The 57671-nt window shown below is 42.9% G+C and carries 50 protein-coding genes (2 of these 50 running past the window's edge); 27 read left to right on the forward strand and 23 right to left on the reverse strand.

What is annotated here, in order from left to right; genetic code table 11:
- The 3 genes from DBR43_RS10610 to DBR43_RS10620 form a co-directional block, all read left to right on the forward strand.
- Positions 1-562 carry the final stretch of an AAA family ATPase gene (locus DBR43_RS10610; protein ID WP_124580703.1) on the forward strand. It extends 875 nt beyond the left edge of the window, so the window shows 562 of its 1437 coding nt (coding positions 876-1437); its start codon lies off the left edge, out of view; it ends in the stop codon at positions 560-562.
- A gap of 80 nt (positions 563-642) precedes the next feature.
- Positions 643-1926, forward strand: a complete 1284-nt coding sequence (locus DBR43_RS10615; protein WP_124580705.1) for a hypothetical protein — start codon at positions 643-645, stop codon at positions 1924-1926.
- A gap of 31 nt (positions 1927-1957) precedes the next feature.
- On the forward strand, positions 1958-2428 hold the full coding sequence (locus tag DBR43_RS10620) for a hypothetical protein (RefSeq protein WP_124580707.1): 471 nt from the start codon (positions 1958-1960) through the stop codon (positions 2426-2428).
- A 212-nt stretch (positions 2429-2640) separates the two neighbouring features.
- On the opposite strand, the gene DBR43_RS10625 is transcribed toward DBR43_RS10620, so the two are convergent.
- Complete coding sequence (locus DBR43_RS10625; RefSeq protein WP_124580709.1) at positions 2641-3000, reverse strand: winged helix-turn-helix transcriptional regulator; 360 nt, start codon at positions 2998-3000, stop codon at positions 2641-2643.
- A gap of 119 nt (positions 3001-3119) precedes the next feature.
- Between DBR43_RS10625 and DBR43_RS10630 the strand changes: the two genes are divergently transcribed.
- The gene (locus tag DBR43_RS10630) at positions 3120-4289 is read left to right on the forward strand and encodes an MFS transporter (RefSeq protein ID WP_124580711.1); all 1170 of its coding nucleotides are present in this window, start codon (positions 3120-3122) and stop codon (positions 4287-4289) included.
- An 87-nt stretch (positions 4290-4376) separates the two neighbouring features.
- On the opposite strand, the gene DBR43_RS10635 is transcribed toward DBR43_RS10630, so the two are convergent.
- The gene (locus DBR43_RS10635) at positions 4377-5267 is read right to left on the reverse strand and encodes a hypothetical protein (RefSeq protein WP_124580712.1); all 891 of its coding nucleotides are present in this window, start codon (positions 5265-5267) and stop codon (positions 4377-4379) included.
- Between the two features lie 167 nt (positions 5268-5434).
- Between DBR43_RS10635 and DBR43_RS10640 the strand changes: the two genes are divergently transcribed.
- Positions 5435-6247 carry a hypothetical protein gene (locus tag DBR43_RS10640; RefSeq protein ID WP_124580714.1) on the forward strand — a complete coding sequence of 271 codons (813 nt, stop codon included), beginning with the start codon at positions 5435-5437 and terminating at the stop codon, positions 6245-6247.
- Between the two features lie 232 nt (positions 6248-6479).
- Positions 6480-7907 (forward strand): DUF6266 family protein, encoded by a 1428-nt coding sequence (locus DBR43_RS10645; protein ID WP_124580716.1) that lies wholly within the window; start codon positions 6480-6482, stop codon positions 7905-7907.
- A 65-nt stretch (positions 7908-7972) separates the two neighbouring features.
- Here the strand turns inward: DBR43_RS10645 and DBR43_RS10650 are convergent, their stop codons facing one another.
- Positions 7973-9316: a deoxyguanosinetriphosphate triphosphohydrolase gene (locus DBR43_RS10650; RefSeq protein WP_124580718.1), complete on the reverse strand. Its 1344-nt coding sequence runs from the start codon at positions 9314-9316 to the stop codon at positions 7973-7975.
- Between the two features lie 21 nt (positions 9317-9337).
- Positions 9338-10639, reverse strand: coding sequence for a DUF5074 domain-containing protein (locus tag DBR43_RS10655; protein WP_124580719.1), 1302 nt, complete (start codon positions 10637-10639; stop codon positions 9338-9340).
- Positions 10640-10742: 103 nt separating this feature from the next.
- Between DBR43_RS10655 and DBR43_RS10660 the strand changes: the two genes are divergently transcribed.
- From DBR43_RS10660 to DBR43_RS10680, 5 genes are all read left to right on the forward strand, one after another.
- Positions 10743-11261, forward strand: coding sequence for an OmpA family protein (locus DBR43_RS10660; protein ID WP_124580721.1), 519 nt, complete (start codon positions 10743-10745; stop codon positions 11259-11261).
- A gap of 324 nt (positions 11262-11585) precedes the next feature.
- Positions 11586-12188 carry a TetR/AcrR family transcriptional regulator gene (locus DBR43_RS10665; protein ID WP_124580723.1) on the forward strand — a complete coding sequence of 201 codons (603 nt, stop codon included), beginning with the start codon at positions 11586-11588 and terminating at the stop codon, positions 12186-12188.
- Between the two features lie 87 nt (positions 12189-12275).
- Positions 12276-15029 (forward strand): TonB-dependent receptor, encoded by a 2754-nt coding sequence (locus tag DBR43_RS10670; RefSeq protein WP_124580725.1) that lies wholly within the window; start codon positions 12276-12278, stop codon positions 15027-15029.
- 21 nt (positions 15030-15050) lie between these two features.
- Positions 15051-16334: a parallel beta-helix domain-containing protein gene (locus DBR43_RS10675; RefSeq protein WP_124580727.1), complete on the forward strand. Its 1284-nt coding sequence runs from the start codon at positions 15051-15053 to the stop codon at positions 16332-16334.
- Positions 16335-16336: 2 nt separating this feature from the next.
- The gene (locus DBR43_RS10680) at positions 16337-17407 is read left to right on the forward strand and encodes an SO2930 family diheme c-type cytochrome (protein WP_158622480.1); all 1071 of its coding nucleotides are present in this window, start codon (positions 16337-16339) and stop codon (positions 17405-17407) included.
- An 81-nt stretch (positions 17408-17488) separates the two neighbouring features.
- Here the strand turns inward: DBR43_RS10680 and DBR43_RS10685 are convergent, their stop codons facing one another.
- From DBR43_RS10685 to DBR43_RS10710, 6 genes are all read right to left on the reverse strand, one after another.
- Positions 17489-18604 (reverse strand): serine hydrolase domain-containing protein, encoded by a 1116-nt coding sequence (locus tag DBR43_RS10685; protein WP_124580730.1) that lies wholly within the window; start codon positions 18602-18604, stop codon positions 17489-17491.
- Positions 18605-18915: 311 nt separating this feature from the next.
- Positions 18916-20373 carry an aminoacyl-histidine dipeptidase gene (locus DBR43_RS10690; RefSeq protein ID WP_199757025.1) on the reverse strand — a complete coding sequence of 486 codons (1458 nt, stop codon included), beginning with the start codon at positions 20371-20373 and terminating at the stop codon, positions 18916-18918.
- A gap of 143 nt (positions 20374-20516) precedes the next feature.
- Complete coding sequence (locus tag DBR43_RS10695; protein WP_124580734.1) at positions 20517-22400, reverse strand: RagB/SusD family nutrient uptake outer membrane protein; 1884 nt, start codon at positions 22398-22400, stop codon at positions 20517-20519.
- 36 nt (positions 22401-22436) lie between these two features.
- On the reverse strand, positions 22437-25883 hold the full coding sequence (locus DBR43_RS10700) for a SusC/RagA family TonB-linked outer membrane protein (RefSeq protein WP_124580736.1): 3447 nt from the start codon (positions 25881-25883) through the stop codon (positions 22437-22439).
- Between the two features lie 171 nt (positions 25884-26054).
- Entirely contained in the window at positions 26055-27125 is a 1071-nt protein-coding gene (locus tag DBR43_RS10705) for a FecR family protein (RefSeq protein ID WP_124580738.1), read from the reverse strand.
- 96 nt (positions 27126-27221) lie between these two features.
- The gene (locus DBR43_RS10710; RefSeq protein WP_124580740.1) at positions 27222-27788 is read right to left on the reverse strand and encodes an RNA polymerase sigma factor; all 567 of its coding nucleotides are present in this window, start codon (positions 27786-27788) and stop codon (positions 27222-27224) included.
- A 151-nt stretch (positions 27789-27939) separates the two neighbouring features.
- Here DBR43_RS10710 and DBR43_RS10715 point away from each other — a divergent pair, with 151 nt between their 5' ends.
- Positions 27940-28575: a hypothetical protein gene (locus DBR43_RS10715; protein WP_124580742.1), complete on the forward strand. Its 636-nt coding sequence runs from the start codon at positions 27940-27942 to the stop codon at positions 28573-28575.
- Between the two features lie 89 nt (positions 28576-28664).
- Here the strand turns inward: DBR43_RS10715 and DBR43_RS10720 are convergent, their stop codons facing one another.
- From DBR43_RS10720 to DBR43_RS10730, 3 genes are read right to left on the reverse strand one after another with little or no spacing between them, the layout of a single operon-like run.
- The gene (locus DBR43_RS10720; RefSeq protein WP_124580744.1) at positions 28665-29300 is read right to left on the reverse strand and encodes a hypothetical protein; all 636 of its coding nucleotides are present in this window, start codon (positions 29298-29300) and stop codon (positions 28665-28667) included.
- Positions 29301-29326: 26 nt separating this feature from the next.
- Entirely contained in the window at positions 29327-31426 is a 2100-nt protein-coding gene (locus DBR43_RS10725) for a TonB-dependent receptor (RefSeq protein ID WP_124580746.1), read from the reverse strand.
- Positions 31427-31486: 60 nt separating this feature from the next.
- Positions 31487-31834: a hypothetical protein gene (locus DBR43_RS10730; protein WP_124580748.1), complete on the reverse strand. Its 348-nt coding sequence runs from the start codon at positions 31832-31834 to the stop codon at positions 31487-31489.
- A 171-nt stretch (positions 31835-32005) separates the two neighbouring features.
- Between DBR43_RS10730 and DBR43_RS10735 the strand changes: the two genes are divergently transcribed.
- From DBR43_RS10735 to DBR43_RS10745, 3 genes are all read left to right on the forward strand, one after another.
- Positions 32006-32644, forward strand: coding sequence for an ATP-binding cassette domain-containing protein (locus tag DBR43_RS10735; RefSeq protein ID WP_124580750.1), 639 nt, complete (start codon positions 32006-32008; stop codon positions 32642-32644).
- On the forward strand, positions 32641-33753 hold the full coding sequence (locus DBR43_RS10740; protein WP_124580752.1) for a hypothetical protein: 1113 nt from the start codon (positions 32641-32643) through the stop codon (positions 33751-33753). Before DBR43_RS10735 ends, DBR43_RS10740 begins: the two co-directional genes overlap by 4 nt.
- Positions 33754-34178: 425 nt before the next feature.
- On the forward strand, positions 34179-34799 hold the full coding sequence (locus DBR43_RS10745; RefSeq protein ID WP_124580754.1) for a hypothetical protein: 621 nt from the start codon (positions 34179-34181) through the stop codon (positions 34797-34799).
- Here DBR43_RS10745 and DBR43_RS10750 read toward each other — a convergent pair.
- From DBR43_RS10750 to DBR43_RS10760, 3 genes are all read right to left on the reverse strand, one after another.
- Positions 34747-35220 (reverse strand): rhodanese-like domain-containing protein, encoded by a 474-nt coding sequence (locus DBR43_RS10750; RefSeq protein WP_124580756.1) that lies wholly within the window; start codon positions 35218-35220, stop codon positions 34747-34749. The genes DBR43_RS10745 and DBR43_RS10750 overlap by 53 nt on opposite strands.
- Before the next feature lie 72 nt (positions 35221-35292).
- Positions 35293-36606: a gluconate:H+ symporter gene (locus DBR43_RS10755; RefSeq protein WP_124580758.1), complete on the reverse strand. Its 1314-nt coding sequence runs from the start codon at positions 36604-36606 to the stop codon at positions 35293-35295.
- 6 nt (positions 36607-36612) lie between these two features.
- Positions 36613-38937 (reverse strand): family 20 glycosylhydrolase, encoded by a 2325-nt coding sequence (locus DBR43_RS10760; RefSeq protein WP_233602938.1) that lies wholly within the window; start codon positions 38935-38937, stop codon positions 36613-36615.
- Between the two features lie 143 nt (positions 38938-39080).
- Here DBR43_RS10760 and DBR43_RS10765 point away from each other — a divergent pair, with 143 nt between their 5' ends.
- Together DBR43_RS10765 and DBR43_RS10770 are read left to right on the forward strand one after the other, a co-directional pair.
- Complete coding sequence (locus DBR43_RS10765) at positions 39081-41678, forward strand: family 20 glycosylhydrolase (RefSeq protein WP_124580762.1); 2598 nt, start codon at positions 39081-39083, stop codon at positions 41676-41678.
- 59 nt (positions 41679-41737) lie between these two features.
- Entirely contained in the window at positions 41738-42514 is a 777-nt protein-coding gene (locus DBR43_RS10770) for a DeoR/GlpR family DNA-binding transcription regulator (protein WP_124580764.1), read from the forward strand.
- Here the strand turns inward: DBR43_RS10770 and DBR43_RS10775 are convergent.
- From DBR43_RS10775 to DBR43_RS10785, 3 genes are all read right to left on the reverse strand, one after another.
- Positions 42511-43623, reverse strand: a complete 1113-nt coding sequence (locus tag DBR43_RS10775) for a D-TA family PLP-dependent enzyme (RefSeq protein WP_124580766.1) — start codon at positions 43621-43623, stop codon at positions 42511-42513. The two genes, DBR43_RS10770 and DBR43_RS10775, sit on opposite strands and share 4 nt — an antisense overlap.
- A gap of 38 nt (positions 43624-43661) precedes the next feature.
- Positions 43662-44684 (reverse strand): sugar kinase, encoded by a 1023-nt coding sequence (locus DBR43_RS10780; protein ID WP_124580768.1) that lies wholly within the window; start codon positions 44682-44684, stop codon positions 43662-43664.
- Positions 44685-44899: 215 nt separating this feature from the next.
- Positions 44900-45721: a universal stress protein gene (locus DBR43_RS10785; RefSeq protein WP_124580770.1), complete on the reverse strand. Its 822-nt coding sequence runs from the start codon at positions 45719-45721 to the stop codon at positions 44900-44902.
- A 166-nt stretch (positions 45722-45887) separates the two neighbouring features.
- On the opposite strand from DBR43_RS10785, the gene DBR43_RS10790 reads away from it, so the two are divergent.
- The 4 genes from DBR43_RS10790 to DBR43_RS10805 are packed head-to-tail and all read left to right on the forward strand — an operon-like array spanning position 45888 to position 48739.
- Entirely contained in the window at positions 45888-46577 is a 690-nt protein-coding gene (locus tag DBR43_RS10790; RefSeq protein WP_124580772.1) for an HAD family hydrolase, read from the forward strand.
- Positions 46577-47203, forward strand: coding sequence for a chloramphenicol acetyltransferase (locus tag DBR43_RS10795; protein WP_124580774.1), 627 nt, complete (start codon positions 46577-46579; stop codon positions 47201-47203). The genes DBR43_RS10790 and DBR43_RS10795 overlap by 1 nt, the downstream gene beginning before the upstream one ends.
- Positions 47204-47206: 3 nt before the next feature.
- A complete protein-coding gene (locus DBR43_RS10800) occupies positions 47207-47776 on the forward strand; it encodes a Crp/Fnr family transcriptional regulator (protein WP_124580775.1) in 570 nt (189 codons plus the stop codon).
- 57 nt (positions 47777-47833) lie between these two features.
- Positions 47834-48739 (forward strand): DMT family transporter, encoded by a 906-nt coding sequence (locus DBR43_RS10805; protein WP_124580776.1) that lies wholly within the window; start codon positions 47834-47836, stop codon positions 48737-48739.
- 1 nt (position 48740) lies between these two features.
- Here the strand turns inward: DBR43_RS10805 and DBR43_RS10810 are convergent, their stop codons facing one another.
- Complete coding sequence (locus tag DBR43_RS10810; protein WP_124580777.1) at positions 48741-49505, reverse strand: DUF1269 domain-containing protein; 765 nt, start codon at positions 49503-49505, stop codon at positions 48741-48743.
- Positions 49506-49679: 174 nt separating this feature from the next.
- Between DBR43_RS10810 and DBR43_RS32920 the strand changes: the two genes are divergently transcribed.
- From DBR43_RS32920 to DBR43_RS10820, 3 genes are all read left to right on the forward strand, one after another.
- Complete coding sequence (locus DBR43_RS32920; RefSeq protein WP_158622481.1) at positions 49680-49820, forward strand: hypothetical protein; 141 nt, start codon at positions 49680-49682, stop codon at positions 49818-49820.
- 250 nt (positions 49821-50070) lie between these two features.
- Positions 50071-50268, forward strand: a complete 198-nt coding sequence (locus tag DBR43_RS10815) for a DUF5808 domain-containing protein (RefSeq protein ID WP_074612297.1) — start codon at positions 50071-50073, stop codon at positions 50266-50268.
- Positions 50269-50275: 7 nt separating this feature from the next.
- On the forward strand, positions 50276-50746 hold the full coding sequence (locus DBR43_RS10820; protein WP_124580778.1) for a GNAT family N-acetyltransferase: 471 nt from the start codon (positions 50276-50278) through the stop codon (positions 50744-50746).
- Here DBR43_RS10820 and DBR43_RS33315 read toward each other — a convergent pair whose 3' ends face one another.
- Genes DBR43_RS33315 through DBR43_RS10830 form a run of 3 tightly spaced genes read right to left on the reverse strand, consistent with a single transcriptional unit; the run spans position 50747 to position 52849 of the window.
- Entirely contained in the window at positions 50747-51088 is a 342-nt protein-coding gene (locus DBR43_RS33315) for a cupin domain-containing protein (RefSeq protein ID WP_233602939.1), read from the reverse strand.
- Positions 51013-51327, reverse strand: a complete 315-nt coding sequence (locus tag DBR43_RS33320) for a helix-turn-helix domain-containing protein (RefSeq protein ID WP_233602940.1) — start codon at positions 51325-51327, stop codon at positions 51013-51015. The genes DBR43_RS33315 and DBR43_RS33320 overlap by 76 nt, the downstream gene beginning before the upstream one ends.
- A 58-nt stretch (positions 51328-51385) precedes the next feature.
- Positions 51386-52849, reverse strand: a complete 1464-nt coding sequence (locus DBR43_RS10830; protein ID WP_124580780.1) for an APC family permease — start codon at positions 52847-52849, stop codon at positions 51386-51388.
- A 416-nt stretch (positions 52850-53265) separates the two neighbouring features.
- Between DBR43_RS10830 and DBR43_RS10835 the strand changes: the two genes are divergently transcribed.
- The 3 genes from DBR43_RS10835 to DBR43_RS10845 form a co-directional block, all read left to right on the forward strand.
- The gene (locus DBR43_RS10835) at positions 53266-55560 is read left to right on the forward strand and encodes a sodium-translocating pyrophosphatase (RefSeq protein ID WP_124580782.1); all 2295 of its coding nucleotides are present in this window, start codon (positions 53266-53268) and stop codon (positions 55558-55560) included.
- Between the two features lie 129 nt (positions 55561-55689).
- Positions 55690-57393, forward strand: coding sequence for an amino acid permease (locus DBR43_RS10840; protein WP_124580784.1), 1704 nt, complete (start codon positions 55690-55692; stop codon positions 57391-57393).
- A gap of 155 nt (positions 57394-57548) precedes the next feature.
- On the forward strand, positions 57549-57671 hold the 5' portion of the coding sequence (locus DBR43_RS10845; RefSeq protein ID WP_074612401.1) for a MarC family protein. It continues 444 nt past the right edge of the window; 123 of the gene's 567 nt are visible here — the first part of the coding sequence; the start codon lies at positions 57549-57551; the stop codon falls past the right edge of the window.

The following is a 57671-nucleotide window of genomic DNA, read 5'->3' on the forward strand; positions in this document are numbered from 1 at the left end:
GACCGAATCCGGTTTCATCACCCCTTATCTGCCATTAGGTAAAACTACTAAAGATGTCTTGTATAAACTCACCGATGAATATTCGCTGTTTTATTTAAAATTTATCGGTAACAGTAAAGCTACCGGTACAGGAACCTGGTTAAAGCTTTACTCAGGAAATTCATGGAAAAGCTGGAGCGGTAATGCCTTTGAAAGCATCTGCATGAAACATATAGTGCAGATCAAAAGGGCAATCGGCATTGAAAATGTCTATTCTGAAGTATCTGTATGGCGACACCAGCCAAAAAATGCAACAGAGCAAGGTGCTCAAATCGATCTGTTAATCGACCGGAATGATTCCTGCATCAATATCTGCGAGATGAAGTTTTCAATCCATCCCTTTGAAATAACCAAGGCCTACTCAAAGGAACTGGAAGCTAAGCTGAGTATATTTCAGCAACAAACAAAGACAAAAAAAGCACTTTTCCTGACATTAATTACAACTTACGGATTGAAAAACAGTTCAAATTATCCCGGATTAATACAAAAAGAAATCACCATGGATGCATTGTTTGATATTTAATAAATATTTATACAACCAACGCCTTTACTTGTTTTACTAAAAAGTTTAATTAATTTCACCAAATATCAACTTTGCTCCATATGGACAGAAAGAAGAAGAAACAGGCGGCGATTAAATCTGCGGCAAATGTAGAACAGGTTCGTAAGGCTTTAAAAGAGCGGTTCATGGACCGCATCAAGAAAATCATCACTTTGATTGGGGGCCCGGAGTTGCTGGCCAAATTTCCTCCTATCTTTATAAATCACTTATACGAAGTCCGCTATCCGGTACTGAAAGCAAAAGCTGCACCGGGATCTGAGATGTCCAAAACACGGATTGTTCAGTTCAACAAACTGATGTATCAACTCATGGAAGGCATAGACCTCGAACTGGACAATGGAAACACCATTCCTTTAACCTGGTACCTTTCTGAAGGATTAACACTGATAGACTGTGTGGGTGAGATTGACGTAACTGTTGACCCTGATTTATCAGAGCTTAAAACACATTTCCTGCCCTACTTACACGACAGCAAAACACATAGGGAAATTCAGGATGGACTGGTTAACCTGGTTACCCATACCTGCAGGCTTTTAGCAGATTACAACGATCAGATTTACAGCGCTGATCTTTCCATGACGCCATATTTTGCCCGGTTTAATCCGCAGAATGACATCATCATTCATCCTTTCAAACAGGAAAGGCACCAAATCATGCTAAAAGATAGTTTCCGGAGTGCCATACGCCTGGGCTGGGCTTCTGCGGATCAGGAGATGGAATATTTTAATGTAAAGCCATCTTTGCTGGGATTTAAGACCACCGGCCTGGATATCCCCTTACCCTTATACATCACCATTCATGCACTGGACAGGCTTAGGGAAAGGATCAATATCACACCGGGAATCATGCATGAAATCCTGTTGCTTACTTTTTTACAGGACAAAATCCCACACCGCTGGTCGGGCAATGAGAGCCAGGTCGATTTTTGTATAGCAGACCAGAAAGTGGGGTATTTTGCAGTGAAACTGCATGGCGACAAGCTCGTGGTCCGTACTTTTCTCTTCTTAACCAACAACGACACATTCGAAGGAGAAAAACTTAGCCGATTGCTGAATATCAACAAAATTGATAAGGAATACCTGGCCATTGACACGCTTCCGGCATTCAATTCTTACCATATTGACCAAAATGAAAAACTGAGCAAATTATTCAAAGATGCGGGATGTGGTTCTTTACTGGGACTGGGTTATCTGCAGGAATTCACTGCTAACCAGGTCAAGGATAAAGATCCTGAATCCATCCTGCAATATCTTGCTGACGCTCCATATTTTAACAGGCAGTTACAAACAGACCACGATGAGCATGATGGCCTGAGTATTGATTAATAAGCTCACAAATCTTATTTACTTTTACATTATGAAAAAACACACATCTACAATTATAATTCTGCTATTCTTCTCCCTTTCTTCTTATGCGCAAAAATACATCCTTTCAAATGAGGAGGTGATTTTATCGTTCACTACGAAAAATAACAAACGGGTAGTCCTCGCAAAAGATAAAGCCAATGCCTATATGATTTACCGTTTTGGAACCGCTCAGAAGATTGAATTTGAATTCCCTGAAAAAACAAAAGAGAGCTGGTCAAAATTCACCTACTCTTTTTACTTCAGAGGTGGCGGTGCTAAAAATGAAGGAATGGACCTGAATTATATTCATTTCAATAATAAAGGTTATAAGTATACGGTTTACGATAAAACTCCGGAAACAGGCATCACCATTACCAACCTGAAAACCAATAAGGAGACCGAAATAGAGGGAAAACCGAAAACAAGAAAAGGTAATCTGCTCGACTTCAGAAACAACGGACTACTGAAAATCACAGAATAAGTGATCACCTTACCTGATATTGCAAATTTAAAACCAAGAGATCAAGTCAGCTCAGATGGTTTTAGCGAGCTATCAAAACCAATAGCCCAGCAAAATAGGACAAAAAACAGGTCTTTGGCGGGCCGTCAAAACGATAGCCCGTCAAAACAAGGGCAAAAACTATATTCCAAATACGGAATAGACAGGTAATCTGATCAGATTCTCCAACTAAATTAGCTTTGTTTTGGAGGAAAGTCGATTCCTGCCTCCTGAATCAGCTCATAACCATATTTCATAATGGTTTCAATTACAGGAATCGCTTTTAATCCTTTTTCTGTTATGCTATACTCTACTTTCGGAGGTACAACAGGATAAACTTTCCGTTCGATCAATCCTTTTTCTTCCAGATCTCTTAATTGCGTCGTCAGCATCTTATCTGTGATATGAGGAATGTCTTTTTTCAACTCCCCATACCTGAGAATATTCTTGTGCAAACGCCAGAGAATGGGCATTTTCCATGTCCCCCCGATATGATTTAAAGCAAATTCAATGGGGGTATAATATAGTTTTTTATCATGAAAGAATTCTGGCATATGATGTTTTTTGGCTTTATACTTTCCTAAAAGTAAGTATCATACATAAAGGTGCGTACGATAAATCGGGTTCGCTTATTGGGCAAATTTGCACAAAAAACAACAGCTACAAAAATTTTATGAAACGAACACTTTATGTACTTGCCCTTGGCATTTTCGGCATTGCCACTACCGAATTTGGCATAATCGGAATTTTACCACAACTCTCCTCCGCTTTCCATGTCAGCATTGATAAAGCAGGCTGGCTCTTGAGTGCATTTGCATTGATTATTGCCTTATTTGGCCCATTCATGATGATGCTGGTATCCAGTTTTGACCGGAAGAAAACACTGGCCCTGGTGCTGGCTGCCTTTGCAGTATCCAATCTGATCTCTGCATTTTCCCCCAACTTTAATGTTTTATTAATTGCCAGGATTTTACCTGCATTTCTCCACCCTGTATTTTGGTCCATAGGTCTGGCAACAGCTGCTAAGTCAGTACCAGCTGAGCAATCCCCCAAAGCCGTAGGTATTGTATTCGCAGGATTTACCATTGCGAGTGTTTTCGGCATCCCGCTATCAGCCTTTATCGCTGATTTTCTGAACTGGCAGGCTTCATTTATATTATCAGCGCTGATAAATGTGATATCTTTTGCAGGATTGTTGTGGCTTTTACCACCTATTCACCGACCAGAGAAAAATAAGGCTACGGATCAGACTAAGATTTTTAGAAAGAGAATACTATGGATAAATCTGATCCTCGCCTGTTTAATGATTTCTGCAATGTACTCCACCTATGGCTATATGGCGGTATATTTAACACAAATCACCCATATGAAAGGCGGAGAAATTAGCCTGATGCTGTTACTTTTTGGCATCGCAGGTGTGGCTGGAAACTGGTTAGCAGGAAAATATTTAAGCAAAAACATAGATACGACAACATTGGTATTTATAGTCCTGCTGGCCATCGTTCACCTGCTATTATTTTTCTTCGGATCTCATTTTATTCCGATGGTTTTGATGGTTTTTTTCTGGGGGTTAGTGCATACCGGCGGCTTTTTGATCAGCAATGTAAATGTCACATCATCCGCTCCTGAAGCTCCCGAATTTGTAAACAGCATTTTTACTTCCTGTGGAAATTTAGCCGTTACAATAGGATCTACAGTTGGCGGTCTGACCATTGCAAAAGCCGGAATTCATCAGGTCCCTTTTACCAGCATCGCCCTGCTAGTACTGTCTTTGGGGATATTGTTAATGAAAAACATAGGAAAAACCGGGACTTTTCAGATGAAAGTTAAAACGCAGATATAAAAGCGGAAAACCAGATGATATGCCTGGGCTTGCAGGAAACTTAAACAAGTTCAGGCAAATCATCTTACAGCAGCACTATTGTCCAATTTAAATGGATTGAATTTCCTCATTACCGGACAAAAGCAAATACTTTAAAAGCCATAACAATTCATTCTGGAAAACCTGGGCATTCTGATTCAGGTAAATCAAATCCGATTCCAGAATCCAAACTGCAAATCCCCCTAAATTATAGCCCTGATCATATATGTCCCTGATAAAAAGATCTATCACCTCATTCACCAGAAACGTGGTTTGAATGCAACCATCCGATCTTTCAGTCAGCACATAAACCTGATTGATATACCGTTCTGAGTATCCCAGTGAAGCTACCTTCAGCTTAATTCTGAGCGGATCATAACGATTTTCGATAAGAATCTCCTTTATGCAAAAAAAGGAAGGAAAAACCAGTTTGGCTTTATGGACATGGGGAAGATCAAAATTCATATTAAATGGAGACTTCGACATTAAATTCGACACACTTTCAAGTGGATTAAGCGCTTCAGTAATAATGGGCGGACCATACAAAACTTCTCCTGAACGCCGAAAATATCTTTTTATTCCATGCTTTAAAAAAATCTCCCTAAACCTGATGTGGGTATAAATTGCAGTTCTGTCGGGCCTGTAATCGACCGGATGCAAGACTACGTTTTGAATTAAAACATCAAATCCGGATACCTCATTTCCTTTTTTATTCTGATCAGAAATGTAATCTTCGATCCCTTTCGCTATTGGTGCAATAACAATTGATGTAGGCTTATCCGCAATGAATGAAACAGTTACATCATCATTATCGGTCGGGATTAAAGTTAGCTCATAATCAATCACAAAGTTGCCGCCAGTTTGCTTGTACAAACAAAAACGTTCATGGTATTGATCCAGTATAGTGATGACTCTGGAAAAAGTTGATTCGGACCTGAGGACCGTGTATACTTTACTCATTAATAAAAAATTTTTCATCAAGATAAAGACAATATCCTTATTCTCCCCGACCAGAACTTATTTAATTTCCAATTTAAAAAAATTCTTCCCAATGAGTTCTCAATGCGGACAATTCGTCTCATTTTTGCAAAAAAATCATCCTACCTTTAGTGAAATACAACAGTTAAATGATGGAAAGAATTACAGAAAACTACGAGCGTTTATACCTCAATTTCATCAAAACATCTAAGTTAATTGTTATTGAAAAACGAATTCGACCTGGTTTTGCAGGGGTATTCAGTTTTTTATTGATGTTGATCCTGTTTGGATCCTGTAAACAAAAAAACGATCAGCATCAGTCGAACTCAGAACGTAAAAAAGTGATGTTTAAACAAGCTAAACCTGTGGAAATTAAACCGCATTCGATATTAAATTCAACTACAGGCTATGTGGAAGGACGTCGGTTTGTTATGACCTGCAATAGCGAATACCATCTTTTTTTGCTGAACCACAAAGGAGACACGCTTTATCAGGACAGTGTATATTCTCCCAATCAAAAGTTTGTTGACTTCAATGGAGACTGTTATAAAGATATTTTAATCGAATACATGACAAATGTACCGGGTATAGCTGATGTATTACTTTATGACAAAGCTCAAAATACGTACAAAAAAGTAAGTGATTTACAGGCTTTCCCTGCAGCAGAACGAATTGGAAATTCCGGTTACTATTACTCTTATCACCGCAGTGGTTGTGCAGATAAGAATTGGGATAGCGACTTATTTTATATAAAAAACTATAAAACAGTAAAAATTGGAAATATTAGCGGGAATGAATGCGGCGACACCGATGTAAAAGACGGAATCTACATCAGTAAAATACGGGGAGAAAAGCAAACTCAGTTTGCTAAATTACCGATAAATACCATCAGGCAATACAAAGACTATAAATGGGGATTTATAAAGCAATACTGGCATAAAAACTACAAAAGGTTTTTATAATTTCTTTGAAATTGTTTCGCAAGAAGCCTGCCAGAGACAAAGACAGGATCACTTGCAGAACTACCAGATACCGACAGGCTTCTTACACGCTATTCACTCGGTACCAACTCGGTCAGAAGCGCTTTATTATCGTGTAAATATCTTATATATTTCCAATAAAAACCAAATAATTCCAATATTAACCGTTTATCTATACTTATATTGTTTTTAAATTAATTTTAAAACAATTGCGATGGCCTCAATTAAAAATGGAATATTGGGTGGTTTTACTGGAAAAATAGGTAATGTTGTTGGCTACAGCAGCTATGGCGTGGACAGGATGAGATCCATATCGGACCGTACCGCGCTTGCTACAGCAGCAGAACTCAGGAACAGAAAACAGTTTAAACTGGTGCAAGACACCCTAAACTGTATTAAAGAATTGGTAAAAATCGGATTCAAGAACTACTGGACCAAGACAGGAGGCATCAGAGGCGCGGTTTCCTATAATAAAACCAGGGCCCTTGAGTTAGATGGAGACGATTGCACAATCGATCCTGAACGCTTCAGGTTTAGCGGCGGTGTACTTCCAGGATTACTTCACGCAGGGTTCGAGCTGGAACGCGAAGACCTGTTAAGGTTCAGCTCGAACCCTGAGCTGGTATACGGCGCTTCTCCAAAAGATCAGGTCATGCTGCTGGCCATTGACCTGGAAGGAAAAAAAGCATCCTGCGAATCTCTGGGCAATTTCATGGGTTCAGGTACAGATGTTTTAAGGTTTTCCAACGATTTAAAGGGTAAAACTCTGGACATCTATATTGCTGTTGTGGCTAAAGACAGGTCAAAACAATCCGACAGCCAGTATTTAGGCAGGGTCAATATTCCTGATCCGGATCATGATAAAATGCACAAAGAAGAGACCCATATCTTTCAGCAAATGGTAGAAACACTGACTTCTGAACAACAACAAGCCCCTACAGATTCCGCACAGGAGTACAAAGCACTGCATACCAACGCAATGAATGAGCAAGCATACAAACTGATTCCGAAAACAACAGATCCCGATGCCGTATCCGATATGTTTCCCAAATCAAATCACACCTACGTTATGAAAAATCACCTGCTAACCATCTGCTTTTTATTCCTGAGCAGTATTGCTTTCGCACAAAATCAACAGCCAAAAAATAGTATTGATGCCGATAAGTTATCAGCATCGCAATTGGCCCATATGGACCGTATTGCTCCTAAAAACGGCTGGGTCCTGGTTAAATATAAAGGTGAAAATTACATCAGGAATTTTTCCAATAAAGACTACGTTTTATCATTGTCTGTAAAATGTTCAAAATCAACTCAGAAACCCGGTTACTTAATTGAATATTCCAGCAATTATGGTGATAAGGAAATGGGCGGAATAGATTTTTTAAGTTCGTCAAAAATGGATTTTGCAAAGGTGAGGTTTCATCTGGACGGTAAGAATTTCGAAAATCCGTTTTCCAGAGCTAAGAACAACAACTTTAGTCTTTTTTATCAGGCATTAAAAACGGCTAAAATACTTAAGATTGAAACCTTCAACAATGAGTTTAATCCAAACACAGGTAAAGAAGAATTAAAATTAAACCGTGCAATTGATTTCAAACTGGAAAATGCAGCACTTTTAGAACTGCCTGTGAATTGTAAATAAAGATAAAAAAGCGATGTCGTCAATTGAAGATGATCAACAACTGACGACATCACTTTTAACAGCACTTAGCTCATAGAAGGGAAAGAAATCCCCTTAATCTTTCTGAAAAGCTCTACTGCATAAATATCTGTCATCCCTGAGATAAAGTCCAGTACGCTTTGAATTTTAGAATAAGCATCTGTTTCTTTGGTCAGGAACTGCTTTGGAATTAGTTCTACCAGTTTTTTGTGGTATTTAGACTCATTCAGCAGGTAAGCAGGAATAAATTCTTCCAGCAAACCGCCCATTACCTGATAACCTGCTACCTCTATCTGTACCACTGAAGAATAGTTATAGATCTTTTTATAAGAAATCCGTTCAATCTCTTTCATTACGGACAGGAAAGGTTCTTCGATTGCATCCATCAGGCTGATGTTGAAATCACCATTCAGGATAGCTTCCTGTTCTTTAAAGAATACCGTAGAACATTGCCAGATCAGGGTACTGATGGACTTTGCCCTCATCAGGGTAATCTTGGCATCATTGTCTTCCATTTCCGCCAGTCTTGCAGGCAATTTCGGATCATTACACAAAGGCAACAACAGCGTTTGCACCTCTTCGTAAGAAAGGATCTTCAGGCGGTGTGCATCTTCCAGGTCAATGATATTGTAGCAGATATCATCCGCAGCTTCCACCAGGTAGACCAGTGGATGACGTTTATAGACCAGTGGCTCCTCCTGAACCTTAATCAGGTCCATTTCTATCGCAATCTTTTCAAAACCACTTTCTTCCGACTGGAAGAAGCCATATTTCTTGGTATAAATGTTCTTTTTATTGTGTCCTGCCAAGGAAGCACAAGGGTATTTGGCAATAGAAGCCAGGGTAGCATAAGTCAGAGCGAAGCCTCCTGTCCCTTTCCCTGCAAACTGATGGGTGAGGATTCTCAGGGCATTTGCATTTCCCTCAAAGTGAATCAGGTCTTCCCATTGTCCCGGACTTACCTGTGATTCGTATTGCTTGCCATCACCATTGGTAAAGTAATGAGAAATCGCCGACTCACCGGAATGCCCGAAAGCAGGGTTTCCAAGGTCATGTGCCAGGCAGGCAGAAGCGATAATATTGCCTACCTCACAAAGTAAAGGACAAGTCTCATCAATATTGGCATCATTTTCCTTGATCTTATTGTAAAAGATCGTCCCCAAAGAACGGCCAACACTGGCTACTTCTAAGCTATGGGTTAAGCGGTTATGAACAAACACGCTTCCCGGCAAAGGAAATACCTGCGTTTTATTCTGCAGCCTCCTAAAGGGTGAAGAAAAAATGATCCTGTCGTAATCTCTTTGAAACTCTGACCTCGCCTCTTTCTGATTCCCTGCAAACCTGTCTTCATTCCCCCAGCGTTTCGCCGATAATAACTTTTCCCAATTCATATAATGGATTAAATTTTAATTCTATTTAGCAAAAAAAATATCAGCAATGCTGTATCCTGCTTTTTTTATGCTCAGTTTTTCTTTTCCTTTTTTATCAAAGATAAACAAAGTGCTTTCTGTCTCTCCTGAGAAAATACCCGGAGTACTTGCAATATACACATCTCCGTTTTGCGGGTTCACCTTCCATGCCGAAGCAAATAAAACCTGAGCGTCCGCAAAGTTGACAAATTCTTCCGCTGTTTTTGTTAAAGTATTGAACCTGCAAATCACCCCTAAGGATGTTTCCTGCCAGTAAATATATTCGTCGGTACCAGAAGCAGTAAGAATACCATTGGCCGGCAATTTATATTTCAAAGGATCAAGTTCTACAGAATCTACCGCTTTAAAGCTTTGGTCCAGCTTCACAAATTTAGGTTTATTGCTGAAACCCTGCACACCTACCCAAACGGTTTTGTTTGCTGTTTTAACAACTCCGGCTACATTCTCCTTATAAGCGTAAAGCACTTTAGCTGTATTATTTTCTATTTTCAATAACTGTTTCCCTGAACCGGCCAGCATGCTGTTCCCGATATAATCCAAAGGCACAAGACTGATGTCTTTCGTTCCGGGAATCAATGTTCCGGAGATCTGTTTGCTGACCAGGTCTACTGGATATAAACCTGATTTTCTGCGGTTGGTTACATTTACAAAACCGGTCTTTCCATCTGCAGTTGCGAAGTGTGTCACATCTGAAATTCCGGATTGCGTAATCACATAATCCAGTTTCAATGTCTGGTCGTCAACCACTGTCAAATGGTTGGGGCCATTCATCGAAGTGATGTAATAACGGTTGTTGTAGTGGTACAGGTTATAAGCCGCAGGCGATAGTTTTAGCCCCTTGTTGGCTAAAGCAAATACATTTGGTGTAAACACTCCTTTTTCATCTATAAAAGACAATTCAGAAGGACCATCGCTGTCTTCGTTACTATTGCTCAGCAATAAAACACCAGCACCATAAGGGCCAAGCACTCTGATTTTATAGGTTAAACTGCTTGTTCCCGCCTCATTGATAACTTTAAACACGAGGGTATAGGTACCCGGAACCTCTTTGTTAAATTTATAGCTCGCCGAAGTGGCTACTTCCTTATCATTTTCCAGCCATTGGTAAGCGTTTACTTTACCGGATACTTTTGGGCTTAGCACCAGTTCCTGGTTCATTTTTGTGTTCAACAGACTATCTCCGGCCTGTGCATGATCTACCGCAGCGACATTTACATTTTCTTTCTTACAGGCTGTAAAGGACAAAGCCATTACGCTTAGCAAGAACAGGATTCTTAACTTCATTTCTTAATTTATATTTTTTAAAATTCGCGCAAAGGTAAGGGATTCGTGACGATCGCCGCATTTCATTTTGACATTGTTATATTTACGCTTAAAATAATTTCCAATGACACACACAACGAAACTCGTTTTAGCACTATTGCTCACCGTTACCCTTTCCTGCAAAACAAAAAAAGCAGTGGTTACCACTCCAACACCTGTAGAAAAAACAACTGATACAGAGCTGGATAAAATCAAGAAAGACTTACCTCAGGACCAGGTAGAAAGAACAGAAGCCGGCATTAAGTTTACCTTTAGTTCAGAGATCTTATTCCCTACCAACTCCTCTATATTAAATCAGGAATCCAAAAAGAGAATTACTGACGTTGCTAAAGTAATCGGAGAGAAAGACAAATCAAGAGCCATTCTTATCGAAGGTCATTCTGATAAAACCGGAGAGGCAAAATACAATCAATGGCTTTCTGAGAAACGTGCGGTTTCCGTTAAAACTTATCTGGTTAGTCTTGGAATCAGTGCAGAAAGAATTACAACTGCAGGTCTTGGCGACAGCAAACCGATCGATGACAACAAAACCAAAGAAGGAAGATTAAAAAACAGAAGAGTGGAGATCACTTTGTTAAAATAACGCTGGTATTGACCAGCTATCCCATTTCAGGGTATCCATGATTTTGGATACCCTTTTTTATTAATATGAAAACCAGATGCATCAAAGCTGTATGTCCGGCTCTTGCCGTCAATGAGAACACCTGTTCAGCTATTGTATAAAAACCGAACAGATCCACCTGATATGTTCAGTTACACAGAAAAAATAGCCCCTGTCCAAACTTCCCTGACTTTTAATCCCTGAATCCTTATGTTTACAAGAATTAACAATGGTTTTTCAATTTTCAAACGTTTTGTTAAAACATTTGGAAAATTGAAAATATGTTTATAGTTTTAAGGAAGGGATATGAGTAAAAAAGAACTGGTAAAGGAAAAGATAGGAAGATCAGCCATGCAGTGTTTTGCAAAATTTGGCCTCGATAAGACGACCCTTGATGATATTGCCCAGGCTGTTGGCCTGAATAAAGCATCGTTGTATTATTACTATAGGAATAAGGAAGATATATTTATTGAGGTGGCACTCAAAGAAGGGGAAGATTTCATCAATTCCCTTCAGGAAACCACCCTGCTTAAAGAGGGAATAGAAAACAGGACTACCTTTTATCTGGAGTCGAGGTTCAATTATTACAAAAACGTGCTCAATATGAACCGGGTATCCGTAGACACCCTGAATAAGATCCTTCCCCGTTTTTTTGAATTGTACAATGCACTGATGAAAAGGGAGAAAATCTTCTTAACACAGCTGCTGGAAAAAGCGGCAAAGGAGGAAAACCTGATGATGACTGATCCGGAAAACACCGCATCCGTTCTCATCAACCTCACAGATGCTTTAAAACACAGTGTAGAACAGCAGGCAATCCTGAAAGGGGAAACTGAAATTGATTACACACAAAGTCTTCAGGACATCAAATTTTTGGTGTCACTGATCTTTACAGGAATAAGAAAATAGCGGTACTCTCGTAGTTTCATGACGGTTAAAGGGGTTTAAGCTATTTTATTATTTAAAATTTTGTTGCCAACCTAAACCAAACCAAATATGAACAAAGTCATGTTACTTAGCCTGATTCTTTATTTCTGTATGCCCGGTTCCCTCAGGGCGCAAAATCTGATCAAAGGAAATATTAAGAACAACGCCACACAGGAAGCTGCATACGCGGTTTCTGTAAAGGTAAAAAACGGAACAGAAGGTACCTATTCTGACGACCGTGGCAGGTTTCAATTGAAAACATCGAAGAAACTTCCGCTTACCCTGATCATTTCTTCCATCGGCTACGAACCTAAAGAAGTAGCGGTTCAAAGTTTTTCCGGCATTCTGGAAATCGGGCTGGAGCCTGCATCCGTACTTGGACAGGAAGTAGTGGTTTCTGCCAGCAGAACGGTACAAAAAAAGCTGGCCTCCCCCGTCACCATCGAACAGATCAGCAGTAAGGAGATCAGCAGTTCCCCTCAGCTAAACTATATGGACATGATCCAGGGTTTAAAAGGTGTGGATGTGACGGTTTCCAGTATCGGTTTCACCAGCATCTCTACCAGGGGATTTAATACAAGTGGAAATACCAATTTCACGCAGATTGTAGATGGGATGGACAACCAGGCACCCGGGCTTAACTTCCCCCTTGGTTCGGCCATCAGTTTAACACAGCTCGATGTAGACAACATAGAAATGCTTTCCGGCGCTTCCTCCGCACTTTATGGCTCCAGAGGTCTGAACGGAACGATGATCATGTCTGGCAAAGATCCTTTTAAATATCAGGGTTTAAGCGTGCTCGTTACCCAGGGTGCCAACCACCTGAACAACAAGAACCACAATGATCCCGTAGCCCCCTCCGCTTATTACGACTGGACCATTCGCTATGCGAAACAGGTCAATGAGAAATTCGCCTTTAAGATCAATTCTCAGTATACACAGGCAAAAGACTGGGTGGCCAATGATGCCAGCAATAAAAACGGAACCGGAACTGCCCTTACTGACCCGAATTACAATGGCGCTAATTATTACGGAGGAGCAACTTCCGTTGACATCTCGCCATTTCTACAGGCAGCACTGGCAGGAGAGCCTGCGCTCGCCCCCATCATTGAACCTTTACTCAGCAGGCCGAATTATGTAGCAAGAACCGGTTATCCTGAATTTGGCTACCTGGACAACAAAGCAAGACTATTTAAAGTCAATGCAGAATTGCGCTATAAGATCAACCCAAAACTGGAAGCGCTCATCTCCGGAACTTATGGAACGGGAAATATCGTCTATACCAATGACACCCGGTATCAGCTGAAAGGCTTTAAAGTAGGTCAGTACAGAATGGAACTTAAAAGTGATAAATGGTTTGTCCGCGGCTATACCACTCAGGAGAATTCCGGACGGACCATCGTTGCCGGACCTACAGCACAGTACATCAATGAATCCTGGAAAACCAGTTATGATGGCAATACCGGGGGATGGTATCCGGAATATACTTATGGCCTGATCAATGCGCTGGCCGGAGGCTCAGGACTCAACGAAGCACATTTAGCTGCCCGCGCATTTGCAGATCAGGGACGGGCAGAACTGGGAAGCCCCCTCTTTAACCGGCTGAAAGACAGCATCACCAATACCCCCATTTCTGATGGAGGCACGCTCTTCCTCGACCGCAGTAAGTTATACAATGCCGAGGCGCAGTATAATTTTACCGATCTGGTAAAATTCATGAGTGTCATTGCAGGGGTAAACTGGCGATTGTACAGTCTGAACAGTAAAAACACCCTTTTTCCGGATAAAAACAAACCCATCAATGTGAAGGAATACAGCGCCTATATCCAGCTGGCCAAAAAAGTTGCGGATGATAAACTCAGCATCAGCACTTCCTTCCGCTACGATAAAAATACGCTGTTCTCCTCTCCGAAAGTCACGTCGAGGGCTTCATTGGTTTTTGAAGCAGTGAAAGAAAACTTCATCAGGTTCTCCTATCAGAATGCTTATAGTTTCCCTTCTAATATCCAGGCTTTACAAAATACGCTGAGCGGCTACAACAGCTTTTCTTCCGGTGGTTCTTCCCTCCTGCTCAACGACAATTATCAGTTTAACAAATTTCCGCCTTATACACTGGAAAGTGTCAGCAAATACCAGCAGACAGGTGATGCAGGCGTACTTCAGAAATTCCAGTACAATGACATCAAACCTCAGTCGGTCAATGCCTTTGAACTCGGTTATGCCGCCCTGATCGGAAAGCGGGTGATCTTCGATGTGCTGGGCTATTTCTCTACCTGGAAAAACTTTATCGGCTATGCAAATGTTGCCAATACACCAGGTACAAATGATGTGACTGCATTTAAAGACCATAGCACCTATATCCAATACAACATTGCCTTTAACGGCGGGCAAATGGTAAATACCTATGGCTATGCCGCCAGTGTCAGCGTAGACCTCGGCCATAATTTCCTGACCAAGGTCAATTACTTTTCAGACCATATCAGGAATAAAAACAATTCCCAGATCAACAACTTCAACACCCCGAGTTACCACATCAATATGGAATTTGGGAACAGTGGTTTCGGGAAAAAACAAGAATGGTCATTCAGCACCAGCCTGCGTTATAAACCGGGTTATTTCTACGTAGTTTCCGGTGGTCTTGCCTCCGGACAGGTACCCAGTTCAGCAGTAATCGATGCACAGATCAGCTATAAGCTCATTAAGGCACGCTCCGGAATCAGACTGGGTGCCACCAATATCACCAACCAATACTATACCACAGGGGTTGCCAATCCGAATATCGGTGCGGTATACTATGTGACCTATGCCTACAATATCTTTTAATCAAACCAAAACTAACCAAATATGAAACAGTCCATCACTACAGCACTCCTCCTACTCCTGATCACCGGCGTTTTGAGCTCCTGTACCAGCAAATCCGGTCAAAAAGACATTTACACTACTGTCCTCAGTTTTAAACCCGGCGAAGAAGCTAAAATCGCAGAAGCTTTTCTCTCTTTAAAAGACAGCACAAGCATCCTGCTGAAAGCGGGGAACTATAAATTTGACAACCTCAGCATTGCCCAGGTGAACCATATCCTGATTCAGGGGGAAGGTCATGACAAGACCATTCTTGATTTCTCCGGACAGACGCAGGGCGGCGAAGGCATCCGGGTCACCGATGTGAAAGGCTTTACGATTGATGCCATGACCATCAGAGACTCCAAAGGCGATCTGCTAAAAATCAATAAAAGCAGCAACGTGACGGTAACCAATCTGCATGCGGTATGGAGCAAGGCTGATTCTACCAGCGGTGGTTATGCCATTTATCCGGTATTGTGCAAAAATGTGCTCATTGAAAACTGTTATACCGAAGGTTCTTCGGATGCCGGCATTTATGTTGGCCAGACCGACAGTGCCATTGTCAGGAAATGTAAAGCGGCTAAAAATGTGGCTGGCTGTGAGATTGAGAATACTTCCAACGCGGAAGTCTACGACAATGAGTTTTACAACAATACCGCAGGTTTTCTCGTTTTTGACCTTCCCGACCTTTCGAAAAGAGGAGGTCATGTGAAGGTTTACAACAACCATATCCACGACAATAACTTCAGAAATTTTGCCAAGTCAGGCAGTTTCGGCACCACCTGGGGCGTAGGAAATGCATCGCCGGGAAGTGGCATCATCATCCTCGCTGCTTCAGACATTGAGATCTACAACAACAAGATCATCAATAACAATACCTCCTCTATATCGATTGCTTCCGGCTTTGCCGTAGATGAGAAAGCCGGCGAGAAGATCAATGCCAACTATTCCCCTATTCCGAAAAACATCAGGATTCACGACAATACCATCGAAATGGGGCCTGCTTTCCCTAAGCCTGCTTATGAACACCGGATCGGGCAACTGCTTATCGCCACAGAAGCTCAGCTGAACAGACTGGACCCAGCCCGCAAAAACAAACGCATTCCCTGGATCATGTACGATGGGATTACCAGCAATATCCTGACCAAAGGAACCGCAGCAAATCCGGATTCTATTTGCATTAAACAGCCCGGCGACAATGTCTTCGTGAATGCCGACTTCCTCAATATTGCAAAACCTGAAAACTGGAAACCCAACACCAACATTAGCCCATACCAATGCAAATAAAGATGCGTACAACTTATCTTTTTGGCGGCCTGCTCCTCTTCAGCACTACATTTTCCATGCTGATGGAGCAGGGTTGCAAAAATAAAACCAAGCCCCTAAGTCAAACTGATTTTCAATTTAAAGAGAAACTTTCCGATTACGGATTTTTCAAAGGAAAACTCAAAGACCTGAATCCTGCAGATGGGATTTTTAACTATGAACTGAGTACCCCTTTGTTTACCGACTATGCCGTTAAAGACCGGTTCATTGTTTTACCGGCCGGCAAGGCGATAAAATACACCGAAAATGGGGCTTTAGACTTTCCTGATTCCAGCATCATCATTAAAAATTTCGCGTATACCAATGTGGCGCATCAAAAGGTGATGATTGAAACCCGTCTGCTGGTAAAAGATCCAAAGGATAAAAAATGGAAAGTGATGAACTACCTCTGGAATAAGGAGCAGACAGAGGCACTGAAACATATTACCGGAGCCAGGGTCCCGATCACTTTACTTGATGAGGAAGGAAAAAAGTATTTCACCAATTATCAGGTTCCAAATACCAACGACTGTAAAAGATGTCACATCAAGGATGGAGTCCTCACCCCAATCGGGCCTAAGGCAAGAAACCTCAACTTTACCCTTAGCGGACAGACGGTAAACCAACTGAGTCAATGGGCAGCCAAAGCCAGGCTTACAGGCTTGCCTGAGCTGAGCAAAGTACATCAGCTGCCAGTCTGGACGGACAAGAAACACTACAGCCTGGAACAACGGGCCAGGGCATATATGGATGTAAATTGTGCGCACTGTCATACTAAAGGTGGTGACGCTTACAATACCGGATTGTTTTTAGATTACCAGGAAACAAATGCAGATCATCTGGGGATGAAAAAAGCACCTGTTTCTGCAGGTGGTGGCGCAGGAGGTTTAGACTACGACATCGTTCCGGGAGTACCCGGGCAATCCATACTCTTATACAGAATGAACAGTACAGAACCGGGAACGGCCATGCCCGAGCTGGCACGTACCCTTATTCATAAAGAAGGTGTGGAACTGATCAGAGAATGGATCAGGAGTTTACCGAAACAGAAATAGGCTTGGCAGGGTTTATGAGTACAGCATTCCTCTAATGCCAGATTCATAAACCCTGCGCTAAGCTCCGGCTAAATTACCCGCTTAATTGCCGAGAAAGCTGCCTGTATTTTTGTTAAAAACGACTCCCTTATCACAATTGGCAAAAAACACGTAGCCGTTTTTATTCGCTTTATTGATCTTGAACCCGGATTGAGCATCTCCGTTATTTCCGCCATGCTCATATATTACACCATAACTTACAGGTCGGATTGCAATGCCAAGTCCCCATGCCGCATCCCCATTGGCGAGAAAATGTGGCGTGGTTTTATCGAGTTGTACCTGTTCCCTGAACAGCTCCTGATTACTCTTTTCTGACAGGCCCTTACCATTCATCAGTGCAATCAGAAAGGTGGAATAATCTATGGCTTCCGTATGTAATCCTCCTGCGGGTTCAAACCATGTTGAATCCTGCTCCGGAAAAGCAGTCGGCCATGGTTTTCCACTCAGCTTCCCATCGACATGCCCTTTTACTTTATGTTTTGTGATGTAATCATTCCCGCTAAACCAGGAGTTTTTGAGCTGAAGCGGCTTAGCGGCCTCTGACTGGAAATACGGATCCAGTGTCTGCATCGTTAAGTTCCTTAAATGCGCAATCACTTTAGCCAGATAAAAATACCCTTCACCTGAATAGGAAAATTGTGTTCCGGGAGTAAACCTGATATATAATTCACCGTATTTATACCGGTTTTCATCACGCTTATCGAAAAAGCGCCAGTTTGGGAAGCCAGTGGTATGAGACAAGACCATCCGTGCCGTGATCAGCTTATAGCATTCATCTTTAGCAATATCCGGATAGGGCAAATACCTGTACAAAGGAGTATCCAGGTTCAGGACTTTCTGATCCACCAGCTTCAATACGAAATAACTGAATAAAGGCTTTGACAAGGAAGCTGCTTCAAAAAGGGAATTTGCATCCACCTTTTTCTTAGTCAGGGCATCTGAAAACCCAAGGGAGCGGTGGTAAACTACTTTACCATTGTTGATCAGTGCAAATGATAAACCTGGGAGGCCCAGGGAATCCATTTGTTTCTTAATAAACCGGTCTAATTTTTCAATACTCAGTTTACTTCCTTTGAGGGTTTGTAATTGGGCAATACTTTTAAAATTCAGGAACAGCAGGAAGCTCAATACGACTACAGGAAGGTTGATTTTACTCATATTCTGAAATGGTTAAGGTCGCGTAAGGGAAGCGTTATCTACATTAGAGCAAGCTGGTGTATTAAAGTTACAGCTACGGATTTGCTATAAAAAACAAAAGCCACGACATCCATCGGGGCTCTTGTATCAACTAAACCTAAACTTATAAATACTAACCAAATATTTATGGCGCAAAACTAAGGTTGCATTGTAAAATTCAGGTTAAGCGTATATGATTTATGAGGTTTAGAAAAAAATGTTTTCTGTGGGTTTTTAAAAGGAAAAACCAGGTATATCGCTTCGCTTTATACCTGATTCATTAAACCTTCCGGCTATTTCTTAACAGGAATTTCCTGTAAAACTTTCAATAAATAACTCCAGTATTTCTGCACTGAAGAGATTTTCACGCATTCATCAGGAGAATGTGCCCCATGAATGGTAGGACCAAAAGAGATCATGTCCATTCCCGGAAGGTGGGCTCCTAAGATGCCGCATTCTAAACCAGCATGACAGGCATTTACATTTGGTTCTGCATGGAAGGTTGTTTTATACAACGCAGTCATCAATCTTAAGATATCAGAATCTGCATTTGGTTTCCAGCCCGGATAATCTCCGCTGCGGGAAACATCACAGCCCATATTTTCCAATGCTGCACCTACTGCATTTGCCACGTCATCTTTTGTGCTTTCCACACTGCTGCGCTGCAGGGATTGTGTAATAAACTCACCACCTTTGATGATGACCCTTGCCAGGTTTGAAGAGGCTTCAACCAGGTCGGCAATATCAGGGCTCATCCGGAATACCCCATTAGGAATCGCGTAAATTGCATTTACAATTTTTTGAAAATCGGCTTTATCCATTCCATGTTCAGGGAGCCCGGTTTCTTCAGCGCTGATGTTTAATCCAGCTTCAATGCTTTGGTATTCTTCTTTTAAAATCGCCAAAAAATCAGCAATAAAAGTAAGGAATACATCTTTTTGATTTGCAGGAACGCTAACTACCGCTTTAGATTCACGTGGAATTGCGTTTCTTAAACTTCCACCATCTACCGTAGTTAACTGTAAGTCTACTGCTTTAAGACCTGCATAAAACAGGCGGTTCATCAGCTTATTCGCATTTGCCCTTCCTTTGTGGATGTCCATTCCGGAATGTCCGCCGACAAGCCCTTTGATCACAATCTGATACGCCAGATGATCTTTAGCGATCGGTATTTGTTTATAGTGATAAATGCTGTTTGTATCTATCCCACCGGCACAGCCAATGGTCAGTTCATCATCTTCTTCGGTATCCAGGTTTAACAGAATAGTTCCCGATAGATTGGCAGGATCAAGTTCTTTAGCGCCTGTCATTCCGGTTTCCTCATCTATGGTGAATAAAGCTTCAATAGCAGGATGGGCAATGGTAGAAGAAGCCAGGATGGCCATGATGGTCGCCACGCCGATTCCGTTATCTGCTCCAAGTGTAGTCCCCTTTGCACGTACCCAGTCGCCATCTACAAACATCTCTATTCCCTGTGTTGCAAAGTCGAAATTGCTGTCGCCGTTTTTCTGATGAACCATATCCAGGTGTGATTGCATGATCACCGTCTGTCTGTTTTCCATACCTGCAGTAGCTGCTTTCCTGATCACGACATTGCCTGTCTTATCCTGAATGGTTTCCAGGCCAAGGCTGTTCCCATAGTTAACCATGAACTCAATCACCTTTTCTTCTTTTTTTGAAGCTCTCGGCACCGCGTTCAGGTTTGCAAAATTATTCCAAAGTTCCTGAGGTTCTAAATTTTTGACTTCCATTACTATCTCTTTGTTGTTTCAAACAAAGCTAGAAAAACCAGCAGGATATTCTTTACTGAAAGGAGATAATATCCATAAAAAAGACCGTACCGGTGTGTGAGCCGATACGGTCGATAGATATTAAAAAAGCGGGGGGATTGATATTAATAGCCTGGGTTTTGTTTCAATTCTTTGTTTTTATTGATCTCATCACGACTAAAAGGCCTGAAATAGATTTTATCATTCCAGGAGCGGTCTTCCTGAGCAGTCTCTATCGTAGGCGTATAGGTATAATTGTAAATGGAAGGATCATATTTGTACTTTCCTGACAGGGTTTGTCCGGCTTTAAACTTACCCGTCACCTTGATATACGTGATTTTCCGGCCCAGTGTTTCTTTGGCAATCATCCATCGGCGGGCATCATGGTAACGTTGTTCTTCGTACACCATTTCTATGCGGCGCTCATGTCGGTAGATCTCTCTGAGTTCATTTTGTCCCAGCGCTGTTATGGCCGGCATTCCTGAACGGAAGCGGATCCGGTTTAACCAAAGCAGGGCCTCATTTAACTGACCGATTTCAATACTTGCTTCGATATAATTCATCACGGCTTCCGTGTACCTGAAAAATGGCCATGGCACAAACTGAGGCATAGAAGCGTCCACAATATTTGGGTCCGGATCAATAAACTTATGCGTGTAATATCCCGTCCAGCTTCCATTCCAGCTTTCAATAGGTCCGGAACGCGTATCTAAACCTTTGGCCGTGATCAGCTTTCCATCTACCATCAGGTCGTACTCTCCGGTTTGAATCTGGCTTACCGGATCTACATCTCCGGACACCTTATCTCTCGGCTTCCATCCTGCGCCATCATACAGCACGGTGGCATAAAACCGGGGATCTCTGTTTTGGTAAGGCGCTGCTTTCTTGGCCGGATCAGACCAGCTGAACTTTGTGCCATCCGCCATTTCGTAATCGTCAACCAGTAAACCTACAGGGGTATTACCTGCCCAGTTGCGGTAGCCATTAGGGCCATTTGCACGCGCATAACGCATGTCGCTGCGGTCGATAAAATACCTGGCCAGGATTAACTCCGAACCTGCTGCGCCATCGATTCCAGGTGCCTTACTTCCGCCACCCATGGCCAGACTTTTATAATTGTTACGTCCTTCTTCCGGAGAAACTTTCTCAGAAAGCGTTAATTTATACCCCGTTCCGGCATCCATTACGGCCTTGGCTGCAAGCTGTGCAGCTACCCAGCGTTGCTGCTGATCGCCATCCAGATATGCCAACGGAGCCATTGCTTCTGCAGTCAAACCTGCAAGCAAATCAGATTTTGTCTTCGCTTTAGCCTGGTCGTGCAGGTCACTGGCAGCATACAGTAAAACCCTGGATTTTAAAGCCAGTGCAGCCAATGCCGGCGCCCTTCCTTTTCCAATGCTTTTGCCCGTTAGCAGTCTGTTTGCATCTTCGCAATCTTTAAGGATAAAATCAACACATTCTTTGTAAGTTGCACGTTTGGCATTGTAATCATCATTCAAAACATAAACTTTTGTAATCAGCGGCACACCGCCATAATACCTCAATAGCTGGTGGTAAAAATAAGCGCGGAGGAAATGCGCTTCTCCCAAAAGCCGGTCTTTCAGGGCCTGGTCTGTGAGGCCATTGTCTGTTCCTGACAACTTCTCTATCGTGATGTTACAAGTCCGGATGCGGTTATACATTTTCGCATATCCCCAGGTATCATCCACCCACCCCAATGTAGAAGGGTTAATTGTACTGGAATTGACCAAATCGATTCCCCTGTTTGGATGGGTAAAAAGTGATTCATCCGATACCGACGACAACATCTGTTCCGAGAAACCGCCTACACTCAGGCCGTTGTAAATCTCCAGTACAAAAGCATCAGCCAAACCTCCGTCTTTCCAGATCAGGTCTGTAGGAATAGTGGTTGGTGGTTTTTCAGAAAGGAAGTCTTTTTTACAGCTTGCTGCCAGCAAAGCCATCACAGCAATTGCCCATATATATGTATTCTTGATTGTTGATTTCATCTCTATATTTTTTAGTTTCAGTGGTCCTGGTTTGACTTAAAAAGTAGCTTTGATTCCGGTATTGATTACCCGGGCCTGCGGATAGTACTGTGCGCTGGAATTGGTAGATTCCGGATCCCAGATTTTGATCTTATCCAGTGTAAGCAGGTTCAATCCGCTTACATAAACCCTCAAAGCACTCAGTCCCATCTTTTTACTCAAAGTACCCGATAGAGAATAGCCTAATTCCACGTTCTTTAATCTGATATAGTTGTTGCTGCGGATCCAGTAGGTATTTCTGGCTGCATTGTTCATGTCGGTATAATAGGTTTTTCCGCGGTTGGAAAGGCGTGGATTTTCTGAGCTTGGGTTGTCTATCGTCCATCGGTTTTTATAAGACCACTCCAGGAAATTCCCGATATCGCCGGATTCCGTTAAACCGATAATCTGCACCCCACCGGTAGCACCCTGAATCAGGACAGACAGGTCGAAGTTTTTATACTGGAGGTTTAGGTTTAGTCCGCCTGTAAAGGTTGGCGTGCTCGTTTTATCCAGCCTGATCTGGTCGTCGGCATTGATCTTTCCATCTCCGTTCGTGTCCTGAAACTTCATGTCTCCAGGCAATAGCTTCGGTGTAATCGAGCTGTAATCGATCTTATTTGCATCAATCTCTGCCCGGTCTTTGAATACACCTGCAAACTGATAAGCCAATTCTGTTTTGGTAGGCATCCCTGTCGAGCGTTGCCATTCCGGAGCGCCTGGTGTTTCATCCCAGAAAACAATCTTATTTTTTGCGTAGCCTCCGTTTACGCTGATGCCATAACCAAACTCTCCGGCCCGGTCATTATAGCTCAGTTTAAACTCATATCCGCTATTGTTCACTTTTCCCAGGTTTACCGGAGGCAGTTTGTCTATAATTCCTGAGCTTTCAGGGATAGAGTTCCCTCTTCCGATCAGGATTTTTGTTCTTTTGTTATAGAAATAGTCGAACTCCAGGCTTAGCTTATTGTCCAGGAAGGAAGCATCCAAGCCGATATTGGTATTGTTTGCAACTTCCCAGCTGAAATCAGGATTGGGTACACGGTTTTCAGACAAGGTTTGGCTGAGCTGATCGTTCACCACATAGTTTCCAAAACCTGCGGTGCTCAGGTATTGATATTCTGCCAGTGCATCGCCAAAATAGGCTTCTGCTCCCATCTGTCCCCAGGAACCTCTCAGTTTCAGGTTGTTTACAAATTTCACATTTTCTTTGAAGAAAGGTTCTTCAGACAAGCGCCAGCCCAGGGATACGCCCGGGAAGAAGCCATATCGTTTATCTTCCGGGAAGATGTAGGAACCATCTACCCTCCAAAGGAATTCTGCAAGGTATTTTTCTTTATAGTTGTAACCCACTCTTCCGAAATAGCTCAGACGTGCCCTGTTAAACAAGTTATTCGGCGCATCGGCAGGGTTACCCACTGTCTGCTCTTTATCACTTCCTGCCACGAGCTCCTGTAGTGCAGTAGAGAGAAAATAGCGGCGTGAAGCATTGAAGCCATCATTATTTACCTTTTCACTCGTCATACCGGCCATCAGGCTAAAAGCATGTTCTCCGATTTTCTTATCGTAGTTGGCCATGGTCATCAGGTTGATCGCCAGCTGATCTCCGGCGGTTTCCGTCAGACTTGCATCTTTACGTTCCGAGCTCACTGCTCCGACCAGTTTCGGCGTTACCCCATCGGCTTCAAAAGTCTGTTTATCCCAGCTGTACAAGGTCCATGGCGTTTGCCATCTTTTTTGTCGTCCTGCAAATTTATCAATCGAGGCTGTACCCGTTAATTTTAATCCTTCCACACCCGGAATTTTGATCTCTACTTTACCCGTGGTTTGGAAATAATCTCTTTTATCTCTGTTATAGCCCGTAAGATCGGTGGTTGTCACATAAGGGTTGTAACCAAATTCGATTGCCGGTCCCGGTAAACCATTTGGCCAGACCTCCACTTCATTAGGTCTTCCGCGCATCAACATCCTAAAGATATCACCTGCACCCACGGTCGGGAAATTCCGCAGCTCTTCTCTTGCAGTAACCCCCAATGTAGTCGTGATGTATTTGTTTAGTGTCGCTTCGAGGTTAATCCTCATGTCATATTGTTTGTAACCCGTTGCCGACTTTTTGTAATAACCATCCTGATCGAGGTAGCCCATTGAAATCAGGTATTTGATATTTTCCGCACCTCCGTTGATCTGCAGGTTATGTCTTTGCTGCGGCGACCAGTTTTTAAGGGTCGTCTTGAACCAATCTGTATTTGGATAGCGAAGCGGATCCGAACCGTTTCTGAATTTTTCCATTTCATCCGGGCGGAAAGCAGCGGTAATGGTATTCCCGTTGTCAGTTCTCTGGTAAGCTCCTGTATTTTTAAAACCCTGTGACGCTGCCCCCCACTGGTTGTCGGGCAGATCTGAGCTAAAGATTTTCAACTCATTCAGGATTTCTGCATACTGAACAGAGTTCGACATCTTAGGCGTCCTGGTAGGCTGTTGTAACCCGTAGGAATAATCGTAAGAAAACTGAGGTTTACCTGATTTACCTTGTTTGGTAGTCACCAAAATTACACCGTTTGCAGCTCTGGACCCATAAATTGCCGCGGAAGCATCTTTCAATACCGAGACACTTTCCACATCATTCGGGTTCAGGCGTTCCAAACCACCAGCCCGGTTGGGAACCCCGTCAATTACAATCAGGGCATCGTTATTTCCCAGGGAGTTGACCCCACGGATTCTGATGGCAGAACCATCATATCCAGGCTCTCCGCTCGATTGGATGGCAGTTACGCCCGGCAGGCGTCCTGCAAGGGAATTGGAAAGGTTTGCGGTAGGTGTTTTGGCCAGATCAGTACCTTTTACAGAGGTCACCGCTCCGGAAACCACCGCTTTCTTTTGCGTACCATAACCCACAACAACAATCTCCGATAAGTCCTGGCTATTCTCCAGCAATTTCACATTGATTGTGCCCTGGCTGTTCACGTCGATCTCCTGGCTTACGAATCCGATATAGGAAAACATCAGGACACCATTATCAGGAACCTTGATGCTATACTTTCCGGCAGCATCGGTGGTGGTCGCGATGCTGCTGCCTTTGAGCTTGACGCTTGCCCCGGGAACAGCAACGCCTTTGGCATCGGTCACTGTTCCTTTCACCAGTATTTCCGCTGCATCTGCATTTTTTGAGCGGATAACAACCAGGTTATCTTCCAGCGACTGGAATTTTAAACCGGTTCCTTTTAAGAAAATATCCAGTGCAACAGACACGAGAATATCCTTTTCAATGAGGGTAATGCTTTTGCCTGCAGGAAGGTCTTCCTCGCTATAAAGCAGTCTGAAATTACCCTTCTGTCCGAGGATGGTCAGGGCATCTTTTAATTTCACTTTTCTGAGGTCCAGATCCACCTTGGTATTTTGTGAATAGGTCGCTGCCGATACCTGTATGCACAGGAGGAACGAAAAAACAAAGCTCCAGTTTAACATTAGTAGTATTTTTTTTCGGGAAAAGCCGGCACATAGAACTTTATTGCACAGTCCTTTTTTTTTCATAGATTTGTGAATTTCAAAGTTAAAAATCTGATAATGGTAGCTTTAGCTACCCTTGAAGGTTTGGAAAAGGGGGAAAATGTTGGCGCATTTACTCCCTTTTTTTGTTTAGTAAATAATTACGTCATCTGCTTTAAGTTTAAAGTGAAAAGGTTTGATTAATTGCATCGCCGTTAAGGCCTCTTTGATGTCTTCATTTTTAAAGATTCCTGTGAAACGATAAGATTTAGGCACATTTCCTGCGATCTCGATCTGAACATTAAACCAGCGTTCCAGTTTGGGTTTTAACTCTTCAAATGATTCGTTTTTAAAGACCAGCACATCGTCTTTCCAGGAAGTTTCTTCGATATAATCCTGACCTGCAATTCTTACAGGGGCTATATTTTCGATTTTTAAAGTAAGGTCACCGGAATCCTGAAGCAGTGTTTTTTCATCCTTTGCTGTTCTGTTTTCTGTAAGCGCGAATTTTTCGGATGGTTTTAAAAGAATCTTTTGCTGAGACTTATTGTTGACCGAAAGTTCTATAGAACCCCGCAGCAGGGTGGCCTCAGATACCTGATCCAGCTCGTAAGCTTTTACATTGAATGCCGTCCCTAAAACCTTTATAGAAATCTTGTTGGTACGCACAATGAAAGGACGGTTTTGCTCGTGGGCCACATCAAAGAACGCTTCTCCAACCAGGTATACCAGTCTTCTTTCTTTTTTATTGAGGTCACTGTCGTAAGACAGCTTGCTGCCCGCATTAAGCCAAACGAGAGTCCCATCGGGAAGTGTGATCTTTTTACGCATCCCTTTACCACTCACGATCTCTGTATCAAAATCTACTGCTTTTCTATTCAGCTGAAATAAAGCAGCAAGACAAATCAGGAACAGGCTGCAGGCGATGGCAAAAACACCAACATACTTTTTATACCAGATGGAAGGCATTTCCTCTTCCGGGGCAGCAGGTTCAAATTCCTCAGAAAATTTCAGCTTATGTTGTTCAAATAATCGGTTGATGTGCAGGTTATGGGAAGGTTTTTCTTCTCCGGAATCGCTCCAGATTTCTTTCAACACCTCCTCATAATGCAGGGAATCAGGATAGATAGCCACGAGTTCATCCAGCTCTTCCAACTCACGCGGTGTGGCTTCATTGGCCATTTTTCGGGCCAATAGTTCTATTATTCTATTGCTATCCATTTGGACGGTTCGTTCTGAAGTTTATATTGGTTGTTTGTATAGGACAATATTTTTCAGGAAACTCCCTAGTCGGACAAGAAAAAAAAAGAAAATAAATTACATGAGGTTAAGTTCCATCTTCAGGATGGCCGTTAATTTCTTTACTGCGGTAACCAGATGGGCATCTACGGTCTTTACAGAGATATTTAAAATCGCTGCCGTTTCTTTGTAACTCAAACCATCTTCTTTAATCAGCTTGAATACCAGCTGGCATTTACCGGGCAAAGATTGTGTAGCGCGTTCCAGTTTCTTTTTCAGCTCTCCGTTGATCAGCAATTGTTCGGGATTCAAAGCATCCAGGGTAACTTCAACCTGGATCTCATCGATAGAGACCAGTTCCTGCCGGGCGTGTTTGTTCAGGAGATTGAGGGAAAGGTTTCTGGCAATCACAAAAGCATAGACCCGGATATTTTCCACCTCCGTCAGTTTCTTCCTGTTTTTCCACAGCGTAATCATGACATCACTTGCCACTTCTTCCGACAACTCCCTTGACTTTAATAAGCAGTAGCTGAACCGATACAAAGAAGGGAACAATCCCTTAAAAAGTTGTTCGTACGAACTCTGACTGTCATATAAAGCAATGTGACTGATCAGGCTATTTAAGTCGGGTGAATGCTTGGACATAGGAGGTTTAGGTTAGATTAATTCAAATGTATGAATTTAACAATACCATCCAAATCTTTGTATATTTACTTAAGTTCAGAACTTTCTGAGCTTAAAACTGTTAGTAGTGTTAAGCTATAGTGTTATTTGTACATTAACGGGGTTTGAATCAATGTATAAAAAGGCAATCTCATTCTATAAAACAAGCTGGCCCGGGTTAATATTAGTCGTAATATTTTCCTTTACTTTCATTTTTGGCTTTCTCAAAGCCTCATTTCCAGAAACTTTTTATGAAAAGGCGAGCGGAAAAATTGATACGGCCATTATTGGAATCGGTTATTATCAGAACAACCATACGGTGGCACTGAAGCTGGACTCCGGCAATCTGACCCTGCGTCAAAGCTATCCCCTATGGTGGTATGCGCCACACCCTAAAGCCGCAGACCTGAAATCTGGGAAACAGGTATCTGTTTTAATGAAAAAATCTACAGGCAGCTTTTTTGGAATCAAAGCAGATGGAAAGGTCATTCAACCCGCCTGGTTTGATATTTTAACGGATTACTTCAACTCCCCTTCCGTATTAGTGGTCATGATCGGTTGTTTCCTTCTGATCAGCATTTATCATTATATGGAGGTGGTTAAAAATGTCTATCTATGGATGCCTTATGGCCTGGGGATTCTGGCATTAACGGTTTTCTGGGGCTACCTGAATGTAATTATTTTTACGATCCTTGTTCTGGTAGTGGTCAAATATATCCTGAAGAAAAGAAAGGCACAACAACTCAGCAATCAGCCAGCCATTGACTGATCCTGTTTATTGATGGTTAAAAAGTACATATGAAAGTATTTTTCTCCCATATGTACTTTTCATCAGTTAATGATTATGGCCGTTAACAGTTAATGGGCATGACCGCCTGCAGCTACCGGATGCAGCTCAAACTTCAAGTCCAGGTCATTGGCTCCGGCAAATCTGCTGGCAAAATTTACATCGCTCCAGTCAGCGGCAGTGATGTTCGCTTTCACCCCTGGGTTAAGGTGACGCAGCACATAGCGGAAAGTAAATCCTTCAGATGCTTTATCAACGGTCAGATATCCGGTTACGCCTACGTTCACCTTTTTATTGTCTTTATCCCGGTCTGCATAAGCATAGGTTAAAACTCCGGCAGGTGCACCCAGAATAAAGGCCTGATGAATGTCGTGCTTGCTTAAAAACTCCTGCTGCATTTCCCGGTTGGCAAAGTCAAATGATTTCAGGGTTAATTTATAGGTCTTGCCTGCGGTCAGGTGCATATGTGTTCCTACAGGTGCCAGGCCTTTGCTATCAAAAGAAATGGTTTCAGGTTTCGCGTCAGGGATGGGATTGTAATGGAAGTGGTCACCATGGGCTTCACGTTCCACTTCCAGGAAAGTAAGCGTTGCTTTTCCAATTTCTTCTTCCGGTATTTCCGGTTTTGGATCCTTCTTACAGGCGTTAAAAGTTAATGCAATTATTGCAACTAAAACAGCTAATGAGTAATGACGTAATTTGTTCATGTTTGTAATTTATTATTTGTAAGCAATTAAAATTTATAGGCTAAACGAAGCGTAATATTTCGTCCCATATCATGGGTATAATACCGGTAGCGGTTCATATAATCTTTGTAAGCAGTATTGAAAAGGTTATCAACGGTCAGATTTAAGCCCAATTCCCGGGCTGCAAATTTGAATCGGGCCCCTGCCCCCAGCTGCACCAGCTGATAGCCCGGAGGAGGAGCTGCATAATCACTTTCCGGTTCATACCGGGTTTGCCTCCTCACCATGCTATGTCCCAGTTGTAAATACGCTGTATTTTGCTGGTCAGGGTTCAGCTCAAATTTCAGGGAATGCGTGACTCTGTCTGAGGGAATATAGGGAAGGTATTTATCTTCGCTCAGGTCTCTGGCCCGAACAAAGGAGGCATTTAGCTGATAAGATAAATGAGGAAGGAACTCGTAAGTGCCGGATAAGTCGGCACCTGTAAACAAGGCGTTGGTTTGCCCGTACCTGAATATCGGATAGGTGCCCGCGATGGTTTGGCGGAAATTGCCATCCGGCCTGGTATAGATATAATTGTGGAGGTATTGGGCGTAAACATCCAGATTAAAAGAGAAATCAGAAGAAATACGTCTGATGGAACTCACCCATTTATAGCCTTGTTCCGCTTTGATGTCGGCATTTCCGATTTCAAACAAACCAGCACCATGATGTAATCCGTTGCTAAATAATTCATTTGCCGTTGGTGCTCTCCAGGCAAGGCCGACATTCGAAGATAAATGCCATTTGGGATTGATTTTCCATAATGCACCAGCAGATCCGGTTACATTATGAAAACGACGTTGTCCACCATACGATTCGGATTGTTCGTACTGATATCTGAATCCTGCAGCTTCAAATGTTTTAAAATCGTAACGGATTCCTGCTTCAAATTCAAAAGCCTTTCCGGTCCAGCGCTGCATCAAAAATACGCCCGATGTAAAGCTGTCATAATTTGGAATAAAGGTATTGGCCAGTGTTCCCGGAATATTGTTATTGACCTGAACAAGTCCATTAAATCCATACAGGCGCTTAGCACCATTTTCCAGCTGTTGTTCGAAACTCAGGTCTAAGGTATGGGTATGGAGTACCAGATCTGTGATCGGTAAAGCCTCGCGGTCTCCACGCCGGAAATCAAACTCTTTTCTGTGATTCCGCTGATAACCATAAACCACAGACAGTGATTTTCCTTCCTTCAAATCGTAATTGGCTTTTAGCTTCATCAGGTCATGGAAGATCTTTTGTCTCGGAGCAGTGATGCGGTAGGTAAAATCATATGATTCCAAAGGCCGTCCATGGGCAATTCTGGATTCAATATCCTCCTTTGTGCCTACATGTGCACTGTATAAAATTCCCAGTTCGGTACTGAACCGGCTATAAAAGGCTTCGTAACTTGAATTTGCAGTGGTATAGCCCAATGCAGCCGAATAATTGAGTTCGTTAACTCCTGTATTTCCCAGGTAATAATCAGCAGTCCGGATATTTCCGGCTTTCTTTAACGTTCCCTGAATCCTCCAGCCAAATCCAGGCAATGCTTTCAGTCCGCCGTTCAGCATTGCGGAAGCCGTACCAGCTCTTCCGTTCGAAGCGCCGGTTAGGTTTACAGTTCCTCCAATCCCTTCGGAAACGGGCAAAACAGGTGGTTCTACAATCACCACACCTGCCAGTGCTTCTGCACCATACCTCACAGATTCAGCTCCTTTGATCACCTGTATGCGTGTTGCGATAGCCGGGTCAATTTCCGGCGCATGTTCTGCTCCCCATTGCTGCCCTTCCAGTCTGATTCCATTATTCAGGATCAGGATTCGGTTGCTGTGCAATCCATGGATCACAGGTTTGGAAATGGTAGCCCCTGATTTCAGTATGCTTACTCCCGAAACAGCCGTTAAGGTCTCGGCCAGCGTCCCTCCCTTGGAAAGTTCCAGGTCTCTTTGGCTCAATGTGCTGGAAATACTGGTTTTAGGCAGTTGTTTTTGCCCTCCTTTTACCCCGACCTCTTTCAGCCGAATCACCGCAGGTTTCGACAAGGTATCCGGAGTTTTTTGCGCATAGGAATCACCCGCGCATAAATACAGGGCAAAAGGGATTAAAAATAATCTCTTTAACATAGATAAAAATTAAAAATGAAATGATGATGCGTTGGATACAACGCATAGAAAGATAAAAACCTAAGCTAAAGCCGGGGGACCCCGGTTGATCCGGCCAACTATCGGTAAACTAAACAGCCCTTCATCAGCAATAGCTTCAAACCGAAGCCGGGCTGCATCCGGATCTCCTAAGAAAACTGAAGTAATGGGAATTAAGGGGATGGGCTGATGTTTGTTCAGCAGCTGACAGACGTTACATTTGACGTGGTTGGTGCTCAATTTATCATGGCCATCAGGTCTCAGCTCCAGACCTTCACTATGATGGTGATGCATTTCTAAAACAGGCATCCCGGAAAAAACAGCAACCATCAGAAAGAGGAGCAATCTCTTTGCTAACAATAAAAACAGCTCTTTTCTTCCTTTTACCACGCAACAAAGTTGCGTTTTATTTTCTTAATTTCCCACCTGCCTCCCGATTATTTTTGGATCTGAAGGTCGTTATTGAACCTGCGGGCACGTAACTTCCTCATTGTAACAATATAAGCCGACTGCTATCTTAATTAAATAAAAGCTTTATGCCATTAAAAGATCAGGGCTACTATGTTAAATTTTGAACGATTCAAAAAGTTATACGCGGGGCACCTTGTGCTTGAAATTGATAAAATGACCATTGATTCCGGGATTTACTGGCTGAAAGGCGCAAACGGATCAGGAAAAAGCACCTTGTTAAAAGCCATAGCCGGTCTGCTTTCTTTTGAAGGACAGATCAGCCTTGCTCCGGGGACAGACCTGAAAAAGCAAAGTGTGGCTTATCGGAAAGTTGTCAATTTTGCGGAGGCCGAGCCAGTCTTCCCGGAGTTTCTGACCGGACAGGAAATGATCCGGATGTTTGTCAGCGCCAAAGCTGGCCAGCCGGGACAAGAGCAGCATTACCTGGAAAGCATGCAAATGCAGCACTATATACAGCAACCCATCAGTACTTATTCCAGCGGAATGCTGAAGAAATTATCGCTCGTTCTCGCTTTCATGGGCCAGCCTGAACTGATCTTGCTGGACGAACCCCTGATTACCATTGACAGCGATTCCCTCCAGGTCCTTTACTCCTGGATCGTAGAAAAACATCAAAAGAATGGAACAAGTTTTCTATTGGCTTCTCATCAGGCACTGGAACACGAAAGCCTTTCCAAAGCACAGGTATTACGGGTAGAAAACCGGACTTTAAAAGCCATTGCCAAATGACCGCATCCTTAACGCAACTGCTGATAAAAACCCTCTCCAGAGGGTTCTTTCGTGTACATTCCGGAATGCTGCTGTTTTTATTTGTTGCAGTTTTCAGCTATTGTTTCTTTATCCTGACAGCAGGAACGATCAGGCCAGACGAGGCATTGGTATTCAACATTATTTTCCTGCTCAGCTTTGCGAGTGCCCCAATTATGATGATCCTCGTCTTTATTGTCTGGCTGGTCTATACGATAAAAAGCTGGCAATATGTAGCCGCACAACTGCGCATGGATCAATATCAGTTCCTTTTTTACAGCAGTACTGCCCTCAGTAAAAGAAAACAATTCAAAAGCTGGTTTTTCGCACAATTGTTCATTTCCATTCCCCTAATCGTTTATGGATTATTCAGTGTGGTTGCAGGTGTCCTTTATGGACATTACCTGATTCCTGTGCTGATCGTCATTTACCTGCTGTTTTTAAATGGCCTCAGTGCATTTCTTTATCTTCAGCTGATGAACCGTATTATGCGGAACGAGGAATCCACAGTATTAAATAAACTGACGAACAGCTGGAAAAAGCCATTTCCGCTTTTGTTTCTTTATGACATCATACATCGGAAGAAACTGGCCTTTTTAATCACCAAATTACTCTGCTGGGCGATTTTATCAGGCGTATTTTTACTTTTTGCGGAACTAAGAAACGACCTCAGGATTGCAGGTATGGCGATATTGGGTGTCGCGGTTGCCCATACCCTCCTGATCTACCAGGGGCAGCGCTTTGAGGCTCAGTATTTAAGCTTTTCTAAGAATTTCCCTTATTCCAGAAACCGGCTTTATGTACAACTCGTTCTGCTGTATGTTTTGCTTTTATTGCCAGAAGGAACCTGGTTATTCCTTCGTTTTGATGCGATAACCGCATCAGGGCTGTTACTTATAATGCTAAGTGTTACGCTATTGTTTCGCAGCCTGCTGTATTGGCTCGGACTCCATATGAACAGCTACCTGCACTGGGTCTTTGGGCTTTTTATGCTGTTCTTCTGGATCATTATGTTTCAGTGGGTCTGGATTCTTATTCCCGTAAACTTCCTTTTATCCTATGCCTTGTTTTTCAGAAATTATTACCGGTAAAATAGGATTTCAGCAGCCATCAATATTAGCTTAAATAGCCGTAAAGTTCGTAAGCGATGGCACAAAGCAGGCAAAAACCCATTTCAAAAAACAAGAGCCCGGAGGCGCTCTTTTTATAGCCAAAGAACAAAATTATTCCTATAAACAGAAGTAATAGTCCGCTAAAAAAAACTTGAATATATCCTTGGAAAGGAAAAATTTCCTCTGGCCATATAAAAAATAAGATGACCGGAATAACCAGGAAAATCCCTATGCCGTATATAACTTTTAAACCAGCTCCTTTTATCGTTTATAACATAAATATTTATACAATTAATTCTATTTAAATTGAATCATCAAGCCCCCGCAACTTATTGATTTGGAAGTGTTTTGCAATTAATGTAATTTTGTAACCTGCTAAAGGGGAAATAAAAAGCAACACATACATGAGGAGTAGGAAAGAGAAAATGCCTGTATTTATACAGGCGATGTACGGTACTGTGATTGGTTTAAGCTTTTTTCAACTGGCACTTAAAACTCCTGTTCAACTGGACATCATCAGTTCCGCCGCAACTTTAACCAATTTTTTAACCAGTACTTCTTTCTTCCGTTTGTTGTTTTTAGTCTTGACGGCCCTTCTGGTTGCACAGGAATGGGTTGCCCAGGAGCAGACAAAGAAATCAAAACGCCCGTATTACTGGCACTATATCCCACAATTTCTTGCCCTGTTTTGTCTGTCCCAGATGTTTGCCGCCCTGGAAACGCTTCAGCTTAAATATTGGTATGCCAATGCGCTCGGCTATACATTATGTAATGTTTTTGGCTTTTTTCTCAGCAATAAGGAAACCCATAAAACCACCAATCTCCTTCAATATTTAAGGTACCTGATCCAGGTATTCCTGCTGGAAATCTTCTTTTTTATTATTCCGGCAGATTTCATCTGGCCTTTCCACCTGATTGCTTTTTTAGTAACGGCTTATGTGCTCGTCTTTATCTGGTGGCTGTGTAAAGTCCTTACTTTGTATTTTCAGCTAAAGGATAGCCCTTATCAATCCAGTCCGTCTTAACATTTACCGGTAATTCCAATAACTTCGCATTCTTAAACTTCAGGTCGTTGAGCAGCTGAAATGCAGGTCTGATGTTCGGACATTTATCCATCGGGCAACAGCCACAATAAACCACCAATGCCGTATTTACAGGAACTCCTTTTAACACTTGTGCGAATTTCTTCAGGTTTTCCTTTTCGCTGGCGGCACCCATATTTACCGCCCCTTTAATGTTCTGGACCACACCGATATTATAAATCTTAACTTTCTGTCCTCCACGGATCATTTTAACCAGGGTCTCAGGTTTCATCAACTGGCTGCTTGTCCAGGTATTTTTCTGTAAAGTAGCTCCTGCAGAAGGGAGTACCTGTGCTTGTGAAAAGCCAAATATGCTGACCATTAACAGGGTCAGAAGTGTGGTACGAAAGGTAGTATGGTTCATATGTTCTAAATAATTCTGTAGTGCAGCAAGTTAAACATAAGCCGGAAAACTCCGGAAAGATCAACACATTCTTTACACGATCTGGTTTAGGATCAGTACCCCTATTAACCCAATCACGGCTACCAGCGTTTCCATGATAGACCAGGACCGGATTGTGTCTTTAATCCCGAGGTTAAAATACTCCTTGAACATCCAGAATCCGGGGTCGTTGACATGGGAAAACATCAGACTTCCCGCACCGATGGAAAGTACCATCAGCTCCGGATTTACGTTTGAGTTGATCATCAGCGGTGCAATAATTCCCGCAGCAGTTAAACCTGCAACAGTGGCAGAACCCAGACAAACGCGGATCACCGCAGCAATCAGCCAGCCCAGGAATAAAGGTTCAATAGATAAACCTGCCAGCACATCCCCGATTTCTTTACTCACCCCACTATCGGAAAGCACCTGTTTCAAAGCGCCTGATCCGCCAATAATGAGCAGGATCATCGCGATATCTTTGACGGCATCGCCATAGATGGACATCACCTCCTTCATGCTCTTTCCCATTTTTATCCCCAGGGTGAAAGTGGTCAGGCATAAAGTAAGAAACATCACAATGGAAGGTTCAGCTAAGAAACCGGCAAATCCTGTTACCTCAGGGTTGTCCTTAAACAGCAAGACCGCGACCGTCGTCAATGCCATAACAATCACCGGCAGGAGCGCAGAAATGAAACTATTCCAGGTACCCGGGAGTTTCTCCTCCGGCAGGTCATCAGACTGAAAAGTTTTAAGCGGAACGGCGACAATATTTTTTAATGTTTTTGAATAAACAGGACCTGCGATAATGATTGCCGGAATAGCGAGCATAATGCCGTAAAACATGGTGAGGCCCATATTGGCATGGAACTGTAACACCAAAGCAGCCGGCGAAGGATGTGGCGGCAGGAAACCATGTGTAACCGATAAAGCAGCCAGCATTGGAAGTCCGAGGTATACTGCAGGTAATTTGTATTTGTAGACCACAGAAAAAATAAGCGGCACCATGAGTACGAAACCAACATTATAGAATAAAGGAATCCCGATGATAAAACCCGTGGTCATTAATCCCCATTGAATGTATTTACGCCCAAAGATCTTCATCATTACCGCAGCGATTTTCTGTGCAGCCCCACTTGCGGCTACGAGCTTACCCAGCATGGCCCCAAATACGATGACAATAATCAAAGAACCCAGAATATCCCCTACCCCCTTTTGCACAGATTTGGTAATCCCCGTTAAAGGAACACCCAGTAATAAACCTGCAAGAATAGACACAAAAAGAAAAGCAATAAAGGCATTGATTTTGCCCCAGGTGGTCAGCAAAACAAGCAGCAGGATGCAACCGACAACAATAAGTACAGTCATGGATTTTTAGTTTATAATGATTTCATCTGCCATCAGCCAGGCCTTTTCTCCTTCTCCATATCCTCCGACAGGTACTCTGCCGATATTTTCTCCAATTATTTTCAGGTACCGGACTTTTACCAAAGGAAACTTTGCCCGTACTTTATTGATGCCATTAAGATCGAAATTTCCTCCGGTATAGACTTCTTTAAATTCCTTTCCATCAACAGACACCAGGAAACTCAGTTTCTTCGGTGCCCACATTCTTTGCCAGGGATAGTGGAATACATTGATGCCAATTTGGGAAACAGGGGTTAAAGCACCTAAATCGATCGTCGCTTCCAGATCTTTCCCGCTAAAGCCCAGCCATTGTGAATCGTTAAAACGGTGGTGTCCTTCAATACCATTCAGGAGTAAGCCAGCTGGAAAATTGTATTTACCCGCAGGGGCATGGGCCAGGCTAATCTTTTTCTGAATTCCGGAGTGTTGAAGGTAAGCCTGATTAAAAATCCTCCCTGAGCGTTTATTTCCAACAAAGAGCCCTGCGTTCAAAACCATTGAACGGTTCAATAAAACAGGCCCCTGATACAGTTTACTTTTCAGGTTCGGAACTGAGCCATCCAGGGTATATCTGATTTGCGCTTTTGGCAATGTTGTTTTTAAGGTCAAAAGGGGATTCCCATTGGTTCCAGGTTTTATTTCCGAGGTAATTTCATCAAAATAAGGATAATAGTTGACCTTCATCCGGTTCAGGAAATTCCTATGGTGTCTGAGTTTCTCCAGAAACCAGGGATAATTCTTTTCTTTTTTGCCGGACCAGGCGATTTCCGATAAGGCCAGTGCACGCGGAAACACCATATACTCCAGGTGTTTTTCATCCTTCATGTATTCCGTCCAGATGCCCCCCTGAACGCCTTTGATGTAAGCAGCCTGCTCAGGACTTAGAGAATCCGGTATAGGTTCATAGCCATAGACCTTCGATAAGGGAGTATAATTTCCCGCAGCAACAGGCTCATTTTTATCCAGCGACTGGTAATAGTCGAAATACAGCATGTTCTCCGGGGTCATGATCACCTCATACTTTTCCTTAGCAGCAGCAATTCCACTCTGCTCCCCTCTCCAGTTCATGATCGTGGTATTTTTAGAAACCCCGCCTTCCAGTACTTCATCCCAGCCAACAGCCTTTCTGTTCTTACTGTTCAGGTATTTTTCCATTCTTTTCATGAAATAGCCCTGCAGTTCATGCTCATCTTTAAGTCCGTTTTCTTTGATCTTTTTTTGGCATTTGGCGCAGTGTTTCCATTTCAGCTTCGGACATTCATCTCCGCCAATATGGACATAAGCATAAGGAAACAAACCGACCACTTCATCCAGCACATCTTCCATAAACTGATAAACTTCTTCATTACCTGCACAGAAGACATCGTCAAAGACCCCCCAAAACTGCGCAGTCTGATAAGGACCTCCTGTACAACCCAGCTGAGGATAGGCCGTAAGCGCCGCTAAAGCATGTCCGGGCATTTCAATTTCCGGAAGTATGTTGACATATTTTGAAGCCGCATAACGCACTACTTCACGGATCTGGTCCTGTGTATAATAACCCCCATATTTTTGGCCGTCAAAAGTATGCGGTGCTTCTTTTTTATGACCGATGATCGTGCCATTCCTCCACGCAGATACCGACTGGAGCTTAGGGTATCTTTTAATTTCTATCCGCCAGCCCTGGTCTTCGGTGAGGTGCCAGTGAAAAATATTGAACTTGTAGACCGACAGCAAGTCGATAAACTTTTTGAGAAAAGCAACGGAATACATGTGCCTGCCCACATCCAGGTGCATTCCCCGGTAATTAAAGCGTGGATAATCCCTGATTTCGCCTTTTTCCAGACGCAATACGTTTTTTGCGGCCGGCGACCAGAGTTGCATTAAAGACTGGATGCCATAAAATACGCCGGCCTGGTCGTGCCCTTTGATCAGAATCTGATCATCTTTGACCAACAAATGATAACCTTCCTTTTCTTTAACCGACGCAGAATCCAGTTCTAATCTGATCTGGTTTGTCCCGGGTCTGATACTGGTATTTACAGCCAGCAGTCCCCCGGTAAAGGGACGGATTGCTTCATTCAGCAATTCTCCGCTGGCCTTCAGTTCACCGGGATAAGCGATCGTTGTAACAGCATAGATATTGACACTGCCATTGCCCTTTTTGAGGTAAACCGGTTCGGGGATTACAGAGAATGAAGTCTGCTGCGCACGCAAAACAGGGCTTATAAACAGTAAGGTCATCAGTAAAAACAATCGGAGGGTTTTATTCATGGCATTCCGGAAGATCATACAGCTTAGGTTTGTTTGCATATTTTTTGCAATAAATTGCATATTTCAAACATAAGGATTAAAATATTAATTTTCATTGCATGACTAAAATTATTAACAACAAGTTATTTCCTATTGCAAATTAATTATAATAAAACTACCTTAGGCTACTTTAATATGTAAACATGAGACAATTACTCTTTCAATTACCAATGCTCTTATTGGGACTAATTTCTACTGCACAAGTAAAAAAAGACGCTGTAAATGCAAAAAACATTGCAATTAATTGGCAAATAATAGAAAATAGCCATGCTGGTGGCGGGCAATTTCTTTCCAGTCTGAATGTTCAAAACAATGACCCTTTGGCCCTGGCCAACAAAAACTGGAAGCTGTATTTCAACTTTGCCAGAAGGATTGTTCCGGGAACGACGACGGGAAATCTGGAAATTGTACACGTCAACGGAGATTTATACTATATCCGTCCGACCGATCAGTTTAAGCCCATTCAAAATGGGACATCCGCTACGACGGAATTTGCCTCCAAAGACTGGGCAGTGAATGCTACGGATGCGCCGGAAGGGTTTTACCTGATCTATGATGACGCACCGAAACAGGCCATCCCCATTAAGAATGTAAAGGCAATTCCTTCCACACGTGCCGCACAATTTGCAAGGAACAAGCAGGATCGCGTACCTGCCATCACCCCTCAAATCATTTATGAACAGAATAAAAACAGCATAGATATTCCTGAGAAAGAGTTGCAAAAGGTCTTTCCCAGTCCGGCGAAATACGAAGAAAAAGCGGGAGAATTTATCCTGGACCAAGGGGTAAAGTTGAGTGCTGATCCGGCTTTTACTTCAGAAAGCACTTTCCTTCAGGAAAGGTTAAACCGCGTTTTAAGTGCGGGAAAAGGAGCTCAGACCGGGAAGACCATTCAGCTAACACTGGATAAATCTTTGGGAGCAGAAGCTTATCAACTGGAAATCAACAGCAAACAGATCCGGATTTCGGCATCGGAAAAAGCAGGTATTTTTTATGGCATTCAATCCCTACTCAGTACTTTTCCTCTGCAAAAAAAAGGTCAGAAAGTTGCTGCCATTAAATTACAGAACGCTGCAGTAACTGATCAGCCCCGCTTTCCTTTCCGCGGACTGATGATCGACGTTGCGAGAAACTTTCAAACAAAAGAAGAGATCCTGAAAGTCCTGGACCTGATGGGGATGTACAAATTAAACGTACTGCATTTTCACTTAAATGACGATGAAGGCTGGCGATTGGAAATTCAGGATTTACCGGAATTAACCGCAGTGGGTTCCAGAAGAGGGCACTTTTCTGACACCACTATTCATCACCTGCCCCCTTCTTTTGGTTCCGGTCCTTTCCTCAACGAGCATCATGGAACAGGTCATTACAGCAAAGCTGATTTCATTGAAATCTTAAAATATGCCAATGCACGTCATATCCGGGTGATTCCGGAGATAGAAGCACCAGGACATGCCAGGGCAGCTGTCCGCTCAATGCATGCGCGTTACAACAGGCTGATGAAAGAAGGCAAGCCGGAAGAAGCGAAGCGTTACCTTCTACATGACCTTAACGACCGCTCCACTTACCGCTCTGTACAAAACTGGAACGACAATGTGATGGATGTGTCTATTCCTTCTACCTATACCTTTATAGAAAAGATCAGCGATGAAATTATCGCCATGTATAAAACCGCAGGCGCACCTTTACAAACCATACATTTTGGAGGAGATGAAGTACCTGACGGCGCATGGGAAGGCTCTCCAAACAGTCTGAAATTCGTTAAAGATCATCCGGAATTAAAAGATGTAAATGGCCTCTGGGCTTACTTCTACAGCAATATAGACCGCATTTTAAAAAGCAGAAACCTATACCTTTCGGGATGGGAAGAAGTGGGCATGCAGCCGGTTGTTGCAGATGGAAAAAAATCTTATGTGATCAACCCTGCGCTGGGCGATAAAAACATCCACCTGAATGTCTGGAACAACATTATAGGCTGGGGAGCAGAAGATCTGGCATACCGGCTGGCCAATACAGGTTACAAAGTGATTCTTGGCGGGGTAAGCAACCTGTACTTCGATATGGCTTATCAGAAATCATTTGATGAACCAGGCTATTACTGGGGTGAGTATGCGGATATCGATAAGGCTTTTAATTTCATTCCTTTCAATTCCTTTCTCAATTCCAATATGGACAAGTTTGGCAATACTTTAAAACCTGGTTTTTACGATACCAAAGAACGCTTAACCGCAAAAGGGAAAGCAAATATTGTAGGTCTGCAGGGATTATTATGGAGCGAAACGATTAAAGGAGGTAAAGACCTGGAGTACATGATTATGCCTAAACTGCTGGGCCTTGCAGAAAGGGCATGGGCAACAGATCCGGAATGGGCCAATGAACCGGATTCTATCAAAAGAAAAGGAATGTATGATAAAGCCTGGGCCAGGTTTGCCAACAGACTTGGAAAAAAAGAACTGCCGAGGATAGATGCTGCATTTGGAGAACTGAATTACAGGTTACCTCCTGCCGGTGCCCTTGTAAAAGACGGACAGGTACATTTGAACAATCAGTTCCCCGGGATCACTGTCCGATATACCACCGACCAGACGGTACCAACCGCAAAGAGCCCGATATATACCAAACCGATTACCACCAAAGGACTCATCAGGTTCCGTACATTCGACAGTCAGGGCCGCGGAGGAAGAACTACATCCATTGTAAACGAGGTAGAATGGAACGTGACTCCTAAGGAGTTACCATAAATACAAAATTGTATAGAGTTTTATAATTAAGCCGTATTATTGTAATTATATACTAATTAATGACTACCGATCAACAACCAGCTACCCTAACAAAAGCGCAACGTAAGCAGCTCATTGTTAAAGAGATTAACATCCATACCCGTGCTACATTTGAGCATTTGGCATTGATTGTCAACGTTTCTGAAGACACCATCAGAAGGGACATCAATGAGCTGGAAAAAGAAAACCTGGTGATCAAGGTAAAAGGAGGTGCGATGGCGAGTGCTTACCATCACACTTCCGAACAAAAAGCCTACTCACAGGATGATAAGATTACCATCGCTCAGAAGTTGCTGCCCCTATTGAGGAAGGACATGCTATTGCTGCTGGGCGGGGGAACAACGATCAGGGAGTTCATCAAACTGATTCCGGGAAACCTAAGAATCACCATTGTGACCGCCAGTGTTTTATCGGCCGTGGAGTTATTGGATAAGCCTAATATCAGAACGATCATGCTCGGCGGGCAGATTTCCACTTACAGCCAGATGAGTTTTAGCGGCGATGTATTCAACCAGCTCTCTCACCTTAAAACTGACCTTTGCATTCTTGGCACCAATGCGCTGGATATTGAAGGAGGTTTTTCTGATTCCGACTGGGATACGGTTCAGGTAAAGAAAGCAATGCTGGCCTCTTCAGAAAAAGTGGCCATTGTTTCCATCTCCGAGAAATTAAACTCAACGATGAAAATCAAGATTGCCAACTTATCTGAAGTGGATTATATTGTCACAGAGCTTTCGCCGGATGCAGCATTACTAAGCCCCTATAAAACAGCCAACCCAAACCTGACTTTCCTTTAGATAGAGATCTTTTTGTCTCTGGCTTTAATCTTCCAGCTGGTTTCGATCTGTTTTTCTCTGACCACCTGAGCTTCTTCATAAAGTGCACAGGTTGGACAAACATGGTAAGGCATTCCATAAATGCGGTCGCCGATCTGATAGGTTACAGCCCCGGTATGCTTTAAGGTCAGGTGTTCTTCAGAATGACCATAAGGGATCAGATCTGCATTCCATGGAAAGCGCACCCGTTTCTCCAGGGGATTTTCCGAAGAAACCGATTTATAGCCCAGGTCTACGCAGATCAGGTCATCAGCAGGCTTTGAAATCACCGTACAAATCAGCAATGCGGCAGGCTGAAATTGCAATTCAGGCAAATGCCTCGTGTAATTGTCGTCCCAGAAAACGAAAGTTCCCGGGCTGCATTCCACGCGATCCTGACCAGCGTAATAAGTAAAGGTGTTGGACCCTCCTGCAACAATCTTCAGATCAGGAAGGCCGAGGTTGGCCAGTTCATCCGCAACTGCAAATATCGTTTCCAATGCTGGTTTTGCTTTTTCCGCACGGACAGCGGGATCTAAATCATGAAGATGGCCATCATAGGCATGTAAGCCCTGTAGTTTCAACCCTTTGATCCGGCTCAATGCCAGACAGAAGTTAATGATCTCCCCTGTTACCGGAAAACCTGTTCTGTTCATCCCCGTATTCAAATCTACGTATATGGCAATCTCCAGCTGATGAGTCAGCGCCAGCGCTGCAATCTGATGCGCCGTATCCAGATTATCAACCAAACAGGAAAATGAACATTTCGGAAAAGCAATGATCAATTCGATCAGCCTGTTGATTTTAAAGCCTACCGGCTGATAGGCAATCAATACATCGCTCATTCCATTTGCGGCCGCAAGTTCAGCTTCTGCAATCGTCGCACATTTAATTTTATAGATGCCATATCCGGAAAAAAGCCGGATGATCTCCCCGATCTTATGCGTTTTAATATGAGGCCTGAACCGGTCTGAATTTCCGGAAAGCATGGCCAGCGCGATTTCTATATTAGATTTAATACGCGATTCATAGACCACAAATAAAGGGGTATCATACGCATTCAGGTTTGAAATTTCCTGCCAGTTTTCCATACTATATAATTAGGAGGTGATTGAGATTTTTCCTGTTGTTATCTGTTTATTTTACTCGAGATGCCGCTTTGCATGAAAGCTTCGATTTCGTCTTTATCCGTTAAGGCCCAGTCGCCATGAATACTTTGTTTCAGCACGCCACAGGCTGCAGCCCAGTTGACCATCTTTTGAGGATCAAAGCCGGAAGAGATTCCATATAACAATCCAGCAGTAAAAGCATCTCCTGTTCCGATCTGGTCTGTAACCATTGGAAGGGTATGTACTGTGGAATAATAAAACTGTCCTTCATGGGCCAATCCGGCAAAATATTCATGATGAAGACCTTCGACCAGTCTGAAGCTCATGGCAAAGGTTTTAAGAAGGGGCATTTTCGTTTTCAGAAAAGAGAAACAGTATTCAAACCGGTCTCTTAATGACATTCCTTCTTTGGTTTTTATGCCGAAATAAATGGCCGCACTGTCCAGATCGGCGACAGCCACCTGGCAATAGCGCAATAAGCCGGGCATGATCTCCTGTGGCTCCTTTCCGTACTTCCAGAGTTTCTTACGGTAGTTAAAATCTGCCGATATCATGATTCCTTTCTGGTGGGCAATTTCTATCGCCTCTTTGCACACTTCTGCCGCACCCGCTGAAAGGGCCGCTGCAACGCCTGACCAATGGAACAAGGCAGATGATTTCAATAACTGCTGCCAGTCGGCCATTCCCGGCTGAAGTTCTGAAAAGGAAGAGCCTGAACGGTCATAGATCACTTGTGTTGGGCGGATATGGTTTCCGTTTTCCACGTAATATGTACCCAGCCGCTCTCCTCCTTTAAGAATTCCTGTGGTATCTACTCCATATTTCCGGAGCTCTGCAATGGCCATATCAGCCAGATCATTGTCGGGCACCCTGCTTACCATTTTACTGTTCAGGCCCAGTCTGGACAAAAGTACCGCCACATTTGCTTCTGCACCTGCGACATGAACATTAAAAGCATTGGACTGCACAAAGCGCAGGCCCAACTGTGTATTAAATCGTAACAACAGTTCACCAAAACAGGTGATATCAGGAGTAGAATTCATAGGCAATAACCTGTGATATTTGGTTGGATAGGCTAATTTATCAAATATATAACTGTTAAGCTAATATGCGTAAAAATTGCATAAATAGTTTGCAAAATATTTGCAAAACAGGATATTCGGAATGGGTTATTTTAGGATATGTCCATGGCTGCGTTGTGGTAGCCTTGGCCGATTCGCCACGTCACCACAACACTACCCGAACAAGGTTCTCCCGGTTAAATCGGAATGGAGAACAAAGGGATGTCCAGTCCTGAGGCCATGACCCTTGTTTTGCTGCGGTGCACCAATGAGGCCCAGAAACCGTATTTATTAGGAATCATGATCAAAAGATCTGCTTTGAATTCTTTGATTTCCTTTTCAATCTCTTTGATCACCTCATTAGACTTTACATTTTTATAATAATAGCTTACACCGGAGAGGCCACTGCCAATCCCGTCTTTTGAAGACAATGCAGGATGATCCGCTTTCATCTCTTCGATCGCATTGTTTACATGAAAGACCTCTACTTCAGCATTCAAACTCGTAGCCAATTCTTTAATTCGTTTCAGGATCTTTTTAGGAACCCCTCTCAATACATCACATGCAAAAAGGATCTTTTTAATCTCCCCGAACTTAGCTCCTGCCGGCACTGCCAGGACAGGGAATTTCAACTTTTTAATCGCGGCGGTAGTGGTATTTCCCATCAGGTCCTGTTCCAGTGTTCTGGCTTTCATCCCCAATACCAGCAAATCAGCCTTATGCCTGTCGATCAGGTCGCTCAATTCATCTTCTACAAATGAAAAACGGGCTTCGAAACCGACTTTGATGCCATAGGTTTTGGAAAGGTAAAGTGCCCTTTCCTGCAATCGGTTTTCATTTTCATCCATCAGCTTCTGAATACTGGAAGCAGGTAAAATAGTGTTGGCGGCATGAACGGGAAGGACATAAGAATTGAATAAAACCAGTCTTGCATTACCATGTTTTGCAGCTGCTGCAGCATATTCTACTGCATTTTCGGCTACTTCGGAAAAATCTGTTGCGACAATTATAGTTACCATAAGAATTGTGTATTGGTTATCCGTAAATTTAACCAATAGTTTCTCCTGACTTCCGGTTTTAATCGTCTCAGAAAATAATTTTACAATAAACAAACTGAAAGGTCAATCTAATATGACAAATCGAATGGCAGAAAAAAAACGATCTTTGCTTTGTTAACATTTGACCATGAAAAATATAAAAGTAATCGCTTTTGACGCGGACGACACACTTTGGGTGAACGAGCCTTATTTTTTAGAAACAGAGCAGAAATTCTGCGCTTTACTGGAGGATTACCTCCCACATCACAGCGTTTCTCAGGAGCTGTTCAAAACGGAAATGCAAAACCTTTCCCTGTACGGATATGGTGTAAAAAGCTTTATGCTTTGCATGATAGAAACCGTGCTGCGGGTCACGAACAATACTGCAAACCCGGAGATCTTACATAAAACCATACAATACGGACAAGAATTACTCCATAAGCCGATTGAGCTCCTTGACGATGTAAAGGAAATTTTAGAAGCCTTAAAAGGAAAATACCGGCTGGTGGTGGCAACAAAAGGCGATCTCCTGGATCAGGAACGGAAGCTGGCAAAGTCGGGATTATCCTCCTATTTCCATCACATTGAAATCATGAGTGATAAAAAAGAAAAAGACTATGAGAAACTGCTGAAACACCTGGACTGTAAACCGGAACACTTTCTGATGCTGGGCAACTCCTTAAAATCAGATGTAATGCCTGTTCTTGAAATTGGAGGACATGCCGTACATATTCCGTACCATACCACCTGGGCACATGAGCAGATTGACCATACCCTGGAACATGACAATTTTTATCAGGTCAAAGCATTGGCAGAGATCTTACCACAATTACTATAATGAAACAGATTTTAGATTTAAACGGCTGGGCAAGAAAAGAACATTTTCATTTCTTTAAACAATTTGACGAACCTTTTTTTGGTGTCACCGTAACTATAGATTGTACCCTGGCTTATGCCGCAGCAAAGGCAAAAGGGAATCCATTTTTCCTGTATTACTTACATAAATCCCTGACTGCAGCAAACCAGATCCCTGCTTTCCGGTACCGGATTGTAGAAGATCAGGTTTGGATTTACGACGAGGTGAATGTATCGTCTACGGTAGACCGTCCGGATGGAACTTTTGGTTTTTCTTATATAGAGTTCCGGGAAGACTTCCAGACATTTAAAGCAGGGGCAGATCAGGAAATCGCAGCAGTGCGAAACAGCAGCTCACTTTTTCCGCCAGCATTGGGAGAATGCGTGATCCATTATTCTGCATTGCCATGGATCAATTTCAGCTCCATGTCGCATGCAAGAAGTTTTTCATTTCCCGACAGCAGTCCGAAAATATCGTTTGGAAAAATGACAGAACTGGATGGAAAGAAAAGCATGCCGGTATCGATCCATGTACACCATGCATTGATGGACGGTTTTCATGTAGGCCAATATATAGACTGCTTTCAACGACTCATGAACGAAGCATAAGAAATGGAAGCATTCTGGCAATACATCAACCGCTATAATGCGATTTCTGAGGCCGCACAAAATGCCTGGCAACAGCTGTTACAGGAAAAAACCTTTAAGAAAGGGGGATACCTTCTGATGGAAGGGAGTATTCCTAAAAGGATCGCTTTTGTGAAGAAAGGACTTTTCTCTTATTACTACACCGACAAAGACGGCGCCACGGTAATCAAGAAGTTCTTTCCTGAGCAGACATTGGTGGCCTCCACCAGTGCGATGCTGTTGCAGCAACCCAGTTTGTTTACCATACAGGCACTGGAAGAAACAGAGATCATCAGCTATGGCTTTGAAGGATTCCGGGAGCTGACGCTGAAATACCCAGATATTGCGGAATTTTACATCCATTATATGGAGCGGCATTGGATCATCGAGAAAGAAATTGGGGAGATCAGTCTTAAATACCAAACTGCCAAACAACGGTACCTGGATTTCAGGGAAAATAATGCCGCCTTATTTGCAAGACTAAAGCAACACCATATGGCTTCCTATCTGGGGGTTACTCCTACACAGTTGAGCCGAATCAGGGCAGAGTTGTAAATTATATCAACATATGTAAAGAGGAAGCTCATAAATATGAGCTTTCTTTGCAGCGGAATGAAAAACAATATTATCAAAGGAAGTATTCTGGTTGCCCTGGGCTCATCCAGTTACGGCATGCTGGCCACATTTGTGAAAATGGCTTACAAAGAACATTACACCACTGCTGAAGTGACAATTTCTCAGTTCACTTTGGGCGTAATTGGCCTGTTGCTGCTGAGCCTGTTTTCAAGAAATAAGCCGCAGGCTCCAGACGCAGCTCCAAAATGGAAAAGCATAACCAAACTGATGGCAGCCGGAACCTCGATGGGATTAACCAGTGTTTTTTATTACCTGTCAGTACAATATATTCCCGTAAGTGTGGGCATTGTTTTGTTAATGCAAACGGTATGGATGGGTGTGATTCTGGAGATGATCATGCATAAGAAACTTCCCGGAACACGGAAGGTCATTGCCGTGCTGATCATTCTGGCAGGAACCCTGCTGGCGACCAATCTTTGGGGCGCTGCGATTACCATAGACTGGCGTGGGATTGGCTGGGGCATGCTCGCCGCAATGGCCTATACCGTTGCAGTATATGCCTCCAATGGCATCGCCCTGCATTTACCTTCGATCAAGAGAAGCCTGTATCTTGTTCTGGGCGGATTGATCATCATTATATGCATTTTCCATGCTTCTTTAACTGCAGATTTCGGCTTTAGCATCTTTTGGCGATGGGCAATTGTGCTGTCTTTATTTGGCACCATTTTACCGCCTCTGCTATTTACCATGGGAATGCCGCTTACCGGCGTGGGGTTAGGGGCGATTATTGCCGCAGTAGAGATTCCGGTATCTGTAATGATGGCGCATCTCCTCTTAAAGGAACCCGTTAATGCGTTTCAATGGCTGGGAATTGCACTCATTCTGGCTGCAGTGGTGCTCATGAATATCGAGAAACCAAAGCAGGCAGAACTGGCCGGATAGGTTATCTGTTTTTCTTTAACTGATCCAGACGGGCTTTTTGTTCATTGATTCTGTTTTCGAGATATCGCCTTCTTTCCTCATCATGGCTTTCATCGGCAGAAGGGTGTTCATCCACCCAGACCTGATATTGTTGCTCCTGATGGTCTGTATGGATTTTCAGCTTATTTTCCAGGGCTTCTCTTTTGGCGTTCAGATCTGCAAGTGTAATTACCCAATCTTGTTTTTCCGAAGCGCTTGCCGATGCGACGCTGATTTCTGCCATTTTAATATCCGCATTCAGCTTGTCGAGTTCTGTCTTTGCAGGCACAAAAACCTTTTCTTCTAAACTAAACCGCTTCAAATCAGTGCTAAGAGGCAACAATACCGTATCTACCGGTGTTTCCCAATTCTCCCAGACATGGGCAATCAAGACCGACTTTCCGTTAGGAATATTTGCAGACACCTGATCCAGGTAATCTGACACTCCTTCGGCCTTTAGCGTCTCTCCTGCGGATCCCGCAATCATCCCTCCTGCCAGTCCGACAATAAAACCCAATGGTCCGGCTAAAAGGCCAACCAATCCGCCAATCACTCCTCCGCCAATTACACCTGCTCCTTCTGATTCATTTTTGGCCGAACGGATATTAACGTTCCCATTCCCATCGCGGGTCAAAACATAAGTCTCTCCAACGGAAACATCTTTTGTACGGTGAAGTTCCTGTAATGCCTGTAGTCCTTTGAATGCCTCAACTTCAGAATTGAATAAGGCCTGAATCATTTTTTCCATGAGTATCGTTTTTTTGGTCCTGTACTTTCCTATACTACAAACCAGCAGATATTTTGTTTTCAGGAGCGGGAACGATCATTTCAGGAACAGCAATTTCAGGAACCCGGCTTTGCCGGCATTAAACTTATTTGTTCCCGGCGTGTTTATACTTCAGATCAATTAAACAGTACAGCTATGAAAAGTCCAAGAAATAAAACGGAACAAAGAGAACTGAATGAGACTACAAAGAAAGCAAAGGGCGCTGAGCCGGAAAATGCAACTTCCGCAAAAGATGCGAAGAAAGTAGTTACCCATAAAAAGAAAAACGCAAAGTAATTTTATTGCCGGCAATTTTTAATTCAATCGTGAAAAGATGCTTCAATAACATCAGGCAAAGCACCCATCAGAAAAAACTGCCTCCGGGGCAGACACTTGACCGGCAGACCGGAATAATGGTCTGCCTACTTCATTACCAGTACTTTCGATTTAGATTTTCTTACATTTCGTATTGTTTCTATCACAATCTTTCTTAAATTGACTGAAATATTTATAAAAGTTCTTAGTAAGATTATTTATTTTTTTAGCGATGGATATAGACCCTGTAGACAATATTGTAAATTATAAAGTGGGAATCATTTATTGGAATCCCGGAGATTCAAGATTAATCGTACCTAAACGCGAAAGGTCAATGGGTTATACCTTAAATTTTGCCCATAGGCTTAACATTCTGATTTTAGTGGTCATTACGGCGCTTGTAATTTATACTGCGATGTATCTTCAATAGGCAGGGAATGAAAATCATTCAGTCGAGTACAATTAATCCGGTTCAAAAGAAAGCGATCCACGACCTGTGGAACAAAGAATATCCGGCAAAATTAAAACACGGGGAGTTAAAGGAGCTGGACGATTACCTGAGTGGTCTTGCAGACCTGGAATATCACCTGCTGACTGGTCCTTCCGAAGAAGTGGTGGGCTGGGCTTTACGCTTCACGAGAAATAACCAACCCTGGTTTGCGATTGTAGTAGACAGCAATTCACACGGGCAAGGCCATGGCCGGCGCCTGCTGGAAGAAATGAAGAAGAGCACAGCCGAACTGAATGGCTGGGTGATCGATCATAACAAGGACCTGAAAGAAAACGGAGAATACTACCGGTCGCCATTAGGATTCTACCTGAAAAATGAATTCATCATTCTTCCTGACACCAGACTTGAACTGGAAAAAATGTCAGCGGTAGCCATCCGCTGGATCAATAAAAAATAACTAAGCTCTGGTTTCTTCAAAGAAATAGATAATCAGCATTATTGCTTTATCTTTTCCAATATTCCTTGGCGTATGAGAAAGACGTCCGTCAAAAAGAAGGGAATCTCCTGCCGACAATTCGATCTCCTGATCGTCGAAGATATATTTGATATTTCCAGCCAGGATATACTTATACTCAAAGGCCTCAGTAGTCACCATTGGTCTGGTGGCATCAGGCTCCAGCTCCAGCAAAACAATATCTACAGTAGAATTCTTTATCGACTTGGTCAGGATCCGCTGGTATAGAAATCCCAATGCCTGCTCCTTTTCAAAAGATTCATATTCTGCTTTTCTTTTGACCACCACGGGGCTTTGTTGGAACTCGCAGAGATGTCTTTAAAAAACTGGTTCAAGTCCACGTCAAGAGACTTAATGATGTCTATAAGGACCATCAAAGAAGGCACGGTGCGGTTGTTCTCAATTTGCGAAATCAGGCCTTTACTTACGCCTGCGCGATCCGCCAATTCCTGAATGGTGATGCCTCTTTCTTTTCTTATTTCTTTTATCCGGTAACTGATCTTCAGGATTACATCCTCTTCCATAGTTTTTTTTCTTGTCCAAAAATAATCAATTTACAGCCGCATCACCATTCTATTTGAACTAATTTATGTCAGCAGGGTCCAATTCCTTTTGTTTTGTCAGGTAATAAACAGGAATTCCAGCCAGCATGATGACTACACCCCATCCGCAGGTGCTGATCCTGGTAATCAACAGAGACACACAGAACACAGTTGCAAAGATGATGTATAACAATGGCAGTATCGGGTAACCAAAAGCTTTATATGGACGTGTGGCATCGGGCATTTTCTTTCTCAGGATAAAGATTCCGACAATGGTAAGGATATAGAAGATCATCACAATGATCATCACAAAATCCAGTAAAGCACCGTACTTACCGGTAAGGCATAAGGCTGAGGCCCAGAAACACTGAATCCACAGGGCCCAGGCCGGTACACTTGCTTTATTCAAATTAGCCGCTTTCTTAAAGAAAAGACCATCTTTTGCCATGGTATAATACACCCTCGCTCCTGCCATAATCAATCCGTTATTACAGGCGAAAGTAGAAATCATGATCATGACCGCAATGATGATCGTTCCTGCATTTCCAAAAATATGCTGGGCAGCAACTACTGCAACCCGGTCTGACTTTGCTGTAGCAATGTCATTTAAAGGAATCACAGCGATGTACATTAAGTTGGCAAGGATATAGATGACACTTACGATAAAGGTTCCAAGAAACAGGCTAAGCCCTACGTTACGCTCCGGTTTTTTGATTTCCCCGGCAATGAATGTTACGCCATTCCAGGCATCACTGGAAAACAAAGAGCCGACAAGGGAGGCAGAAACGGCTGCGAAAAGTACAGAACCTCCGACAGTCATCCAGGAGCCGCTTTCTACGTTAAAAGATCTGGTGCTCCAGGCATCTGCCCAGTTGGCATTCCATATTTCCGATTTGGCACCCAGGGTAAAACCAAATATGATCAGTCCAAAAAGAGATAAAATTTTGATAATGGTTAGAAAGGTCTGTAGGGTTTTGCTGTCTTTCACGCCACGGCTATTGATGTAACTGAGCAGGATAATGGTCAGAATGGATACTATTTGTGCCGCGCTTAAAGAGAAAAATTCCGGTGCTCCGGCTGCGTCCGTGCCGATCTTTAGCTGCCAAAGGATGTTTGTTTCACTCAGGGGTTCATAAAGGTAAGCGGCGAATTTGGAAAAGGCCACGCCTACTGCAGCGATGGTCCCGGTTTGAATGACCGCAAAAAAGCTCCATCCATATAGAAAAGCAATCAACTTATTATAAGATTCTTTCAGGTATACATATTGACCACCTGCTTTAGGAAACATGGCACTCAGCTCTCCGTAGCTTACCGCAGCAATTACCGTAACCAGTCCGGTGATGACCCAGATTAAAATCAGCCAGCCTGCCGATCCCACCTGCCGCGTAATATCGGCACTGACAATAAAGATTCCGGAACCGATCATAGAACCTACGACCAGCATTGTACCATCTAATAACCCAAGTTCTCTTTTGAAAGAGCCATCTTGATTTTCTTTTTCCATTTAGTTTGTTTTAGTTTTTAGTCCTGAATCTTTCAATTGCTGCATTTGTGGTTCCTGCAATACCTGAAACATTCATGGACCTGGTTTTGGTTTTTCAAAATGAAACGACCCTGTCGGCATTGATCTGCACAATTAATTGTGGTTCAATTTGATGGTTTCATTTTGTTTGGTTAGTTTGTGCTAATATATTTAAAATAATTAAAATCAGATTGCCCTGATTGGCATTCGGAATATTAAATTAATATTTCTCGAAAAAAGCTTAACAATCAATTCATTAAAAATTTGCTTTTTAAAAGAACACCCTTATTTTTACGTTGCTCTACCTTCATAATCAGCGCTCTAACCACTCATGATGATGAAGGGGCCGCCCTAAACCGCGAAAACCAAATAAAGAACCAAATAAACAGAAATTAAGTATGGAGTTTTTACAAAACAATCTAATCTATTTTATTCCCCTCCTGGGATTAATTGGCATTATCGTCATGGCTATTAAAAGTGCCTGGGTAAACAAACAGGATCCTGGTGATGCAAACATGCAAGAACTGGCCGGCTATATTGCCGACGGGGCCATGGCCTTTTTAAAAGCAGAATGGAAAGTACTGAGCATTTTCGTGGTCTTTACCGCAGCTCTACTTGCCTATTCCGGAACCGTTCATGAAGTCAATGGAGTGGAATTACATTCCAGCTGGATCATTGCAGTAGCCTTTGTGATTGGCGCTGTATTTTCTGCTACTGCAGGATATATCGGAATGAAAGCTGCCACAAAAGCCAATGTACGTACCACTCAGGCTGCGAGAACGAGTTTATCCAAAGCTTTGAAGGTTTCTTTTACCGGAGGAACGGTAATGGGATTGGGTGTGGCAGGACTGGCAATATTGGGATTAGGAGGTTTGTTCATTGTCTTCATGCAGGTATTTCATGTGATGGAAGCCAACAGTACAGAAATGAAAACAGCGATAGAGGTGCTGACAGGTTTCTCACTGGGTGCGGAATCCATCGCTTTATTTGCCCGTGTTGGCGGCGGTATTTACACCAAAGCAGCCGATGTGGGTGCCGATCTGGTAGGTAAAGTAGAAGCGGGAATTCCGGAAGATGACGTAAGAAATCCGGCAACGATTGCCGATAACGTAGGTGATAATGTGGGTGATGTGGCTGGAATGGGTGCCGATTTATTTGGTTCTTATGTGGCCACCATATTGGCTACCATGGTATTGGGACAGGAAATCGTTGTAGATAAATTAAATGGCATAGCGATAGATAACCTGAATGGTTTCTCACCGGTATTGCTGCCAATGGTAATTTGCGGCCTGGGAATTTTATTCTCCATCGTAGGGACCTGGTTCGTCCGCATTAAGGGAGAAGATTCCAATGTGCAGACTGCGCTGAACTTAGGAAACTGGAGCTCTATCGTACTTACTGCCATAGCTTCTTATTTTATTGTAATGTTCATGCTTCCCCCTCACCTGCATTTACGTGGGGTTAACTTTACCAGCCTAGATGTATTTTTTGCGATCATTGTTGGTTTAATCGTGGGTACTTTGATGAGTGTCATTACAGAATATTATACCGCTATGGGCAAAGGCCCTGTGAATTCAATCATTCAGCAATCAGGAACCGGCCATGCCACAAATATTATTGGTGGTTTGTCTGTAGGGATGAAATCTACAGTTGCACCAATCCTGGTACTGGCTGCCGGAATTATCTTTTCTTATTCCTTTGCAGGTCTATATGGTGTGGCGATTGCTGCAGCAGGAATGATGGCTACCACAGCGATGCAACTGGCCATTGACGCTTTCGGCCCTATTGCAGATAATGCAGGCGGAATTGCAGAAATGAGTCAGCTTCCACCAGAAGTACGTGAACGTACAGACAATTTAGATGCGGTAGGAAACACTACTGCAGCGACAGGCAAGGGTTTTGCCATTGCTTCTGCTGCCTTAACCTCACTGGCTTTATTTGCGGCCTTTGTTGGCGTTGCAGGAATTGATGCCATCGATATTTATAAAGCACCTGTTCTGGCAGGGTTATTTGTTGGAGCAATGATTCCGTTTATCTTCTCTGCTTTATGTATTGCGGCTGTTGGTAAGGCCGCGATGGATATGGTTCAGGAGGTTCGCCGTCAGTTCCGCGAGATTCCCGGAATTATGGAATATAAAGCGAAACCGGAATACGAGAAATGTGTAGCCATCTCTACAAAAGCCTCTATCCGCGAAATGATGTTACCTGGCGCCATTGCGTTACTGGTACCAATCATTGTTGGATTTGGACTTAAAGGTGTATTTCCATCGGTAAGTTCTGCAGAGATTTTGGGCGGTTTGCTTGCCGGTGTTACGGTATCCGGTGTATTGATGGGAATTTTCCAGAGTAATGCCGGGGGTGCCTGGGACAATGCTAAAAAATCATTTGAAAAAGGTGTAGAGATCAACGGAGAAATGTTCTATAAAAAATCAGAACCACATAAAGCTTCGGTTACCGGTGATACAGTAGGAGATCCGTTCAAGGATACTTCAGGTCCGTCGATGAATATTCTGATCAAACTGATGTCCATTGTTTCCCTGGTAATCGCTCCATACATTGCCGTTGGCGTGATGACAGAGACGAAGCAGGAGATCAAAAAGGAGATCAGGGTCATCAAAACGGTCGATTCTCTGGGAAAAGAAACAATGGATACGGTAAAAAATACCATTGACACCTTGACCATCAAGCCATAATATTATAATTGTTACTGCTAAAAGGGATTTTGAATAAGAATCCCTTTTATTTTTAAACATATTTTATTTAGGTTTGACAATCAGATTACAAACCAAAGACTATAGAAAACTATTACTAAATCTTAAACTATGAATTTTAGAAAGTCAATCGACTTACTTACAAAAGAAGCTGCTGAGAGCGGAGAGGGCACCCTGAAGCGGACCCTTGGCCCCGTTAACCTGGTAGCTTTGGGTATTGGAGCCATTATTGGTGCTGGACTATTTTCCATCACCGGTTCTGCAGCAGCCAATAATGCCGGCCCGGCGATCACCATTTCCTTTATCATTGCAGCAATTGGTTGCGGATTTGCAGGCTTATGCTATGCAGAGTTTGCATCCATGATCCCTGTTGCAGGAAGTGCTTATACCTATTCTTATGCCACCATGGGCGAATTAGTTGCCTGGATTATTGGTTGGGATTTAGTTTTAGAATATGCACTTGGTGCGGCTACCGTTTCCATTAGCTGGAGCCGGTATCTCGTTAAGTTTCTTGCTTATTATGACGTCCACCTGCCTGCAGAAGTGACCATGTCGCCTTTTGAAACCGCACAATTGCTTGACGGAACAACGGTTCATGGAATGTTCAACCTTCCGGCAGTGTTCATCATATGTCTGATGTCATTGGTGTTGATGAGAGGTACTCAGGAGTCTGCTTTTATCAATGGTTTGATTGTAGCGATTAAAGTGGTTATCGTATTCATATTTATCTTCTTAGGTTGGAAATACATCAACGCAGACAATTATTCTCCATATTTTATTCCTGCAGATAAGCCAGGTCATGACAGCTTCTTTACCAACGGATGGGGAGGTGTCATTCGGGCCGCGGGGATTGTGTTCTTTGCTTATATTGGTTTTGATGCGGTTTCTACCGCAGCACAGGAGGCCAAGAATCCAAAGAAAGATATGCCTATCGGAATTCTCGTTTCCCTGTTTGTCTGTACCGTTCTTTATATCTTATTCGCACACGTAATGACAGGTGTTGCCAACTATGACATGTTTAAAGGTCAGGATGGTATTGCTCCGGTTGCTGTTGCTATTGACAATATGGGCGTTAAAAATGCGGCAGGTATAGTTACGCCTGCATTCCCATGGTTAAACAAATTGATCATCCTAGCGATTTTAGGTGGTTATGCATCAGTAATTCTGGTGATGTTACTGGGACAATCAAGGGTATTCTTCTCTATGAGTAAAGATGGTTTATTGCCTAAAGTATTCTCCAGTGTTCATCCTAAATTCAGCACTCCTGTGAAAAGCAATTTACTTTTCATGGTGTTTGTGAGTTTATTTGCTGCATTTGTTCCGGCAGGAGTAGTTGGTGAGATGACCAGTATCGGTACCTTACTTGCGTTTATCCTGGTATGTATCGGAATTGTAATTCTTAGAAAACGCATGCCAGATCTTCCAAGAGCATTTAAAGTGCCATTGGTACCATTGATCCCGATCTTAGGTGTGGTAGTATGTTTAGGAATGATGGTATTCCTTCCTTTAGATACCTGGGTTCGTCTATTGGTATGGATGATCCTTGGTATGGATGTTTACCTGTTCTATGGTATCAAAAACAGTTTATTATCTGACAATAACCCGCTAACGCTGGCAAGAAGCAATAAAGTAGTTTCCTTAATCGGATTGGCCCTGGCCGCACTATTGGTTGCCGTTGCCTTCATTCACCATAGCATCACCGACGGAAAAGATACAGGCTTGTATTATTTCTCTCTGGTTTATGCTGCGTTACATTTACTATTATACGCTTATCGTCTTTCCACTTCTAAAAACGTGAAAGCCAAGATAAACTAACAACCGTTCAAAGAATTTCTATTCTTTATACGTCACAAGGCCTGGTGTTAATCCTAACATCAGGCCTTGTTGTTTGCCTATATTCTGCATTGAACAGCAAAACTGTCTCATTTTTATTACAATTTAATTTACCTTTGCAGCATAAATTAGCTGCTATGGAATTTAATTTCAGTCAAATCTTGTCGTGTTCGATGGTTATTTTTGCCATCATCGATATTCTCGGCTCCATCCCTGTGGTGATAGAGCTTAGAAAAAAAGCCGGTCATATTCAGTCTGAG

It is taken from the genome of Pedobacter sp. KBW06 (assembly GCF_003852525.1).
Lineage (GTDB): Bacteria > Bacteroidota > Bacteroidia > Sphingobacteriales > Sphingobacteriaceae > Pedobacter.

Bases quoted from the DNA above. Each gene is read 5' to 3' on its own strand.
- DBR43_RS10615 (WP_124580705.1), top strand. From the start codon at position 643: ATGGACAGAAAGAAGAAGAAACAGGCGGCGATTAAATCTGCGGCAAAT.
- DBR43_RS10620 (WP_124580707.1), top strand. From the start codon at position 1,958: ATGAAAAAACACACATCTACAATTATAATTCTGCTATTCTTCTCCCTT.
- DBR43_RS10625 (WP_124580709.1), bottom strand. From the start codon at position 3,000: ATGCCAGAATTCTTTCATGATAAAAAACTATATTATACCCCCATTGAA.
- DBR43_RS10630 (WP_124580711.1), top strand. From the start codon at position 3,120: ATGAAACGAACACTTTATGTACTTGCCCTTGGCATTTTCGGCATTGCC.
- DBR43_RS10635 (WP_124580712.1), bottom strand. From the start codon at position 5,267: ATGAGTAAAGTATACACGGTCCTCAGGTCCGAATCAACTTTTTCCAGA.
- DBR43_RS10640 (WP_124580714.1), top strand. From the start codon at position 5,435: ATGATGGAAAGAATTACAGAAAACTACGAGCGTTTATACCTCAATTTC.
- DBR43_RS10645 (WP_124580716.1), top strand. From the start codon at position 6,480: ATGGCCTCAATTAAAAATGGAATATTGGGTGGTTTTACTGGAAAAATA.
- DBR43_RS10650 (WP_124580718.1), bottom strand. From the start codon at position 9,316: ATGAATTGGGAAAAGTTATTATCGGCGAAACGCTGGGGGAATGAAGAC.
- DBR43_RS10655 (WP_124580719.1), bottom strand. From the start codon at position 10,639: ATGAAGTTAAGAATCCTGTTCTTGCTAAGCGTAATGGCTTTGTCCTTT.
- DBR43_RS10660 (WP_124580721.1), top strand. From the start codon at position 10,743: ATGACACACACAACGAAACTCGTTTTAGCACTATTGCTCACCGTTACC.
- DBR43_RS10665 (WP_124580723.1), top strand. From the start codon at position 11,586: ATGAGTAAAAAAGAACTGGTAAAGGAAAAGATAGGAAGATCAGCCATG.
- DBR43_RS10670 (WP_124580725.1), top strand. From the start codon at position 12,276: ATGAACAAAGTCATGTTACTTAGCCTGATTCTTTATTTCTGTATGCCC.
- DBR43_RS10675 (WP_124580727.1), top strand. From the start codon at position 15,051: ATGAAACAGTCCATCACTACAGCACTCCTCCTACTCCTGATCACCGGC.
- DBR43_RS10680 (WP_158622480.1), top strand. From the start codon at position 16,337: ATGCGTACAACTTATCTTTTTGGCGGCCTGCTCCTCTTCAGCACTACA.
- DBR43_RS10685 (WP_124580730.1), bottom strand. From the start codon at position 18,604: ATGAGTAAAATCAACCTTCCTGTAGTCGTATTGAGCTTCCTGCTGTTC.
- DBR43_RS10690 (WP_199757025.1), bottom strand. From the start codon at position 20,373: ATGGAAGTCAAAAATTTAGAACCTCAGGAACTTTGGAATAATTTTGCA.
- DBR43_RS10695 (WP_124580734.1), bottom strand. From the start codon at position 22,400: ATGAAATCAACAATCAAGAATACATATATATGGGCAATTGCTGTGATG.
- DBR43_RS10700 (WP_124580736.1), bottom strand. From the start codon at position 25,883: ATGTTAAACTGGAGCTTTGTTTTTTCGTTCCTCCTGTGCATACAGGTA.
- DBR43_RS10705 (WP_124580738.1), bottom strand. From the start codon at position 27,125: ATGGATAGCAATAGAATAATAGAACTATTGGCCCGAAAAATGGCCAAT.
- DBR43_RS10710 (WP_124580740.1), bottom strand. From the start codon at position 27,788: ATGTCCAAGCATTCACCCGACTTAAATAGCCTGATCAGTCACATTGCT.
- DBR43_RS10715 (WP_124580742.1), top strand. From the start codon at position 27,940: ATGTATAAAAAGGCAATCTCATTCTATAAAACAAGCTGGCCCGGGTTA.
- DBR43_RS10720 (WP_124580744.1), bottom strand. From the start codon at position 29,300: ATGAACAAATTACGTCATTACTCATTAGCTGTTTTAGTTGCAATAATT.
- DBR43_RS10725 (WP_124580746.1), bottom strand. From the start codon at position 31,426: ATGTTAAAGAGATTATTTTTAATCCCTTTTGCCCTGTATTTATGCGCG.
- DBR43_RS10735 (WP_124580750.1), top strand. From the start codon at position 32,006: ATGTTAAATTTTGAACGATTCAAAAAGTTATACGCGGGGCACCTTGTG.
- DBR43_RS10740 (WP_124580752.1), top strand. From the start codon at position 32,641: ATGACCGCATCCTTAACGCAACTGCTGATAAAAACCCTCTCCAGAGGG.
- DBR43_RS10745 (WP_124580754.1), top strand. From the start codon at position 34,179: ATGAGGAGTAGGAAAGAGAAAATGCCTGTATTTATACAGGCGATGTAC.
- DBR43_RS10750 (WP_124580756.1), bottom strand. From the start codon at position 35,220: ATGAACCATACTACCTTTCGTACCACACTTCTGACCCTGTTAATGGTC.
- DBR43_RS10755 (WP_124580758.1), bottom strand. From the start codon at position 36,606: ATGACTGTACTTATTGTTGTCGGTTGCATCCTGCTGCTTGTTTTGCTG.
- DBR43_RS10760 (WP_233602938.1), bottom strand. From the start codon at position 38,937: ATGCAAACAAACCTAAGCTGTATGATCTTCCGGAATGCCATGAATAAA.
- DBR43_RS10765 (WP_124580762.1), top strand. From the start codon at position 39,081: ATGAGACAATTACTCTTTCAATTACCAATGCTCTTATTGGGACTAATT.
- DBR43_RS10770 (WP_124580764.1), top strand. From the start codon at position 41,738: ATGACTACCGATCAACAACCAGCTACCCTAACAAAAGCGCAACGTAAG.
- DBR43_RS10775 (WP_124580766.1), bottom strand. From the start codon at position 43,623: ATGGAAAACTGGCAGGAAATTTCAAACCTGAATGCGTATGATACCCCT.
- DBR43_RS10780 (WP_124580768.1), bottom strand. From the start codon at position 44,684: ATGAATTCTACTCCTGATATCACCTGTTTTGGTGAACTGTTGTTACGA.
- DBR43_RS10785 (WP_124580770.1), bottom strand. From the start codon at position 45,721: ATGGTAACTATAATTGTCGCAACAGATTTTTCCGAAGTAGCCGAAAAT.
- DBR43_RS10790 (WP_124580772.1), top strand. From the start codon at position 45,888: ATGAAAAATATAAAAGTAATCGCTTTTGACGCGGACGACACACTTTGG.
- DBR43_RS10795 (WP_124580774.1), top strand. From the start codon at position 46,577: ATGAAACAGATTTTAGATTTAAACGGCTGGGCAAGAAAAGAACATTTT.
- DBR43_RS10800 (WP_124580775.1), top strand. From the start codon at position 47,207: ATGGAAGCATTCTGGCAATACATCAACCGCTATAATGCGATTTCTGAG.
- DBR43_RS10805 (WP_124580776.1), top strand. From the start codon at position 47,834: ATGAAAAACAATATTATCAAAGGAAGTATTCTGGTTGCCCTGGGCTCA.
- DBR43_RS10810 (WP_124580777.1), bottom strand. From the start codon at position 49,505: ATGGAAAAAATGATTCAGGCCTTATTCAATTCTGAAGTTGAGGCATTC.
- DBR43_RS32920 (WP_158622481.1), top strand. From the start codon at position 49,680: ATGAAAAGTCCAAGAAATAAAACGGAACAAAGAGAACTGAATGAGACT.
- DBR43_RS10815 (WP_074612297.1), top strand. From the start codon at position 50,071: ATGGATATAGACCCTGTAGACAATATTGTAAATTATAAAGTGGGAATC.
- DBR43_RS10820 (WP_124580778.1), top strand. From the start codon at position 50,276: ATGAAAATCATTCAGTCGAGTACAATTAATCCGGTTCAAAAGAAAGCG.
- DBR43_RS33320 (WP_233602940.1), bottom strand. From the start codon at position 51,327: ATGGAAGAGGATGTAATCCTGAAGATCAGTTACCGGATAAAAGAAATA.
- DBR43_RS10830 (WP_124580780.1), bottom strand. From the start codon at position 52,849: ATGGAAAAAGAAAATCAAGATGGCTCTTTCAAAAGAGAACTTGGGTTA.
- DBR43_RS10835 (WP_124580782.1), top strand. From the start codon at position 53,266: ATGGAGTTTTTACAAAACAATCTAATCTATTTTATTCCCCTCCTGGGA.
- DBR43_RS10840 (WP_124580784.1), top strand. From the start codon at position 55,690: ATGAATTTTAGAAAGTCAATCGACTTACTTACAAAAGAAGCTGCTGAG.